The sequence below is a fragment of the Aminobacter sp. LjRoot7 genome (genome assembly GCF_964252895.1).
In the GTDB taxonomy this organism is placed as follows: domain Bacteria; phylum Pseudomonadota; class Alphaproteobacteria; order Rhizobiales; family Rhizobiaceae; genus Aminobacter; species Aminobacter aminovorans_B.
Genome location: NZ_CAXUPX020000003.1, coordinates 1 through 55,567, shown reverse-complemented (window position 1 = coordinate 55,567; position 55,567 = coordinate 1). Strand labels below are relative to the sequence as shown.

Sequence of the window (55,567 nt, the reverse complement as noted above, 5' to 3'; positions counted from 1 at the left end):
TGGGCAGGCACAGAGCTAGGTGATGGCGAACCCGATGTGGTCATGGCCTGCGCAGGAGACGTGCCGACGCTGGAAACGCTTGCCGCGGTGGACCTGCTTCGAAGCACCCTTCCCCACTTGCGGATCCGCGTCGTCAACGTCGTCGACCTGATGACGTTGCAGCCGGACAGCCAGCATCCGCACGGTTTGACAGACGACGCATTCGACGCCTTGTTCACGCGCAAGAGGCCCGTGATCTTTGCCTATCACGGCTATCCCTACCTCATCCACCGACTGACCTATCGGCGCAACAACCACGATAATTTCCACGTTCGTGGCTTCAAGGAGGAGGGTACGACCACCACCCCCTTCGACATGGCGGTGCTCAACGAGATGGACCGCTATCACCTCGCCATCGAGGCAATTGACAGGATCGGCAATCCGGGACCCGAAGCGGCGAAAGCCCGCCGCAGCTTCGAGGATAAACTGGCCGAACATTGGCGGTTCGTGCGCGAGCAAGGGGAAGACATGCCCGAGGTGCGGGACTGGGCGTGGCGGCACTAGCGCCCAGGCAGGCCGGGTCTGCAAGAAGCAGTCTCGTGGTGGGACAAGGATCAGGAAGCATGATCGTTCTGGCACTCAACGCCGGCTCGTCCAGTCTCAAATTCGGCGTGTTCAAGGCTGCGTCGAAACGCGAGGTGGAGCCGCTGATGCGGGGCGTCTTCGACGGCTTAGCCGATACGCCGCGCTTTTCGGCGCAAGACGCGGCGGGACGCCCTCTTGCTGACAGGCCGTTGCGCCTTCCAGCCCGGTCAACCGGTGCGTTGTTGCAGGAGCTTTTGCGCTTTCTCGACACGCGGCTCGGCAGCGAGCAGATTGTTGCAGTCGGGCATCGTATCGTGCATGGCGGCTGTCGCTTTATATCGCCCGTTCGTCTGACAAACGAGGTTATCGAGGCGCTGGACGAACTCACGCCCATCGCGCCCCTGCATCAGCCCGCGAGCCTGGGTCCGGTCAAGGCACTGTCCGAGTTTCGGCCTGGGCTGGTGCAGATCGGCTGTTTCGACACAGCATTTCACAGCACGCTCGCTCCACCCGTCAGCCGCTACGCCATCCCGTGCGAATATGAAGAGATGGGATTGCGGCGCTACGGCTTTCACGGCCTGTCTTACGAGTTCATTGCCTATCAACTGGGGCAAATTTCACCCGATCTGTCGTCGAAAAAGACGGTGGTGGCACATCTGGGCAGCGGCTGCAGCCTCTGCGCCATGGTCGACGGCAAAAGCCAGGATACGACCATGGGGTTTACCGCGCTCGACGGCGTGATGATGGCCACCCGCTCGGGTGCCGTCGATCCGGGCATAATTCTCTATCTGCAGAAAGCCTGCGGTCTATCCATCGACGAGGTAGAGAACCTGCTTTACCGCCGCTCCGGTCTGCTCGGCGTGTCCGGAATTTCGGGGGACATGCGCGTTCTGCTCGCCAGCAACGATCCGCGTGCCGCCGCCGCAATTGACTTGTTTGTCTTCAGCGTCTCACGCGCCATCGCGGCGTTGGCCAATACGCTTGGAGGATTAGAGCTTTTGGTATTCACGGGAGGGGTCGGCGAGAATGCCGCGGAGGTACGCAACGCGATCTGCCGCCGCCTCGACTGGTTGGGCGTAAAGCTTGATACGTCAAAAAGCCACGATGTGATCAGTGATGTCGACAGCAAAGTGGAAGTTCGGGTGGTTGCCACCAATGAGGAGATGGCAATTGCCAGGCAGGTCCACCTGACGCTGGAGAACGCAGGCGGCCGATCGGAAGCAGCTTCAGCCTAGTTCTGCTCAGGTGAGCCAAGCGCGTGCCGAAGACGTCGAATAACGGCGGCACGTCCGCGCTCGTCGGCTTGCTCGCTTACCGCCTGGCTCACATCCAGCAAGAGCTCGGAAAGATCGTTGTGCCAATCCAAGCGGGCCACCTTTCCCGGCAGAAGCCGCTTCGGCTCATTGAGATCGACCTGGTGCGCGCCTACCGGTCCCAGATCGAAGGCATCATCAAGTTCCGGCACGATAATCCGGTCTGCAGAAACAAAGGCGGACACACGTGACTTCAATCCCGACAAGCCAGACTCCTCGCCATGCGTCAGGAAGACGCCCTTGTGGATCGGCAGGCGTTCACGCACCCAGTCATCGAGCTCGCTCGCATCAGCATGTCCTGAATACAAGTCCAGTTGCCGTATCCGAGCCTTGACCTGGAATTCCTCCCCCTGAATGCGAATCCGATCGGCACCGTCGACGAGGATTCGTCCCAGGGTTCCCTGTGCCTGAAATCCGGCAAGCATTATGGTCGCATTCCTGCGCCATATGTTGGCCTTGAGATGATGGCGAATACGTCCGGCGTCACACATGCCGCTTGCGGCGATCACGACATAAAAGCCCCTCAGGCGGTTTATGGCCTTGCTTTGCTCCACGGTTTCCGTGAAGCGCACTTCGCGAGAGTTGAGGGCTTGTCTCAACACGTCGCCTTCCTGAATCTCGTCGGCGTGCCGCTCGAAAATCGTGCTGGCGCGCGTGGCAAGCGGCGAATCCACGAAGATGTCAGCTTTAGGAATAGCTCCTTCGCGCATCAGATAGAACAGGTCGACAAGCAACTCCTGGGTCCGTTCGACTGCGAATGACGGGATGATCAGCGGCCCATTTGCCTCGAGCGCGCCACGCACCTCTTGCAACAGCAATGATCGGCGCCTCTCCGGGGTGATTTCCCCTCGCTCACGGTCTCCATAGGTGGATTCACAGATCAGATAATCTACATCCGCCGGAGCTTCCGGATCGGGCTGCAGAAGCTTGTGAGCGGGGCCAATGTCTCCAGAAAACAAAAGCCTGAGCGGCTTTGGGTCATCCTCGATTTCGATCTCTACCGAAGCTGAACCCAGCAGATGGCCAGCATTCCAGAAACGGACCCGAATACCAATCGCGACCTTGAACCATTCTCCGTACTCTCTTGCGTGGAACAGTGTCATACACTTCGCGGCATCGTCCGTGCTGTAGATTGGCGCCACGGCGGCACGGCCGCGCTGGGCATTGCGCCTGTTCAAATGCTCGACTTCCATCTCCTGGATATGCGCGCAATCCGGCAGCATCACCGAACAGAGATCGATTGTCGCGCGCGTAGCGTGGATGGGGCCAGAAAAGCCGTGCTTCATGAATTTGGGAAGCAGGCCGCTGTGGTCGATGTGAGCGTGTGTCAGCACCACTGCGTCGATCTTGGCTGGATCGAAGGGAAACTCGCCATAGTTGAGTTCTCGTTCGGACTTCGATCCTTGAAACAAACCGCAATCGATCAGGATTCGACCACTTCCAACTTCAAGTTCGTAGCAGGAACCAGTCACTGCATGGGCCGCTCCATGGAACCGTAGACGTGGGATCATTTCCTTGATGCTCCGTGAGGCGTGCGTGCAATTGACAGCCCAGCTTCGCCGATATCCCGTGGGAAACCTTGACCGGGATCAAATATGAGATCGATATCGTCAGCGGTATCAGCTCAATCGGCAAGCGTCGGCATGACGAAGAAAAGCGCGGGCATCCTGATGTTTAGGCGCACTGCGGCGGGGCTGCAGCTACTCCTGATTCATCCTGGCGGGCCATTTTGGAGCAAACGTGATCTTGGGGCTTGGTCGATCCCCAAGGGTGAATATGCCGACGGCGAGGAGCCAGATGCGGCAGCCAGACGAGAATTCCTCGAAGAGACAGGTAGCGAGGCTATAGGTAAGCTACTACCGCTCGGAACCCAGCGCCAGCCTAGTGGGAAGATGGTGACAGCCTTCGCCCTGCAAGGAGATTTCGAACCCGCCGAGTTGAGAAGCAATCTCTTCGAGATGGAATGGCCACCACGTGGCGGGACAAAGCAGTACTTCCCAGAGGCGGATCGCGCTGAGTGGTTTGCAATGCCCGACGCGCAGCTCAAGATCATCGCCGGCCTGAGACCATTTCTTGACCGGCTCCAACAACTCATCGCGGGGCAGGAATCGCCAGACCGATCAGTCTAACAACAAGGCGCGTGATACGAGGCCAGGCTTGGTCTATGCAAATCCGCGCCTTGCGCCCTATTCGCACATCTCTGCGAGCGACCGCCATTTCGCAATCTCGACTGTACGCAGGGACGGCAAACGGATGATCCCACGCTCCCTGAGCTTGGTGAAGACACGCGAAACGGTCTCAAGTGAGAGTCCGAGATAGTCAGCGATGTCAGTCCGCGACATCGGCAGTTCAAGCCGGTCAAGACCACCTTGACGCTCGAACATATCTACTAGAAATGCCGCGACCCGCTCGGGCGCATTTTGACGGCCCAGTACCAAAAGATGTTCTTGAGCCCGCACCAGCCCTCGTAATGCCAACGGCAGAAGTTCTCGCGACAGTTCCGTGGTTGCCGAAATCCTGATGGAAACTGTGCAGGTAGCCCCTACCGCCTCGGCAAAGAAATGATGCCTGTCGTCTGCTTCAAATCCGAAGACCTCGCCTGGCAGATGGAACGCCGAGATCTGGCGACGACCGTCTGCCAACAGGCGGTAAGTTCGTACGCACCCAAACTTTACGATGTAGAGTGAGCGAGCTTCGCTCCCTTGCGAAAAGATCTCCGAACCGGCCGCATGAAACGCAGACGGTATTGCTGCGCCAAATGAGAATGCGGGCGTGTGAATTAGCGTGCACCCGTCGTCCAATTCGGCGCCAGTCAAGAAATCTGCTCTGCTGTGTAGGGTCATGGCGCTCTCCCGGATGCAAGTGTCGAGAGATCTATCGCGCAATTCGGACAACCGGAAAATTCGGTTATGTCCCTACGGGAGAGTACGTAGACCTCATCCAGCTGATGCTCTCTACCTGGAGTCCAGCCCAGCCTCGAGCGCCATTCGCACGAGTTCAGGCAGGCTTTTGGCTTCCATCTTGGACATTACATTGGCCCGATGGACCTCAACCTTGCGCGGGCTGATGTCGAGATCATAGGCGATTGTTTTGTTTGGGAGCCCCGCGACAACAGCCGCAAAAACCTCACGCTCCCGCTCGCTCAAGGATGCGGCCCGAGCTCGAATGGCGGAAATGTCTTCATGGACTGCCGCTCTACCAAGGCTGGCGGCCGCGCGATCAATCGCAGCGGTCAAGATGTCTTCCTGAAATGGCTTCTCGATAAAATCGAGTGCGCCGGCTTTCATCGCTTCGACCGCCAGCGGAACGTCCCCATGTCCAGTAATTACAATGGTTGGAATGGACGAAGGCAGTTGGCGAAGGCGCTGAAGTAGTTCGATCCCATCAAGGTCTGGCATACGCAGATCGGTCACCAGACAGCCATTGTTGATTGCTGGGGCGACTGACAGGAATGCCGTCGCCGAGTCATGCTGTCGAACAGTATACCCAGCCATTGTCAGCAAAAACACCAATGACCTTCTGACAGGTTCCTCGTCGTCGACGACATGAACGACGTAGTCACCCTTGTCCATTGAGCTCCCCCTCTTCATAAGCAGGCAGCGTAAATCGGAAAGTCACGCCCCCGTGAGCGTTCTTCCTCATTTCTATCACGCCAGCATGGGCTTCGATGATGCGCTTGGCTATCGACAGACCGATACCCATGCCGCTTGGCTTGGTGGTAACAAAGGGTTTGAACAGGCGGGCTGCGATTTCATCAGGAATTCCTGGGCCTGTGTCGGACACCTCAACAGCCACTTCACCTGGCGCTCCAGGAAATGTTCGCACGGTGAGAAGACGTACTTCGCTGTCGCGCATTGCCTCCATGCCGTTGCGCATGAGATTTGTAAGAACCTGCTGGATCTGGACCGCGTCTACCATCACCATACCAGCACCAGGCGCAAAGTCGAAAACCGATCGGACGCCGCGTTCTCTCGATCCCACAAGGGCTAGCGCCCCAGCCTCCTCGACGAGCTTTCGGATGTCCTGGGGTGCCTTTTCGGTCTCACCGCGCATCACGAACTCGCGGAGATGACGGATGATCTGGCCCGCCCGAAGCGACTGCGTCGAGATCTCATCGAGAGCGTCGGGCAAGTAGGACGATGCCTTCTGCGGGCTTTCGTGCAGCATGCGTATAGATCCTTGGGCGTAGTTTGCAATCACAGACAACGGTTGATTGAGCTCATGCGCAAGCGTCGAAGCCATCTCCCCAAGCTCGTTGAGCCGGGCGAGCCTGGCCAACTCGCCCTGGATTTCCTGCAATCGCGCCGCAGACTCCTCACGCTCAGTTAAATCGCGGATAAACCCGGTGAAGTATGTCTTGTTACCAGACTTCATCTCGCCGACAGCAAGCTTCATAGGAAACGTCGAGCCGTCCTTGCGACGGCCAATGACAACACGGTCGACACCGATGATGCGTTTCTCGCCAGTGGTCAGATAGCGTTGGATGTAGCCATCATGACCGCCTCTATAGGGCTCTGGCATGAGCATGCGCACGTTTTGACCCCTGACCTCATCCTCCTGATAGCCGAATTGCCGGATGGCTGCCGCGTTGAAAGAGACTATTGTCCCGTCCTTCTCGATCACGACGGTTGCATCAAGTACTGTGTCCAATATTGATCTCAAGTGGGCTTCGCGCTCGTCGAGCGCACGTTTCGTCTCCTCAACGGCGCTCCAGGCGCGATGCAGGAGGTCGCCCATCCCCACAATCGACAGCCCGACCAGCGCAAACACCACGAAAACGAGAGCGTTGGTGCTGCCCGCAAGCTGAAGGCCTCCGATGTAGAAAGCGGCAGACAACGACATGACGACAGTCAGAAGCCCAGGCCCGATACCGCCGGCTATGGAGGCGGCGAGGATCGCCGGAACGAACAACGTAAAGATCGCGCGATCTGCAAGGGCACCTTGCAGCCCCAGACGAAGCAGCAGTGCTGCGCCTACCACCGCCACCGCAAAAAGATAGGACGCCTTCCCATTGTAACGGAGAGGGAAAACGTAACTGCGCAATTGCTTCAGGCTTGCCCCGTCAACCACGACCTTGTCTCAACACTGCCATGACTGGTCCAATACGTGATCGGGTGCAAACGTGTTCGGGTCCAAACTGTTCGGATGGTCGAACATTTGCAGTCAACATATATCGCGGCGCGACAGGGAGCCATAGGAACCGGGTGCGGATAGCCAGATTGGCAGGATGTTTCCAAGGCGCTACGAGCGGCACTTCTGTGATCCTAGTCAGCGCCGCAACCTGTCTTCCGCGCGAGCCTAATTGTCTCGATCCAGCGACTGCACGGAGTTTAGTGGTAAAGGGGGACGTGTCGTTTGCGGCGGCATCCACATGAGCGACATCCTGATCATGAAATACAAGTTGATTTGGGGCGAGCGTTAACTTGTCTCTGTCGCAAACCTAACCCGTAACGACGGCACGAGTTCTTTTCAATTGCCAAGAAAGCGAAGGTTCAGACCCAGACTCTGGTTTACCCGGCGCATCGGGCCAACGATGCCCTGAGCGATCTGCGAGCAGGACATATCAGCGGGGCCGGGTCTTGGTGCCAATGACTTAGGTCAAAGACCTTGTTCGCCCAGCTTCTCCATCTGGCGTATCCATTTTGACCGCCGCACGGAATTGATTCCACCGACTGGGCCAAGAAGCGTCTCGCGAACCGGCTTGATACCAACGAAATTGAGAATGCCACGACGCATGCTCGCGATTCCATGGCTGAGAAACCAAAGCCGATAGAAGATGGTGGGCATCCCCATCGTCACCACGATCCGCGCCGAGCGGCCACGTAGCAGGGATTTGGTCAGCGCCCCTTCCTTGTCCGGGTAGTCAAATGCCACTCCTGGCCGCATGACTTGCTCGAGAAACCCCTTGAGCAGAGCGGGCATGGTACCTAGCCATAGCGGGAATACGAACACCAGATGTTCGGACCAGACAACCGCCTCGGCGGCCTCCCTCAACGGTGCTGGAACAGGTCCATGTTCGAATGCATCAGCGGTTCGCAATAGCGGGAAGTCCATGATTGCGAGATCGATCTTCCGGACTTGGTGCCCCGCGCGCTCTGCGGCGGCGGCATAAGCTGCCGCCAGCGCGCGACAAAATCGCTCCGGAGCAGGGTCGGGATGACCGATGATAATGAGGATACGGCGTGACATGGGCTCACATCTCGTTGGACATACGCGCCGATCGCTCGCTACGGCGGCCAAGAGATACCCGTTTGGTCGGCCAGCGAGGATCGGCATTGTGTCGATTGGAGGCGGCGAAGAAGCGCATCTTCAGCCATTCGGATGTGACCACATAGGCAGCGGTAATGCAGAGCAGACCACCGAGCACTGGCAACGGCAGGGGTTCGAAGCCGAACCAGGCGGCAACGGGCGAGTAAGGCAACGTGACTGCCACCACTGCAACAGCGATCGTGAGCAGCGTCAGCGTGCGGCTCGGATGGCTCCTCCAGGCTGGCTTGTGTGTTCGGACCACCAAAACAATGGCCAGTTCAGTAAGCAGTGATTCCGTGAACCATCCCGTCTGAAAGGCAGACGGTGAAGCGTTGACGACAAACAAGAGAAACGCAAAAGTGACCGCATCGAAGAATGAGCTGGCAAGGCCAAAGCGAACCATGAAGCGGCGGATGAAGCCAATGTCCCATCTCCGCGGGCGCCGTGTTTCCTCGATATCTACATGGTCAGTCGCAATCGCCAGGGCCGGGAGATCGGACAGGAAGTTGTTGAGCAGAATTTGTTTGGCAAGAAGTGGCAGAAAGGGAAGGAAAAGCGACGCAATTGCCATGCTGATCATATTGCCGAAATTTGCGCTCGTCGTTATTGCAATGTATTTCATGGTATTAGCGAAAGTCTTTCGACCATCGTCGATACCCCGTATGAGAACGCCCAGGTCTCGCTTGAGCAAGATGATATCGGCCGCCTCGCGCGCCACATCGACAGCGTGCTCTACCGAAATGCCGACATCTGCCTGGTGCAGCGCCGGCGCATCGTTGATACCGTCTCCGAGGTAGCCGACAATCTTCCCACGCCGTTTCAGGGCCTCGACGATGCGTTCCTTCTGATTGGGGTCAATCTCGGCGAAGATGTCGATTTCAGCAACGCGCGCGAACAAAGCGTCCCTTGTCAAATGCATCAATTCGCTTCCCGTCATAACGGCGTCGGCTGACAGGCCTATTGCCTTGGCAAGATGCTTTGCGACGTGCCTGTCGTCACCCGAGATCATCTTGACTGACACGCCTCGCTTGGCGAGGGCCGTCAATGTGGCTGCCACGCCCTCTTTGGGCGGATCGAAAAACAGCAAGAAGCCCGCAAGCGTTAGCCCGGATTCATCATCGCGGGTAACCTTGTCGCCGGGTTCGACTTCGCGGACCGCCAGCGCAAGCACGCGAAAGCCCTCTTCGCTCCAGTGCCGGACAGTCTCCTCAATTTTGCGCTTGCGCTCAGCCATAAGGGGAAGGGTTCTTTTGCCATCGATTACTGAGGCGCTGACGTCCAAGACGGTCCTGACCGCACCCTTGCAGATCATCAACACTTTTTTGTCAGTCGCACGAACCACGACCGACAGTCGCTTGCGGATGAAATCGTAGGGCAGTTCATCGACCTTCAACCACTCGCCGTCTTGCAGCTGCCATTCTGGAATGGCCGCCACGATCGCTTCGTCGAGAGGATTCTTGATTCCAGTCTGGAGCGAGGCGTTCAACCCAGCCCAAGCGAGCACCTGATCGGACGGGCGTCCTTTTGCGTCCGTCCACCGATCAAGCTTAATAGCGCCCTCGGTGAGGGTGCCCGTCTTGTCGGTACACAGCACGTCCATGCTGCCAAGGTTCTCTATGGCTTCCAGGCGACGCACGATGACCCCGCTTTTTGCCATGGCTGCCGCTCCGCGAGCGAGCGTGACGCTGATGATAGCCGGTAATAATTCAGGGGTAAGGCCCACAGCGAGCGCAAGGGAAAATAGCAGAGACTCAGCAAGCGGCCTGTCGAGCAATAGGTTGACGACGAAGACCACTATAACGATCGCCAGCATCACCTCCGTCATCAGGTAGCCAAAACGTCGTATGCCCTTGGCGAACCCGCTTTCATCAATTTGTTTCTCGACAGCATCGGCAATACCAGCGAATTCAGTCGCCCTCCCCGTCGCCACGGCTAGTACAATTGCTGTGCCACTTCGAACGGAAGTGCCGGTGAAAACTGAGTTCGTCCGCCCACCGATTGGGCTCTCCACCGCCACAATGCCCGGCGATTTCACGACCGGAAAAGATTCGCCCGTGAGAACGGACTCACTGACATTGAAATCGCGCGCCTCGATAATAAGTCCGTCCGCGGCAACGAGGTCTCCGGCAGAAAGCTTCAGGATGTCGCCAGGGACGACTTCATCGACGGCAACCTCGGTTTCGATCCCATCGCGCAACATCATGACTTTTCGCAGGAGTTGGCGTTTCAGCGCCACTACGGCCTTTGACGCACCGTATTCCTGCGTAAATCCCAGACCGCAGCTCGCCAACAAGATCAAAAAGATAATGAGCGCTTCCTGCCGCTCTCCCATCAAGAAGGAGATTGTCGCGGCGAACATGAGTACGAGCACCAAAGGGCTTCGGAGCTGCCGCAACAGTAGTCGTACCGCCTCGCCCGCCGAACGACCCTCGATTGCATTCGAGCCGTAAACCTTGCGGCGTAGGTTTGCCTGTGCCGAACTCAAGCCATTGGGCTGCGTATCCAGCGCGGCCATGACGTCCGCCAATCGCCTGGACCAAAATGCAACGACTTGTAGGTTCATCGGTCGTCACCTCAACCCGGGCCACGCACGCGTATTCCAAACGTCCCTATCTTGCGGGGTTTATCCTTGGGGACGCTTAGGCGCGCACGCGCTCAGGGGCGCTCCACTCTCGCGATCTGATACGTGTGCATCGACCCCTTGCGGCCGACAGAAACATATTCGCCAACAGCGAACCGCTCCTCTCCCAGGCGAAATCCGATCTCATCGTCCTTGTCGCCTTCGGCATAGTCAAAGAACCATTGTCCGCCCGGTTTGCGCCTGAGCAATCCGATGCGGTCCTCCCTATCTGCGCTGAATTTTCTGACACGGCAGACGGCTTGATGTTTCTTCCAGTCGGCAGAGTCGATCCGGCCTTCGCCATCCAGAGGTATCAGCAGGTCATAGCCGATGTCCTGTTCTCCACCGGGATGGTTCTTTTCCCGTGCGAGGAGCAGCCGAACGTTGCGAAAATTGGGCGTGAGATCTTTCAAAGAGGTCATGGCAAAGTCCTTTCTCTGCCCTGAAATAGCCTATGGCATCCAGTTGACCTTGATCCGCGTCAAATCGACTGTTGCAATCCTGCTAGAACGCGGGCCCCAACTTCAGACTGGCGATGCCGAATGCAAACGCGATGGCGGTCACAACAAGCAGGGGCGCCGAAAACCGAAGCGGTCCGGAAATCATCGCCAATCCGAGGCGTCCGATGGCGTTCGCTGCAAGTGCGAACAGCACCGCCAGCGTAGCCACTTGGGTTGAAGCAGCGTCCTTAGCCAGGCGAAGCGCACTCAAGACCGCTATATCGACGTCGAAAAGCGCTGAAACGGCCGAAACCGCGAGGACACCACTGCTGCCGACGAAGCCGGCGAGCAAGGCACTTGCCACCGAGGCAACAGCGAAAAAGGCTGCAAACACAAGCAAAGGGCCAAGTTCGAAGGGATTGCGCATCGGGGCTTCGGTGACCTTACGGTCGCCAACTCGTGACAGAAGGAACAGCCCGCCAGCCGCGAAAACCGTCGCGGCGGTGAGCGCCACAGGTGCCGCACCTATGGCCACCGCAGGATCCAGTATGAGCACGATAGTCATGACGCGAACGATTGAAACCATGGCCGCTAGGCAAGCGGCTCCTGCAAGGGTCGAAACACCACTGACCGCGATGGCCGAACGCGCTAGCGCGACTGTGACTGCGGTGGACGAAACGATCGCTCCAGTCACTGCGCTTACCAACAGGCCTCGCGTCGGTCCGAGCACGCGCACCGCGACATAACCGGCGTATGAGATCGCAGCGATCAGGACAGTGAAGATCCAGACCTCGCGCGGATTGAACCCACCCCAAGGATCAACGGTTCTATCCGGCAACAGCGGCAGAACGACCGTCGTCATGACCGCAAGGATAAGAGCCGAACGAAGTTCAATCCAGGTCAGCCGCCGCAGAAGACCATGCAGCAATTCGCGACTGGCCAGCACCGCTGCTAACCCGGCGCCGCCTGCAGCCGCGGCACGATAGTCACCGGCCACCGCCAGCGCCCCGAGTGCGAAAACTGCCAACCCAGCGACCACGCCCGTGACGCTGAAATCTTCGTCGTGAACTGCCTCGCGCGCCTTGTACCAAGCAAAGACTGCAGCGAATCCGAGGAAGCCGCCAACAAGCACTGACGGCGTGTTGAATGCCTGGGCAAGGGTTGCGATGACGCCGCCCAGCAGCCCCGATATCCCGAAAGTCCGAATGCCGGCGGTCCGGCTTCGATCCGGTGCATTTCTTTCCTGCCAACCTCGTTCAAGGCCGACCAGAAGACCAATAGCAAGCGCAAGACCGAGACGGGCAATAATCTCGTCCATCATCGATGCGCTCCTCGGTACGCTGAAACGGGCAAGCGTTTGAGTGGCCATTGACCATCACCTTGTCAACGGCCTGGTCTACTGGCCGGGCACTTGCCACGGCTCCGTCTGCAAATTTACCCGAACCGCGCCTTTGAAATTTGGTCGCCACCAAGGGCCCGCAGCGCATTCAGGATTACTGCCACATCAATTCCCTCTTGCAGAAGAGCGCCTGCGACAGGTGTGATTAAACCGAATCCTGCCGCGATCATCGCCACGCCAGAAAGAGCCAGTCCCACCACTATGCTCTGCTTTGCGATGGTCGTTGTCCGATGCGCAATTGCAACGGCATCAGCTACAGGCCCCAAGTGATCGGTCAACACAATGACATCAGCGGCTTCGGATGAAGCTGTGGCACCTCGGGCGCCCATCGCAACACCCACCGTCGCGGTCGCCAACGCTGGAGCATCATTAATGCCATCGCCAACCATCATTGTCGGCGCCGCGAGGGTTTCTGCTTTGATAATCGCAACCTTGTCGGCCGGCGACGCATCCGCAACGATCCGGTCGAAGCCGAGTGTCCCACCAATCCGATTGGCGGTCTCGACATCATCCCCCGTGAGCATCAGGCTGCGGTTGATCCCAGCTCGCCTAAGCCGCGACATGGCATCGACAGCGTCGGCACGCAGCCCATCTCCCAGGACAAGGATGGCAGCCAGCCGCTCGTCGACTGCGACATAGACAGCTAACGCTGGCTGGCCTTTGTAGCGGGCGACGATCCTCTCTGCCCAGGCGGGCAAGTCACGGTCAGCAAGGATGAGCGATTGCGAGCCTGCGGATACACTCACGCCACACACAATCCCCTTGAGACCTGATCCGCGATACTCGCAAACCCCCTCAGGTCGAAACAGTTTGAGCGCCCTTTCTTTGGCGAGAGCAACGATTGCATCGGCCAGGACGTGATGGGATGCCTGTTCCAAAGAGGCCAACAACCCGAGAAGCTCATCACTGTCGCGGCCTGGGGCGACTTCCATCTCCACAAGTTGAGCACCACCGTGCGTCAGCGTGCCGGTCTTGTCGAAAACAGCCGTTCGGGCTTTGGCAAGAGCCTCCAGGGCGGTGCTTCCTTTCATCAAAATGCCGTGCCGTGCCGCCCGTGATACCCCGGCAATAAATGCTATCGGCGCAGCCAGAATGAGCGGGCACGGTGTTGCAACCACAAGAACAGCAAGTGCCCGGATGGGATCGGCCGAGGCGTACCAGGCAATACCCGCCACAATCAGTGTCAGCGGCAGCAAGACCAATGCAAAACGATCCGCCAAGCGAATGAACGGGGCCTTGGCTGTCTGAGCCGCCTCGACCATTCGTACGATGCCGGCATAAGTACTTTGGCCTGCCATCGCGGACGCGCGCATGTGAAACATCTCACCTGCATTTACTGTCCCGCTACGCAGCGCGTCGCTGCGCTTGCAAGCCTTTGGGAAAGGCTCGCCGGTTATCGCAGACTCGTCAACCCTGGCGCTGTCGTCGAGAAGCACGCCGTCGACCGGCAAGACCTCACCAGCTCGCACCATGAGCTCGTCATCGACTGAGACCTGGTCGACTGGAATGCTCTCAAAACGTTCCCCGGACCTGCGATGCGCAATCCGGGGTGACCGATCAGTCAGCGCCTTCAGATCACGCTCGGCGCGGCCCCGTGCATAGTCCTCCAGCACGTTGCCGCCTGTATACATGATCGCCACGACAACAGCGGCCAAGGCTTCACCGAACACCAGGGCAGCTGACATCGATAGCAATGCGATAGCGTCAACGCCAAGGCGCCCAGCAAACAGATCGCGGAAGATGGATACCGCGAGCGCAGCGATCACCGGCAAGGTGGCCAGCGTCCACACACTCTCCGGTGGGAGCAGAAACTGCGCTCCCAACGCGCCAGCAAGTCCTGCCGCCAGCCCCGTGAGGGCAATCGCCAGCAAAGATTTCCGGAGCAGCGGTTCGTTCACGGCATTTCTCCGGCTTTGGCCACCCTGCTCGGTGACGAATGCGAATGCGATAGGCTCACTTCGCCGTCGATTCATTGTCTTGGGTGCCGGGGACGTGGGTGCCGCCCATGATGCCCGAACCGCATCCGAGCGGCATATTTTCCCATTTGTGATCCTGTGGGCATGATCCGCATTTCCTCTGCCCTTTCCTGCCTTGCGATGGCGGCGCCCAGGGTCAATGGGTCCGATGTTGTTGCCTCCAGTCGACCACAGCGGCAACTCTGTGGCCTTGACGCAGGTCAATCCGGTGGTGACGGAGCATAAGTGAGCTGCAAGGGTTGATGTGCGGCAAAGCATTTCGGCAAACTTGGACGTAAGGTGACCGCAGGAGGACAGGCGTCTTGACCATCCGGAACCTTGAATTCGCATGGCACCCCAAATCAGTGGCGGTCTTTGGTGCTTCGACACGACAGGGTTCTGTCGGGCGCGTTGTCTTCGAAAACATCGTGCAAGGCGGCTTTGAAGGAGAGATCTGGCCTGTCAATCCGAAATATCGGCAGATTGTCGGCAGGCCTTGTTACCGCCAAGCACAAGACCTTCCGGGCATTCCGGACCTCAGTGTCATCGTCACGCCCCCAGCCACCGTTCCAGCCATTATTCGCGAACTCGGCAACAAGGGGTGCAAGGCTGCTGTCGTGATTACAGCGGGTCTCACCCCAGAAAACGGGCTCAGGCAAGCCATGCTCGATGCAGCCAAGCCAAATCTTTTCCGGATAATTGGACCGAACACGCTCGGATTGATGATCCCCTCGCTCAAGCTCAATGCCAGCTTCGCGCATAAATCTGCGCGATGTGGCGGGATTGCGCTGCTTTCACAATCCGGGGCCGTCGTGACCGCGTTGGTGGACTGGGCACTCGACAACAATGTCGGCTTTTCACACGTAGTCTCCTTGGGCGAAATGGCCGACGTCGACGTTGGGGACTATCTCGACATGCTTGCTGGCGACCCTGCCACGCATGCAATTCTCATGTATCTCGAGACGATCCCGAATCCGCGCAAGTTCATGTCGGCGGCGCGCGCCGCGGCCCGGCTTAAGCCCGTTGTCGCAATAAAATCCGGACGGCATGAACAGGCTGCCGCTACTCATACAGGCGCGCTTGCCGGGGGTGATCGCGCGGTCAGCGCAGCTTTCAGACGCGCGGGGGTGCTCCGTGTCGAAGGACTCCTGGAACTCTTTGACGCAGCCGAGACCATGGCCAACTTTGCCCCACTGCAGCAAATTCGCGTAGGCATCGTGACGAACGGCGGCGGCGCCGGAGTGCTCGCGCTCGACGAACTGCTGGATCGGAGGTGCGACCTGGCCAAACTGTCGTCCGCGACTTTCGACAGGCTGAATGCTTGTCTGCCCTTAACATGGTCGCGGGCAAATCCGGTCGACATCATCGGCGACGCGCCTCCAAGTCGATACGTCGACGCCATCCAGGCAGTGGCGGACGATCCCGGCACGGACGCCCTGATGGTTCTGAACTGTCCCACGGGACTCGCGTCGGCGACCGAAGCCGCCGCCGCCGTCGGCGCCATTGCGCATAACGGCAAGATAAATGGCAAACCGGTGCTCACGTGCTGGCTCGGCGAAAACACCGCCAAAGACGGACGACGCATACTGCAGAACGCAGGCACTGCCAGTTTCGGGACGACAGCTGAGGCAGCACGTGCGGTCTGCTATCTCGGCGACTGGTCCCGAGCGCAAACCGCACTCATGCGAGTGCCCTCAACACACGACGATGCTTCCAACGCGGATCGAGATCTTGCGCGTTCGGTGTTCCGGCAAGTTGCCAAGGAAGGGCGGTCCATGCTGACGGAACCCGAGGCCAAGACAGTGATCGCGGCTTACAGGATACCGACGCCAAAGACAGTGGTGGCCAACTCCCCGTCCGAAGTCGGTCAGGCAGCGGCCACAATGCTCTTGACCACAGAAAAGGTCGTGGTGAAGCTTCTGTCCAAGGACATTTCGCACAAGTCAGATATCGGAGGAGTTGTGCTTGATGTCGGGTCTTCTGCTGCGGCCAAAAATGCCGCCGAGGCCATCTACCGGCGTGTTCGTACGGCTATGCCGGGTGCCTCGGTGGACGGCTATTCAGTGCAGCCTATGATCATCAGAAAGCAGGCACTTGAACTGATCTTGGGCATGAACCGCGACCCGATATTCGGGCCCGTCATGCTGTTCGGCACGGGAGGGGTTGCGGTTGAAGTGTTGAACGACACCGCGATGGCGCTACCGCCTCTGGATGATGTTCTGGCTGGAGATATGATCGACAGTACCCGCGCCGGCCGCCTGCTGGCCGGCTTCCGCAATCGCGAGCCAGCCAACCGCGCTGCACTTTTGGCGGCGTTGAATAGCATCTCGCAACTGGTCGTCGATTTTCGGTGCATCACATCATTGGACATCAACCCTGTCCTGGTCGATGCGGACGGGGCGATGGCCTTGGACGCCCGCATCCAAATCGATCCGGCGAAGGTCGAGGAGCCGAGTCCCAACGCCGATCTCGTCATTCGTCCCTACCCCGCAAAGTGGGAGCGGAGTGTTGACTTCAATGGGATGCAATACTCCTTCCGCCCCATCAAACCGACTGACTTCAGTCTCTATCCGCCGTTCCTTGCACAAGTCTCGCAGGGAGACCTCAGGTTCCGATTTCTTGGTCCGCGCAAGACCTTTCCCGACCAGATGCTGAAACGGCTGACACAACTCGACTACGACCGAGAGATGGCATTCGTTGCGATCGAGGCCGCCAGTGGCAAGCTCGCGGGCATCAGTCGCCTCTCATGCGACCCTGACCATGCCGTGGCCGAATATGCGCTGCTCGTCCGGACAGATTTACAGGGTAAGGGCCTCGGCTGGGAACTGCTACGCCAGATCATCGACTACGCACGTGCCGATGGTATCGCCAAGATCGAAGGCATGATCCTCAGCGAGAACCGGAAAATGCTAGCTATGTGCAGGGAATTCGGGTTTGCCATTGAACACGTCGCAGAGGACTATGGCCTCTGCGTCGCGACGCTCATGCTGAAGTCGCCTTAAGTGCTTACAGCTACCCCGGTTGGTGCGGGCTGAATGCCAAAATATCCGCAACGATCCGAGCAGGCGCACGCGCCGCATCGAGCTTCACCCAACTGACACTAGCGCCATTGCGACGCAACTGCCGTGACAATACATCGATGGTCGCATCCGATGGCCCTCCTTTTCGTTCGCTCACCCGCTGCCAAAGCAAATCCGGGTCAGCCTCAAGCCAGAAGCCGACGAAGGGTAAATGCCTTTCGGTGGCACTACGCTCGATCCTTTGCCTGTCCGAGGGGCGATCAAAGACGGCATCGGCAACCACCGAACCGCCTTGGGAAAGGATCAACCCGGCACGCCAGGCCATTTCGGCATAGACGCGTTCTGATACCTCGGGCAGGTATGCCCTCGCCGGCAGTCGGGTTTCGGCCGGCACGCCGTGAAGACTTTTCCTTACGCGATCGCTTTCGACTATCCGCGCCCCTGGAGGCGCCCCGATGTGCGCAGCGACAGCTTCCGCAACTGTGGTCTTGCCGGAACCGCTCATGCCTCCAAGAGCGACAAGCCTCGGCGGACAGTCGACAAGCAGCAGCCGGGCAAGTTCGAAGTATGATTTTGCTTCGGCAACCAGCTTCACCTTGTTGTCACCGCCCTCTTCTGCGAGCGTCGCGGCAACATGCGAACGGACTGCAGCGCGGATCGCCATCAACATGGGCAAAAGGATGAAGCCGTCTTCATCGTCCGCTTCATCGAGGTAGCGGTTCACAACTAGGTTGGCGAACTCTGGCAAACCGCGATACCAGAGGTCCATCAGCAGGAATGCGAGATCGTAGAGCACATCCACCGTTGCGATCTGGTCATTAAATTCAATGCAGTCGAAAAGCCGAGGCTCGCCTTCAAATCGGCAGATGTTTCGCAAGTGGAGGTCGCCATGACACCGCCGTATCTTGCCGAGGCGTTCGCGACTATCGAGCAAGCTCCCGTGCCGTGCTAGCGCATTTCGGAACAGCCCGTCGAACGCTTCAATTTCGACATTGGTGAAGACACTGCTCGTTGCAAACCCAGCACGGTTGATGTCGAGCACGTGTCCTAGGTTCGCCGTACCGGTGCCGGAATGAGAAACAGGGGCGCCACGGTGAAACCGTATGATCGTTCGAGCGACGTCCGTCATGAGTTTTGGCGTCAGTTCGCCGGCCAAAGCCATTCGATCCAGCAAGGCCGATTGATCGAAGCGGCGCATCTCGACCACTGCATCGACGAGCTCGCCAGGTCCATCGAACTCCAGCTGGTCGTTAGGTGCACGCGTCAAGCGCCGTGTACCTAGATAGAGGCCCGGCGCAGTCATTGAATTACGCTCGACCTCCAGCTTGCAGACAGCGAGCCGAAGGTCTGCCGTCGAAAAATCTGCATAGGGTAGCTTGACTGCTCGCTTCATCTTGAAGGCGCGCTCTCCAGCAAGAAAAACGCGGGAAATATGCGTCTCAATCATTTCCACTTTGTTGGCGTCACGATGCGTCGCCGCATTCAACAAGAAGGCGACTGCGGCTGTCTGGTCTTCGGTGAGCATCGCGATTTCCCATCGGTCGAGTGCTATCGAGCGTCGCCCTGCAAGGCCGCCCCTATCTCTGCAGCGTCTGTATGTACTCTGCGAGCTGGTGAATTCTCTCCTGGGTCACAGCTTCTCCGCCCGTCGCACCATAGGCGCGTTGGTCGCTATCAAGGAATTCGCGTCCCCATACGGGCATTTCGCGCTCGCCATGCCCCGGCACGATGTGGCGACCGTCAATCACCGCAAAGACGAGCCAATAGGGAAACTCGTCATCGTTCCGTTCTGAAAGGCGCGTCAAGTCGGCGGGCGCCTTTCGCAGTTCCTCGGCCAATGGTCCATCGCCCTTTCCACCTCGGCCATGACAAACTGCACATGAATTGATGAATTCACTTTCACCGTAGCTCATCTGTTGGGCGGCAACTGGCACGCAGCTTATTGTCACAAGGACTGAAATTGCGATCATGCGCTTCATTTCGGTTACCCCAGTGCATGGGAACAAACCCTAGCTGATCGACCGGGCCAATCTTTGATCCCCGTCAAACCTGTTGTCAGACGCCCTCCACGATTTGACGCAGCGCAAGGAATGTCCCCGCCGTTGGCGATATCGATTGCTGTGTCCAGTCAAGCGAGAGGAACCACGCTATGCCCTTCAAGACAATTCTAACGGTCACCGGGACACATCGCGGCGACAACGACATCAAGCTGGCGAGCGGTCTATGTGAAGAAGTCGGCGCTCATCTATCGGTGCTGGCGGTTGCCCTCGCCGCGCCGCCACCGATCGGCACTTTCGCCGTTCCGATAACGGACGCCTGGATGGAAGAGCGTCGTGCCGACCTCGAACGGCTCGAAAAACGAACCGCTGAGGTTTCGCACCTGCTGGCTAGCTCTGCGCTATCGGTTGACATTACAAACGCCTATGCGGAAATCGTCTGGGCCGATGAAATCATCGGTCGGCGGGCGCGCTATGCCGACCTGACCTTCATCGGACCGGAACTACTGTCGGACGGCACCCTCAAGGACAAGACCATTGAAGGCGCCCTTTTTTCGTCGGGCAAACCAATGCTGCTAGTACCGGAAGGCTCGCAGCCAACCCTGCAACCAAAGAAGGTGATGATTGCCTGGGATTCGCGCATCGAAGCCTCACGCGCCGTTCGTGAGGCAATCCACATGCTGACGGCCGCTGATGATGTGCGCCTGGTTCTTGTCGATCCTGTTGAAGGAGAAAGCCACCAAGGTGCGGAACCCGGTGCCGACGTGGCGACCTACCTCGCTCGTCATGGCGCGAAAGTCACGGTCGAGCGGCTTCCAAGTTCGGGCAAGAGCGTTGCTGAGGTGCTGAAGCGACATGCCGCGGATATGTCGGCAGACCTCGTCGTGATGGGTGCCTACGGCCACTCACGCCTGCGCGAAAAGTTGTTCGGCGGCGTTACCAAGTCGATACTCAATGACCTTTCGATGCCCGTATTGATGGCGCACTGAATGGTCAAGGCCCGATGCTCGGGCTGTCTTCGACCACAAGGGCAACTGACTTGCCGTTAGGATGCGGGATTTTCGGCACTTTCGACGTGATGGGGCCAGATTGAACTTCAGGTCAGATCCTTGACTCGGGCGTGACTGCGCTCGCAAACCGGACGCTTGCTTCGAACCCGGTCTGGCTGTCTTGGCGCGGTGACCTAAGAGTCAGCGCGCTGCCCAAGCGGTGGGCGATCGTCGAGACGATGGATAGCCCGATGCCGCTTCCGCGACCCGGCTTGCCGTTGCGTTCGAAGCGGTCCGATAGCTTGGCCAAGGTCTCCTCGGGCACAACGGGGCCGTCGTTGGCTATCGTGAGGATGCCATCCCCGGACAGGACGACCTCTACAGGGGATGACTGGCTTCCGTGCCGGAGTGCGTTCTCGACCAGGTTGCGGCACAGGATTCCGACCGCGTCGGGATCGACGGCCGACATGACTGGTTCGTCGGGCAGGCTTAGCGATATCCTCCCGGAAAGTTCGGTCCGGCTCATGTCGCCGACCACGACCTCCAGCGTGGCGCGCAGGTCCGACGCCTTGTTCAGCTCGAGCCGCCCGCCTTCAGCGCGTGCCAGCTGCATGAGCCGTTCTGCGCGGGCAGTCAGCCGCTTGAGCGTCGCCTCGATATCGGCTCCGCGCTGCGCCGTCTGCTTTTCGGCCGTCTCCTTGCGGATGCGCTGGGCCTGAGCGATCGCCCCGGCGAGAGGGGTCCTGAGTTCGTGCGCGGTATTGGCCGCCAAGCTCCTCTCGGCCTCAAATGCCGCGCTCAGCCTCTCCAGCAGCGCGTTCATGGTGGCTGCCAGCGGGGCGACCTCACTCGGCAGGTCGCCGGAGGCGACCGGGGATAGGTCCTTTTCACTCCGGGTCTCCAGCTGTTCCCGGAACGCTCGCAACGGCCGGGTGCTCCGTCTCACCGCGAAGGCGATAGCCGCGAAGGCGGCGGGGATAACCACTAAAACTGGAAGACCAAGGCCGATCTGCATTTCGCGAATGACCGCGTCCTGATGAGACAGCGGCTGCGCCACCGTTATGCGAATCGTGCCCTGCAGAGCCTCTTCGCTGTAGAGGCGGTGCGTCGCTGTCCGGCCAAAGCCCGCTCTTCCATATGGCGGGAAGGTGGAGAGATTGGCCGCGTGCGACCGGAGCAGAACCGTGTCCTTGTCGTCACGGACGACGTAAGTGAAGAGTTCGTCATGGCTCCGGATCGCCCCGAGCCTCTGGCTGGCAGCATCTTCGTCCTCCCGTCCGACGATGTCCAGGACCGCTAGCGGAAGCAGGCGCTGCGCGGTTTCCTGCAGCGAGGAATCGAAAACTTCTTCGATCTCGTGCCTCAGCAGGACGGCGGTTGCCCACGCTGCGCCGATCCAGAACACGAGCAGGACTGCTCCGAGCGACAGGAGGAGCCTGCCCTGGAGGCTTCGTGGCCCCCTCATGCCCCCGCGAGCCTGTAGCCAAGGCCGCGCTCGGTCTCGATGAGTTTGGTGCCCAGCTTCTTCCGAAGCCGGCTCACATGGACCTCGATCGTGTTGCTCTCGATCTCGGCGTCGAAGTCGTAGAGCTTCTCCTCCAGCTGCGGCTTGGAGAGAAGCTGGCCGGGACGCGCCAGGAAGGCCTCCAGCAGTGCCCATTCGCGCGCCGTTAGCTGCACGGGCTTGCCCTCGCGGAGCACGCTCCGCCGCGCAATGTCGATGTCGAGCGCACCATGCCGGATGATGGGGTTGGGGTTGCCCGAATAGCGGCGGGCGACGGAGCCGATGCGGGCAGAAAGCTCGTCGAGGTCGAACGGCTTCACGAGATAATCGTCCGCTCCCGCCTTCAGGCCTTCGATCCTGTCGGAGACCTGGTCGAGCGCGGTGAGGATGATGACGGGCGTGACGTCTCCTGAATTCCTCAGCGCCTTTAGAAAGACGATGCCCCTGCCGTCGGGTAGCATGAGATCGAGCAAGATGAGGTCGTAGCCCGCGCTCGCCATCGCGTCGCGCGCCCCGTCAAGCCTGGTGACCCAGTCGACCGAGTGGCCGTCATCCGCGATCTGGTCGCGCACCGCGGCGCCCAGCACGGCGTCGTCCTCTATAAGCAGGATTCGCATGTTCACGCGCCTTCCGCGGCCCTCCGCCTCTACTACCAAGTCTTCCTGACGGGTTGCTGAAGCGAATAGAGGGCTAACTTCAGCGTGCCGTAAGGTTGGCCCTCCAGGTTCACCGCAAATCCAGGTGAACGGAGTAATGCGCCATGCGGCTCGTCCTGACAATTCTCGCTTTCGTCGCGGCCTTTCCGGTCGGCAGCGCGATGGCCGATGACGAGTGCTTCGTGCCGATGGCCGACTGGAAGCCGAGGGAGGCCGTTGCAGCCCTGGCGGCGCAGCAAGGCTGGACGGTGCGACGGATCAAGATCGACGACGGCTGTTACGAGATCGACGGTACCGATGCCCAGGGCCAGCAGATGGAGGCGACAGTTCATCCGGCAACCCTCGAGATACTGGAGATCGAACACAGGGATGGCGACGGCCATCGGCGTCGCAAGGGAGAAAGCCACGATAACGAGCAATGACCCTGCCATCGCCTGCGAGGGAGCCGCAGAGAACACTGCCAACTGGGTCAGGGTATGGATCCACTTATCCGCATCTTCCACTGGGGACTGGTCGGTGCCTTCGCCACGGCTTGGCTTACCGCCGAGGAGATACAGCCAGTTCACGAGTTCGCGGGCTACGCGGTAGCGGCGCTGGTGGGCATCCGCTTCGTGTGGGGCTTTGTCGGCAGCCGCTACGCCCGTTTCGCTCAATTCGTCCGGGGTCCCGCCGCCTCGCTGACCTACGTCGCCGATGCCGCCAGGGGGAGAGAGCCGCGCTACCTGGGTCACAACCCGGCAGGCGCGGCCATGATCATCGCACTGCTCGTGACGCTGTCCGGAACGGCCTTCACGGGATGGCTCATGGAAGAGCCGGCCCGCGCCGCAGCCGCGGCCCACCAGCTGCAGTTTGTGGTCCCGGCACTTGCGGACGATGACGACGGCGAGGGCCGGGCCGGCAGAGGCGACGCGGAAGGCGAGGCCGAGGGGCCTCTCAGGGAGGTCCACGAGACGTTGGCAAACGCGATGTTGCTCCTTGTCGCCTTGCACCTCGTGGGCGTGGCGCTCGCGTCGTTCCGCCACCAGGAGAACCTTGCACGCGCCATGGTCACAGGCCGGAAGAGACCTGCTGGTGCCGGCGATATCTTCTGATCCATCGTTTCGATAAGCAGGCGCTTTCCGAGGCCTCGCCATTGCGGCGGGGCCTTTCGATTCCTGACGGTAAGCTGAAGCAGAAACTCCGTTTCCGTCAGGAAGGGATCAGGCGGGGCCCGCAGAAAGGAGCCAGCAGAAAAGGAGACCTGCCATGAAGAAGACATTCACCATCCTGTTCACATCGACTGCACTGGCCGCGGGCGCTGGCATTCCGGCGTGGAGCGCGATGCATGTAGAACTGCCGTCGCAAGCATCGCGCGAGGCCGTCGCGGATGCTTCCTATGATGGCGCGAACCTGCTGCTCACCAGCGATGACGGCCATCTTGACCCGAATCATCCACGCCGCCTCGGCCGTGACGACGATGGCGAGGATCATGGCGATCGCGACCGTGACGATGAAGACGAAGACGATGATGACGGCTCCCGTGGCGGTGCCGCGGCTGGACCCGCCCCTGTGGGCACAGCAATCCCTCCTAACAATGGCCTGTTCGGCAGCGGCGCAGCGCCGAAGGTCAAGGTGAACTGAGGCGCTCGCCACCATTCTCGTAAATCCTGGAGAACTCGTCATGAGAACGATACTCGCCGCCCTGGCGCTCACCACCGCACTCACTCTCCCCGACATCGCAATGGCGCGGCCGGTGACACTTACGACGACCCTGAAGAACTACGGTGGCGACGGCGCCTACCTCGCCATCTATGTCACCGATCCGAAGGGCGCCTATGCCGGAACCCTCTGGATGGCGGGAGGTAAATCCAAGTACTACGAGCATCTGACCGACTGGTACCGCGCGACGCGCGGCAATACCGCGGAAATCAACGGTATCACCGGGGCAAGCGTGGGGGCGGGACGAGCGCTGGAGATCACGCTCGACCTCGCCGACGCGCTCTTCGACGCAGGCTACACGCTCCACGTCGACGCCGCGGTCGAGGACATGCGCGATAGCCCGAACGAAGTCGCCGTGCCGCTGACAACTCAAGGCGCCGGCCAGACCGTCCAGGGCCGCCGCTACGTCGCCAGCTTCGGCTACGGCATGTGAGGGCAGGAAGCCATGATCCGAGCTCTTCACCGCTGGCCCGGCCTCGTGGCACTGGCCCTGGTCACCCTGCTCGCGCTCAGTGGGGCCGCTCTTTCGATCTTCCCGGCGGCTGAGCAGCTGACAGCACCGCAGGCCGATGACGCGATGAGCGTGGGCGCACTCGCGACCCGTGTTCAGATCGCGTATCCGGGAGTGGAGCAGATCAAGCGCTCTCCCTCGGGGCGCATCACCGCATACTGGTTCGACAGCGGCACGCCGGGTTCGGCCGTGATTAACCCGGCGACGGGCGAAGGCGTGGCCTCCGCTGACCCGAACCCGGTCGAGCGCTGGTTGACCACCCTGCACCGCTCGCTCTTCCTGGACGATACCGGCCGCATCGTCTCGGGCGCGGGGGCGGCGGCAATGCTTGTTCTTTCTGTCTCGGGTATCATGCTGGTGGCCCGCCGCGCCGGTGGCTGGCGGCGGTGGTTTGCCCCGCTGCGCGGATCGCTACCGGGGCGCATCCATGTCGAGCTCGCGCGCGGCGTCGTGCTCGGGCTCCTCCTGTCCTCGGCTACCGCGATCTGGATGACTGCCTCGACCTTCGGGTTCCTTGCGGACCAGGCCATCGTCCCGGATTTGCCGTCCACGGTGAGCGGGGAAACTGGCATGCCCCTGACCGGGATGCCCATGCTCGCCTCAACCCCTGTCTCCAGCCTGCGCGAGCTCAGCTTCCCCTATCCCGGCGATGCGACCGACGTCTTCACGCTCAAGACCGACCTCGGCACGGGCTACCTTGACCAAGGGACGGGAGCGACGCTGGGCTGGTCCAACCTGAGTGGCTGGGCGCGTGCCTCCGAAACAATCTACATGCTGCATACCGGACAGGGTGCCGCGCTGCTCAGCCTAGTGCTCGGACTGATGGCGCTCGCGGTTCCTGTGGTGGGCGCTACGGGCGCCGTCATATGGCTGGCAGGACGCCGCGGGCGGCCGCTTATCCGCGGCAACGTCCCGCCGTCGCGCGCCGAAACGGTCATACTGGTCGGGAGTGAGGGCGGCAGCACCTGGGGCTTTGCGGCGACGCTGCACGATGCACTCACTCGGGCCGGGCATCCGGTGCACGTCGCGCCGATGTCGGCCTTCGATCCGGCGCGGAACCCCGCTGCTCGCCGCTTTCTGGTCCTCGCTGCGACCTATGGCGACGGCAACCCGCCTGCATCGGCGAAGGGGTTCCTCGACCGTATTGCCGGACTGGCCGTCATTCCGGCCGCGCCACTGGCGGTGCTGGGCTTCGGCGACCGCGGCTTCCCGGCCTTTTGCGCCTATGCCGAGTCCGTCGAGGCGGCGGTAAAGGCAAAGAGATGGCCGACGCTGCTTCCGCTGGACACGGTGGACCGCCAATCACCGCAGGAGTTCGCGCGATGGGGGCGCGCGCTCGGCGAGACGCTGGGAATTGAACTCGAACTGGACCATCAGCCCGTCCACCCCGAGACAACTTCCCTCAGGCTCGCCTCGCGGCGCGACTACGGCCAGGACGTCCAGGCGCCGACGGCGATCCTGCGTTTCGCGGTGCCCCGCCTGTCCCTCTGGCAGCGTCTCTTCGGGTCAGGATTCGCGAACTTCGCGGCGGGAGAGCTCCTCGGCGTCGTGCCGGAGGGCTCGACCATTCCGCGCTTCTATTCTCTGGCATCGGGTAGCGGCGACGGCTTCGTCGAGATCGTGGTGCGCAAGCATGTGGGGGGCCTGTGCTCAGGCGCGCTAATGGCACTCGAACCGGGCGACTCCGTTGCTGCCTTTCTTCGCCGCAACCCGGCCTTCCATGTGGGCACGGACCGTGCTCCGCTGATCCTCGTCGGAGCGGGCACGGGGCTTGGACCGCTGGCAGGCTTTATCAGGGCCAACAACGGGCGCAGGCCGATCCACCTGTTCTTCGGCATGCGTCATCCGCAAAGCGACTTCCTGTACCGTGAGGAACTGGAAGCCTGGGCGGTCGAAGGCAGGCTTTCCCGCCTATCCATCGCGGTTTCGCGCGGCATCCGGCCCCACTACGTGCAGGACTCGCTCGCTGCCGAACAGGCGCAGGTCATCAGCGCGATCCGCAACGGCGCGCGCGTCATGGTCTGTGGCGGCTCGGACATGGCGGCAGGGGTAGCAGAGGCGATGGCACGGATGCTGAAGCCTCTCGGCATGTCGCCAGCGATGCTCAAGGCAGAGGGACGCTATGTCGAAGACGTCTACTGAGTTTGTTCGCCACGCGCTCAACGGGTCGACTATGGGCACGCGCTGGTCGGCTCTCTTCTTCGCGCCGCCAGGGTTCGATGACGAAGCCGCCCGCAAAGCCCTCCAGTCGGCGGTCGGCGAGGTCGACGCGCAGATGTCGACATGGAAGCCCGACAGCGACCTCATGCGGCTCAACCGTGCGCTCGTCGGAGAACGGGTGCCTGTCCCGGCAATGCTGATGGAGGTCGTGCGGCTGGCGCTGGCGGTTGGCAAGGTATCCGACTCTGCTTTCGACATCGGGGTGGGCGATGCGGTAACAGCCTGGGGCTTCGGCCCGGCCGCCGCCGCCACCGACCTGATCCGCACCGCCCTGACGGCGCGCCGCGTTCCGGCGCATGAGGCGATCGAGCTGGGCGACGGGGAGGTACGGAAGATCGTGCCCATTGCGCTCGATCTCAACGGCATCGCCAAGGGCTTCGGGGTGGACCGGCTGGCCGAAACGCTCGCCACCCTCGGAGTCCGTGATGCACTGGTCGGTATAGACGGCGAAATGCGGGCCATGGGACGGAGGCTGGACGGCGAAACCTGGACAGTCGCCGTGGAACTGCCCGATCCGGACCGGCGGGCACCGCATTCGGTCCTGTCCCTGCAGGATTGCGCCGTGGCGACATCAGGCGACTACCGCCACTGGGTCGAGGTGCAGGGACGGCGGCTCTCGCACACCGTGGACCCGCGCAGAGGCACACCCGTTCTTGATGCCCCTGCCTCAGTCACGGTGCTTGCCCCGTCCTGTGCGGCCGCCGACGCCTGGGCAACGGCCCTGACGGTGCTCGGCCCCGGCAAGGGAGGGATACTGGCGCGGCAGGTCGGGATCGACGCGCTGTTCCTGCTTCGAGGCGAAGAAGATTGCATCCGTGCGTGCCGCGTCGGGAGAATATTCGGGGACGAACCGGCAACCGGAAAACCACAGAGTTGAGTGTATGGAGCATTTCGAATGCAGACCGGCTAAAGACCGCGCTGCTCTGGCTGCCCGGGCGGGGTTGCCTTCTGCTTTGGCGGGTGGCCGGAGCTGGCCTGGACGATCTGGCTTGTGCGCGTGCTCCTTGTGCTCGCCGTCCTGCTCCTTGGAGATCCTGCGCAGCGCTGCGCCTCCGCGCAACAACAACCAAACCTCTTGCAAAGAACCCAAACATAGGCCGCCATTCGCACTCCGAAACCTGGATAGTCCACCGCACCAGCGGTACTCGTTTGGCGCGGCGCGAACGACGACATCGAGTCCACGTCGAACCCCGTGGACCGGCTGGCCGCTAGCTGCCTAGGTCGCACAATTGCCCAAGGAGGAGTGGGAGGACCTGACGCAGATCAGTATCGACGAGGACTGACACGGGTTTTGGCAATAATTCATCGATGTATAATCATTGCGCCGACTGCCATTGCCACCTGACCCAGATCAATTCTCCAGGAATACTGTCGTGCTAAAGCGTTCTCGCGTGTCGTTCATGGCGCGCTTCAGAGGAGAAATCGCATCATGCTCCAGTACAAGGTCGAAGCTCGTCGGGTTGATGCTCACGCTGCCCTCGCCACAACCAAGAACGCACAGATTGGGCTCGACACGGATCCTGGTGGTCGATCTGATGCTTTCAATCCCGCCGAACTGCTACTCGCATCAGTCGCGGCATGCATGATCAAGGGGATCGAGCGCGTTGCTCCGATCCTGCACTTCGACTTCAAAGGAGCCCATGTCGAAGTTCATGCCGTGCGGCAGGATAGCCCCCCGAAAATAGTCTCAATCGACTACGTACTGACGGTCGACACGGACGAGACGGACCAGCGTTTGGAATTGCTGCACAGGAATGTCCGCAAATACGGCACCATCTCGAACACGATCGCTGCAGCTACCGCGCTGAACGGCATGGTCCAGAGGCAGGCATGAGCAGGCTGCATACGGAGAACCATCTCGTTTCGCGGATCGGCTGGCTTCGAGCTGCAGTACTCGGAGCCAACGACGGTATAGTCTCCACAGCCAGCCTCATCGTCGGAGTTGCCTCCGCCGCCGCCGGAACTTCAGAGGTTCTTGTCGCGGGTGTGGCCGGGCTTGTCGCAGGTGCCATGTCCATGGCGGCGGGCGAGTACGTATCGGTGAGTTCGCAGTCGGACACCGAGCATGCTGATCTCGACCGCGAGCGGATGGAACTGGAAACGCAGCCCGAGTTCGAGAGAGAGGAACTGGCGCAGATCTACGTCAAGCGCGGCTTGACGACTGACCTTGCGCATCAAGTCGCCGACCAGCTGATGGCGAAAGACGCTCTTGCCACCCACGCGCACGACGAGCTCGGGATTTCGGAGATGACGACGGCGCGGCCGATCCAGGCAGCCCTCACGTCAGCAGCTACATTTGCGGTCGGAGCTGCGATGCCGCTAGCGATGGTGCTTGTGGCGCCCACCGCTTCGCTGGTCTGGGTCGTATCGGCTGCTTCACTGCTGTTCCTTGCGTTTCTGGGCGCAATCGGCGCGAAGGCAGGCGGGGCCAACGTTATGAAGGCAACGCTGCGGGTTTCCTTCTGGGGCGCCTTTGCGATGGCGCTGACTGCAGGCATTGGCGCGCTGATCGGCACGGCTGTCTGAGTGAATGGCCAGCTCCAGCCGAGCCCAATATCCAACACCATCCTATCCTGTATTCTCGTCCAGAGCGCGTCGGAGCCGACGGATGGTCGCGCGCGACCGCGTTCGTCGGCCGCAGCGTTGAGTGTTATGTCGAGGAGAAGCCGAGACAGGTCGTTGTACTAACCGAGCCGCCCTATCCGCTCCGGTTGGCTGCGACGACTGGAACGAGCCCATCGACCTCCATGAACGTTATGATGCCAGCAAGCGCGACGGGCTGGCGCGTGGCCAGGCAGGCAACGAGTCCCATCACCGCCACCACGAAGCCGATGATCCAGGGCGCGGGAAGATCAACGAATACGCCGAGATAGCCTACGCGTCTCACGCTGACTGATGCGGCGGAGATAATAGCTGGGGCGATGACCAGCAATCCTACGCCCGCTCAACCAGCGCGATCACCCCCCTCTCAATATCGGCCGCTGCGCGGGCGCTGACGGGCATGCGTGGCCGAGTTCGTCAAAGGTCGCGGCACGGAAACGACATGAACAGCGCGGCGCCGATGAAGGCCAGCGGCGCATGCAAACCGGTGCGACCCGCGGCGGCGGCCACCGCGACATAGACAAGGATGCCGGCGCCGATCATTAGCCCAGACCGTAGAGCAACGCGCGGGTCAGCGTCCGCGAGCGGACGAGCCCTGCGGATGATCCTCGCCGGTATTCACTATTGTGCCCGACACTCCGCACCCGGCTCATGCGGGATCCGGATGACGCTCTCAAAGGCCGTCCACGGCTTGCTTCAACAGGTCCCGCACCTCTCCCGCGATCGAGCCTAGTCCGGGGTTATTCACGCCCTGCATTGAAGCGATGGGATCGACGGCCGAGACCTCGACATGACATTCATCGACCTGCTGGCAGCATAGTGCCGATGTGGCTCTCCTGCTGCAGGGCTTTGTAGGCGAATCCCGGGTTGCAGGCACCGAGGATCACATAGGGACGAAATTCGACATCCAGCTTCTTCTTCAGCGTCGCCGCGACGTCGATCGTCGTCAGAATGCCGAAGCCCTTGGCAGCAAGGGCCGCAGTGACATGTTCAATCGCCGTTTCCATCGGCAACGCGACGGTCTTGCTGAAGTGATAGCTCATTGAGTTCTCCTCCCGGCCGCCCCCAAAGCGTCAAAACGCACCGCAATCGCCGCCGATCAGTTCATCGGCAACCGCCTTCTGCTCGTCTTTCAGCACAGAGTAGAGCCCCTCCGTCGCGGGCTTCATGGCCTTCATGGACTCCAACATGGCTTCCATGCCGGAGATTCGTGCATCCATGCGCTCCGGCGCAGTCCCTGTCCCCATGGTCTTCGCTATGCCCTCATGCATGCCCTGCATGAGTTCGACGCGCTCCGTCACCGCAGTCGCATAGGCGTCCCATGCCGGCTGCTGATCTGACGTGATGTTCAGTTCACCCTTGAGGTAAGCTAGGCGCCCCTCGACCATGGCGCCCATCTTGGGCTGGCGGCCCATCAGGCCGCCAAACCAGCTGCCGTCGCCCCAGCCGCCCAGGCCCATGCGTCCGTGTCCCATCATGCCAACGGTCGGGCACCCGCCGCCCATCATTCCCATCATGCCTTGTTGGGGTTGGGCATAAGACGGCGAGACGAATGCGGCTCCAATTGCAATCACGACGGCGGCATTGGCGAAGAACTTTGTCATCTGACATCCTTTCACACCGCGCTATTCGGGTGCTCTTGAACAGATTGAGCGCCCTGCAGTGAATTGTCGCTGATCTGGATCAAGGAAAATGACGATAGCTTACGCCTGCAGCATCGCGCCGCCCGCCTTTCGACCGGCTTGAGCGACTTTTGAAACGCTGAACCGGAACGCCCGAGGCGAACGCCAGGCCGTTTGGTGGAGACGAGTGAAGCACCTGACGAGCTTAACGGAGCATACAAGCGCGCAGTTCATCGCCTCCATCATCCGTATCTCTTCGCCGCCCTGCAAAGCTGCGAGCCGTGGCCAGCCTATGAGCAGGCAATGACCCGCAATGGTCTTGGTTCAGCCATTCCCGGCCATCGTCCCAAATCGGGTGCCGGATTGCTGTTTCGGCGAAATCGGACATTCCTCCGAGAACTGGGATCCCAGACGTGCTAGAGTCGGATTGTTGCGTCCCATGCCGCTATTTGCCGGCTGAGGCTTTTTCCTCCGATCTGCGTGCCCTGACACTGCTCCCCTGAGCGGCACTTTCCCGTTTCCAAGTACGCAAATCGCCCAACCGGGAGAACCGCACATGTTGCTGCCCAAAGGTACAGTCGTTGCCGTCGCTGACGGCGAAAAGATCAATCTGTTTCGCAACACGGGGGACGAGGCAGGTCTGAAGCTCGTCTCAATGCCCCACGATGCTGTCACCGCAGACGCGGGTACGAGCATGGGACGGCAAGCAAGCACTGCCAACCCCGACCATGGTCAGGCTGGAGAGGATCAGTTTTCAGCGGGAATTGTCCAGCATCTCAACCAGCAGGCGCTGAGCGGGAAGATCGAGAATGTGGTGATCGTGGCAGCGCCCCGCGCTCTTGGCGAGATGCGCAAACATTACCACAAGGCGCTGTCCGCCATCCTTCTGGGCGAGATTGCGAAAGACCTGACGGGGCATTCGCTGGCGGACGTCGAGAAAGCACTTGCGGGCGGATGATCATTTTGAAATCCGCCCAGGGGCGTAATCCGGCCGTTACCGAGAAGGCTCGACCGAGGGCCCAATCGAAATATCGCTCGAAAGCAGGCGGGCCATTGCGTCTGTGATTGTTTGGTCATCGTAGGGTTTTGAGAAGAACCTGCTCCCCATAGGCAGATTGCTCTCTTCGAGAATTGTGGCGCCGGATGCAACAATCAACTTTACAGGCGGCCATCGCTCGCGGATGTAATGGGAAAGCTTGATGCCATCCATCGTCCCGGGCATTTGAACATCGGTGAACACAAGATTACGCAAACATTTCCTGCGCGTTCGGCAAATCTATGTCCGAGGTTGTGCCAATTGACTGTCGGTAATGGGCAGAGACCCTAGTCGCCTGACGCCGGCGACATGGGACCGGCTCTGAAAATGCGGACGGGGGCAGATTCAAGGCATTCCATCTTCCTTCGCTTCGCGACCAGAAATCTGCTCCACAACGATGCGAAAAAAGAGATGCAAGGAGTGGTCGGTGACAGGACGCTGGAACGGTTTCAGGCCACCCGGTTCCCACCAATTGACGTGCTTGCTCAGCAGCGTCCAGGCATGTTCCTGATCGGCCTTGTGCTGGAGTGTGTCATTCTTCAGTTCCTCGAAGCGGCCATCGACCAACACACTTCTCCATTCCCGCCCCTCGCCCCTCTCTTCGACAAGGACGCACACACTGGGATTGGCCCGCATGTAATCGACCTTCTTCCCCGGCATCGAGAACGCATAAAGTCGGCTGTCGGAGTAGCAAAAATAGAAAGGCACGACATATGGTCGGCTGTCTTTTGCGCATCCAAGATGCCCAAAATGGCTACGAGTTAATATCTTGGTGCAATCCAAGGTCGAAAGTTCGCGAACCCACATAACATGATCTCCCGATCAATGCTTGTCTCAGCGTGGCCACAGTTCAATCGCGCCAGCCATGGTTGGGACGACTCGTGTCCCCGCATCCCCCGACAGGATGCGTTCGACATTCGAAATGGAGCCGATCGCAGCCCATTTCCCCGACGATTTAACAAAGGCGCACGCTGCCTCGACTTTCGGCCCCATTGAACCGGCATCGAAGGATGTTGCACGAAGCATCGTGGGAGTAGCCTGTCGAACATGACGCTGCTCAGGTTTGCCGTAGTCGATGGCGAGCGAAAGCACATCGGTCAGAAGCAGCAAGGCGTCGGCGTTGAGTTCGCGCGCAAGCAAAGACGCAAACTCATCCTTGTCAGGCAATGCCTCTACGCCGGACAGACCGCCAGTTGGCAGCGCGGCAACCGGAACTGGACCGCAGATCACGACCGTTGACCCGGATTTTAGCATCAACTCAGAGGCGTGGGCTTCGATCGTCGCCTGCAGATGTGGCACTGCCGCCACCCGGCGGTATTCTCCGTTAAACTCCGAAAAATCCCAACCGCGCTGTTGGCGCAACTGGTGAGCGTGGATCCGCTCATAAAACGGTCCTATCGGTTTCGTGGGGCTTCTGAAGGCCTCATCGTCAGGATTGACCAGTACTTGGGCCATCTGGGCGACGACGGGCCGGTCGCCACCAAGGCGATTGCGCAATTCGCGGGCGAGCAGATAGCCTGTTTCGCCCCCGGCCTGTGCACAGAGCAAATCGAGCCGCGTGGGCTCGGCCACGCTGTACGAAAAGGATTGCTGCGCAAGCAGCGCCAACTGTGGGCCACTTCCGTGAGTAACCACCACATCGTGGGCGCGCGCCACCGGCGCGAGCCACATTGCCGCTTGCGATGCATTTTCGCGTTGGTTCTCAGCGGTGATCGCCTGCCCCTTGCGTAGGAGTGCGTTACCGCCCAGCGATATCACCAGTCTCATGCTACGCCTCCGTGGCTTGTTTGGATGCGCCTGGACGTTGAGCGCGTCATCATCCGCTCTTGTTCGCCGCCTTGCTTTGATCCACGTCAAATAGCCGTCGTAACAGCGCAAGCCAGTTCCAGGCTAACCCGAAGCGTAGCCCCATCAACCAGATGGTGGCTACCCGTGATGAAGCTGGCTCGATCCGAGCAGAAAGAACGTCAGCGCGGCAACTTCGCCGATGCCACGGCCATCGCAGCCCTCGCACGAGCTAGTGCGACATCAATATCGGAAGGCGGAGATCCGAGAGAACACCCTGTGTCGCGCCGCCAAGTACGAAATCCCGGACGCGCGAATGGCCATATCCGCCCATCACGAGCAAGTCCGTGCCCAATTCGATCGCTCGCTCCTGCAGCGTGACTGCGATCGGACAGTCTTCCGCTTTGATGTCCAGTGCATCAGCGTTCATGCCACGCTTTCTCAACAAAGCTGCCAACCTCTCGGCGCCGTCGGTTGCCTTCAGCGGCTTTTCGTCGATGACGGCAAGGACGTGGATCTTTGAGGCATGCGCTAGAAACGGCAGCGCGTCGGTAACTGCACGGGCGGCCGCCCGACTGCCGTCCCACGCGATCGAAACATGCTCTATCTTGGCCGCACTTGCCGAGTCAGGCAGCAGAACCGTCGGCTTGCCGGAACCGAAGATGACCGCCTCTGCAATCATACGGGAGGTCTGGTTGTCCGTTTCCCAACCGACGACAGAGATGTCAAAATACCGGGCCTGTTCCGCGGCGACATCACCCTGCGCCGCAAGGAGGATGGCCTCAGATGCAGTGGTGACAGCAACATCCTGTCTCGAACCCTCATCGACGACCTTTGCGAGGAGCCGCCCACCGGCTTGCAGGCTCAAGGTCTCGGCTTCTCGGATTCGTGCTGGAAGATCCAACAGAATGCGTGAAAGCGGGCTCGAAACTGGCGGAATTCTCGCATGGAGTGCAAGGACGTGCAGATCGGCATGAAGTTGCGCCGCAACCGCGACAGCGTTGACGGCGACAGCATCCGTGTTCGCGTCGGGATATGTCGCCAACGGAAGAAAAACCTGAGTTTTCATTCTGCGTCTCCTTAGGCAAGAGCTTTTGCATCAGGCAGTCAAACCGCCCCGCAATTGACCTACATTGATCGCTGCGACGGAGCGCAGCATTGATCTGGAGCAATCTCCCACGACGAAAGAGGGCCATAAGACGTGTGGACACGACTGTTGCCTCGCCGGTTGCAACCACGCTCAATATGGGAGCACCTAGTCTCCAAGCATGATGCTGCCGAACTGAGCTTCACCTGCAGCAACCGGACGCGATAGAGCCCAAGCGTGTGTCGAAGCTGATCTCATTTTGACGGATGCCGGAGCCTTCGCTCCTCGGCCGCACACCTGAGAACCTCAATCACATCGTCATCTGTCAGCTGCGGAAAACTAAGGTAGTGATACCCGAGCGCCAGAAAGCGTCCCGGCGTGCTTAGGCAGACGATTTTGTCCGCCTCTTGTTCAATGGTGGCGAGCGCATCTGACGGGGCAACAGGAATTGCCACGACGGTCTGCAGTGGGCCTCGACGCTTGATCGCGCGCAATGCCACCTTCATCGTCGTTCCAGTTGCGGCACCGTCGTCGACAAGAACCGCCGTCCTGCCTGCGAGAGATCTCGGTCCAGTTGAGCCGCGATAGAGCTGCCTTCGCCGTTCCAATTCGGGACGCTCCATCTTGATCAGAGCTGCCAGCTCGTCATCACTGAGCGAATACGCTTCAACAATCTCTCGATTGATGACCACGTCTGGCGGGTCACCATCTACAATTGCTGCAACCGCCAGTTCAGGGTTCCCTGGGGCTCCAACCTTGCGGACTATGAGGAGGTCGAGAGGTGCATCAAGTACTCTTGCAACGGCCGCAGCTACGGGCAAGCCCCCACGGGGAAGTGCCAGAACTACAGGCTTGCGGAGCTGGCTGGCCAGCAATTCGTGTCCAAGTTGTTCACCTGCTTCTTGTCTATCGCGGAACATCGGCTGTCATTCCGGCCACAATCGCCGCAGCGACTTGCGCATCGAATTCCTGACCTGAATGATCTCGCCGTGCGAAAGATGTCGATCCAGGAGACTGAAAACAGCACCTATCGCCTCGTCAAGATCAATGCTCGAATCGTGGCCAAAGGTTTCAGTAACCCGCAGCACGAACTCGCGCTTTTCACGCTCCACAGCCGGCGATGTGGCCGGATTCCATCCCTCGAAATATATCCCTCGGATCAACTCTGGCAGTTGGGACGAAAGGTCCGCCGACTCTTCGGGCGACAGCCAGTCGCGCAACGTTGGCAATACAGCTTTCATCAGCCGATGAGCTCGGTGCTCAGGCCAGCCAAGATCAGCTGCCAACTCATTTGCCCATTGCTGAGCCTGTTGCGCGGCATGAGAGAAACTCGAACTTGAAGCGTGGCTCATCGTCTTCACTCCTTGAGCATTACAGGAACAATGCGCTCTTCATGACCAGGCTTCATTGAGCAAGATCAATCCGAGATTGTCCGCGTCGGATACATGTCGTCAGTCGGATCTGGATCAGTTTTGGGACGCCCCGGAGGGAAAGTGCCCTCGACAGTCAGCAAGACATGCTCGGGTGGAGCCTCGCAGTCGCGCTGGCCAAAGGACTGTATTTCCTGCGACGTCGTCACGAAATATCTCGCGATCTCCTCGTCAGACAGACCAAGGTCGCGAAGGGCCGCAACGCTTGCCCACGGATCAGGCCCTAGTCGCGCCGTGCTGTTTTTGGACGTCAACCGCTCGCCTCCAATCCAGCCTTGCGTAAAGTGTCGGCGGCCGGTCGGCGTCGACCCTTGAGGTGTATTGCTTAGCCAGCCTTGACCGCGATCGTCTTCTCGGCCTTCTGAGCCTCTGCAGTCTTCGGCAGCTTCACCGTCAAGATACCTTTGGCAAAAGTCGCTTCGATCTTCTCGGCGTCGATGCCCTGTGGGAGCTGAAATGAACGCTGAAAGGAGCCATAGCGGCGCTCCGAGAGGAAATAATCCTTCTTCTTTTCTTCTCTCTCTTCGGTCTTCTCGCCTTTGATCGTCAGCAGATTGTTGGCGACCTTGATATCAATATTCTTTTCATCGGTCCCAGCTAGTTCGGCGGTAATTTCGTATTCCGTTTCTTTTTCGACGAGATCCATCGCCGGAACTACAGGCCAGGCGCCTCGTCGCGCCGTCCGCTCAAGCGTGCCAAGTGCTCGCGGAAATGCACCACGCCAATCGAAAGGATGAAAGTCATCGAACAGGCGATCGATCTCACGTCGCAGGCTTTCGAACGGCATCCAATCATTTGACCGAGAAGGCGCAGTTGCCTTCTCTACTTAACGGGCAATTTGGTCGGTGTATCAGCCATGGCGCGATTCCTCTTGGAGTACTTTGACTATTGCCTCCTTGAAGCTGCATCCCTCACCTCGGGACTAGGAAGGGTATCTAGCCAACCTGCCCCGAACATGCCTCAACGCGGCATGGCTGGCATGATAATGCGGACTCCGGTCGAACTCATTGATGTAGGTCAAAACCTGGCCGATTGACCGATAAACGTAAGACCGCATCTGGCGGCGGTTCTTCCACGGACCCTTCGCGCTCCCGCTATGTTGCCTAGGCGGACGTGATGAACGCCGGCCTGGTCAAGATCTAGCCTGTCAGGCTGTGCCCCGCACAGGCCAAAGCACTTCGGTTGTGGTCTCGTGTGGAGGTGTGCCAGGCGGGCTCAAATACGATTCCCACATGTCGTCGGTTGCTTCGAGACCCCGCATACGCATTTCGTCGAGCACCGCAGCGTAGGTATCGGCTAGGCGCTCGTATGCGCCGATATGCAACGCCCTGATCGCTTGTCCGGCGGCAGTCGCTCCAAGCCCCAATCCTGATCCACTCAAAGCCAGAAACTGGTCCTCGCGTATGGGAAAGCCCGCATCGAAAGTAACCTTGCCGTCACCGATCTCGCGATAGTGGGCCAGAGGAGGTCCCGCTGGCAGTACCCTGGCTTTCGACAGGGCTTCGCTTAGGGTCTCGAAACTCGCGGCCATCGCGCCGGAGATCTGCGGAAGAGCGCAACTCCGGGAAACATAAGCGTATGGCCGCGGAGACATCGAAACCAGTTCAAAGTCAGGCATCATTACACCTGGATAGCGCACTCAATTCGACATCAATCGGCTTATTGAGGAGCACCGAAGCAGGGAGCGAGTGACCCCGCCGAAGGCCCATTCCCTGATACGACTGTGGCCGTACGCCCCCGAAACGATCAAATCGGCACCGACCTCCGCGGCAATTTGGACCAAGGTCTCGGACTCATCGGCGCCCCCGACATCGATGGCATCTGCAGTTGCTCTTATGCCGTGCCGACCCAGGTATTTGACCACGTCGTCGCCGCTCTGCCGAGCCGCAGCGAGATTGTTGCTTTCGAGGGTCGCGACACGCACCTGAGACGCTGAAGATAAGAACGGCAAGGCGTCAACGACTGCGCGACGGGCCTCGCGCGTGTCCTTCCAAGCGATTAGGACTCCCTCAGCCTTGACGGGTTGGAAGTCGAGAGGTGCCAGTAGCACTGGTCTGCCGACTGAGAGAAGTAGAGTTCCATGATCTACCGTGCGGCAGCTGTCAGTTGACTGAGGCCTTGGGCAGTTCAGGATAATCAAATCTGCAGCGCGCGCATTAAGTGCCATCAGTTGGGTGGGGTTACCTAGCTCGCCTCGCCATGTGATGCGACGGTCGCCATCGACCTGACGGAAGAAGTCCTCCTTAACCTTGATGAGGTTGTCTTCAATCTCATCGACTTGGCGCCGCATCTCGTCAGCGATTGCCACGTCGCTATCACCCACCGGCATCACATACCGGGGCTCAGCCGCGCAAAAGCCGATAAGGTCCGCATCGAACTTCAGGGCGAGCGACTTCGCGAAAGCGACACGAGGACCGACGGGACTATCGATATCGAGTTGAAGCATTATGGTGTTGAAGCTCATTGGCCTGCTCCTTGATTGAGGAGACAATGCCCCCTCAGAACAACAGCGCTTTGACGTGTGTCAAAAGTTGCATAGGAAATCTGTCATATTTGACCAAGGTCAGGCAGGCGCGGTCCGCAGGTCAGATACCAGCGAACAGCAAAATTGGGTGGAGACATTCAGGCCTGCTGGTACAAAGATTGATTTCGCACAAGGACCAAGGCTTCTGAGTGGCTATTGTTCCGAGCATGATCCTCAATCTGCTCATCGGCACAATCGTCATAAGTCTAACGGTCCTGGTCCACACCTTTGGTCTGATCGCCGTTACGCATTCGATGCGATACCTTGTCGCCCGGTTTCGCATGCACGGACGCCGCAGCCGCATCGTCGCGATGATCAGCGTGGTGATGGGGCTTTTTGCCGTCATGACTACCGAGGTCTGGCTCTGGGCCGGCCTATACTGGTTGCTTGATATCTTTGAGGACTTCGAAACCGCCCTGTATTTCTCGACCATCACCTTTTCGACGGTTGGTTATGGCGACGTTGTGCCCGCGCACGCATGGCGCGTCCTGGCGGCTCTCGAGGGCGTGAACGGATTTCTTCTAATCGGCTGGTCGACGGCCTATCTGATCGCCGCTGGAACTCGGATCGGTCCGTTCAAGGCCGGGGAGCATTTCTGAGAGTGCCGCCGACTGCTTAGTGGACTCGGTGACTGCCTCCAGCGGTGCTGACGGACAATTCTATTCCGCCGTCGTTCGAACGCAGACGAACACCATCACAATGACGTATCCAACAATAACCAGTACGAGCCCCCGACAAAAGGAACCGAGAGTGTGCAATTGGCCCGGATCAAGCGCTCGCAGTAAGTCGTTCTAACAAGCGAGCCACCGATCAACATTTCCGACCGCTGCGAATTCACATAAGCTGCCCGGCCGCATGAGCCTTCTCATTGAGCCGTCTGGTTCGTGCCGGCGCGGGCACGTCTGGCAAGTCCGATCCGCAGCGCGCCCTTGAGCGAATACCCGCTGGATGCGGCGTCGCCAGCGGCAAGCCAGGAAGCCAGCAGAACGAGGGAAGAGCCGCCAATGGTCTGGCTAACCTCCTGTTCGATGGCCCGGTAAGGCATTGGTGGGGGCCGACCTGAGAAGCCCCTAGGTACTGATGAGCGACAAAACCGGAATAGTCGTCCAGCACCTTGTCGATCCTACCATGTGTCTTCAGAAACTCGGCCGTCAGCCTTAGCGTCTTGGCTGCGCCGTCTTCGGCGCCACCGCCCAGCCAGGTACAGGAAGCCTGTTCCTTCAACGACGGATACTTGTACTGGGAAAGATCTTTGCTGCGAGTATTTGTTCAAGGTCAGCTACGAGGTAAGTCGCGTCATTATACGCCATCCCGCCTCGATAGGCGCGGGTGCTTCTTCCCTCAAGTCGAGGGGTTCCTGGGCAGCGCCCTTTTCGACATCACGCTCTTGGACGGCTCGAAACAAGCGCTGCAAAGTTGGCAGTTCGGTCAGGCCAAGCAACACGATTGGATAGTGCTCGTAGACAGGCACTGTCGGCGCGAGAGTCATTCGCATGTACCAGTCGCCGTCGGCCGGATCGGTGATGCCGTTGTGGAAGAGGCGATAGAGATAGGAGCCGCCGATTGCCGGAGGGCCGAGGACGAAGGTATCGGCGGCGGATGCGCATGCCAATCGACGATCTTGATGCCGTCGCCGGTTGTTTCCGCCCCGGCTCCGCCGAGATTGGTGAAGAAGACTCGCGTCGCGCCGATCCCAAGGATAGAGTCCCCGGTGATGGCGAGAAGATCAGTCAGGGAAAGGTCGCCGCCAAGCTCTGCCTCGATCTGCAGAAGCCGCCATTGCCGCTGTAGCTGCCGTCGACTGTGAGCGTGCCGATGCCGCTGATCCCGCGAGCAATAGCCTCACCCAAGAAGGATCACTCTTCAGGGGGCAAGCCAGTGCCCGCTGTGTCTGGCTCTACCGCTTCAAACTTTCGCGAGCCCCCCTCTGCGAAACCTTGAGATCCACGATCGGGCGCGAATAGGTCTGACCTAACACGACGCCTGCGCTGGCGAGCACGCCCTCGGGCGCATCGAACGGCCGGTGAATCCAGATATCGGGCATAGCGGCCAGTTCCGGCAGCCAGCGGCGGACGTAGATCCCGGCAGGATCGAAGCGCTCCCCCTGCAGCAAGGGATTGAAGATGCGGAAATAGGGTGCTGCGTCCATGCCGCATCCCGCGATCCATTGCCAGTTTCCGGGGTTGCTGGCGTCGTCGGCATCTACCAGCGTATCCCAGAACCAATTCTCTCCCATCCGCCAATCGATCAGCAGATTCTTGGTCAGGAACGACGCCACCAGCATACGCACCCGGTTATGCATCCAGCCGGTCTCCCACAGCTGGCGCATGCCGGCGTCGACGATCGGGATGCCCGTGTATCCGCGCGTCCAGGCCTCGAAAGCGCCCTGGTCGTCGTGCCATTTCAATCCGGCAAGCGTATCGCGGATCGCAGTGCCGGCGATGTCGGGGTGGTGGTAAAGCTGGTAATAGTTGAAATCGCGCCAGATCAGTTCGGACAGGAACTTTTCGACAGCGGTTCGCTTTGCCGGAGACTCGGCGGCGACTGCTTGCGCGGCATGCCAAACCTGCCTGGCGCTGATCTCGCCGAAGCGCAGGTGCGGAGAAACGGCCGACGTGCCTGCGATTGCGGGACGATCGCGGTCCTCGACATAGCCTTCAAGCGCCTCGTCGAAAAACCGCAGCAGCGCCGCTGTCGCGCTGGCCTCACCGACAGACCAATGACTTTCGAGCTTTTGCGCCCATTTCGGTTCGACGGGATGCGCGGAGGCACCCACGCCCGCCGACTCCCCCTTCCCGGCCAAGGGGCCCGGCAGCGGAAACGCTACAGGCCACTGCCGCACGACCCTGGCGAAGGGGGTGTAGACCTGGAACGCACCGCCGCTGCCGGTCTTAACGTTCCACGGCTCGACCAGGACGTTACCGCCAAAGGATGTTGCCGCAATCCCGACATTTAGAAGAGCGGTCTTGATGGCGGTGTCAATTTCACGCGCAGCCGGTGCATAGCGGCGGTTCCAGAAGACGCTGGTGACACCAAGCAGCCTGGACGTGACCAGCACGATTTCTTGCGGGTCGCCGGTTTCGACTAGCAGTTCGATGCCGGCAGCGGCCAGACTCCGCTCGAGCGACGCGAGGCTTTTGTATAACCACCACGAGGCCGCGCCTCCCAAAGGCCGCGAGCCGGGGCTCTGCTCAAGCACATAGAGGGCAGCGACACTGCCTCCCTGTGCTATGGCGGCATTGAGCGCCGGATTGTCGGCCAATCTGAGGTCGTCGCGAAGCCAGACCAACGAATGGACCGTCATGGCAATTGCTGCCTGTCTCGGCGGGTGCGTTGGATCACCGCCACGTGAGGCGGGTAAACCATCCCGACAGTTTCATGGGGTGCCCATTGAACCAACTGCCTGCTGGGCGCGTAACAGAAGTGTAAACTGGATTTTGCACGGAACCCGCCATGGACGGAAACATGAATGTCGACAAGCGTGCGGAGGCTGCGACGCGAACCGGCAGGTCGGCATGGGTCACTGGCGCGGGGTCCGGCATCGGCCGTTCTCTGGCGCAGCGACTCGCCCAGGAGGGCTGGAACGTCGCTGTCAGCGCGCGGACGGTACGGGACCTCGCTACGCTGGCTGAAGCGTCTGATCGTATCCATCCGTTTCCGCTCGACGTCACGGACGCGGAGGCTGTGCTTGCCATCGTTGCCAGCATCGAGGATCACCTTGGGCCGCTCGACCTGGCTGTGCTGAATGCCGGCAGCTATGCCCACGACTCCGCCGCGCAATTCGACTCCGCCGCTTTTCGCAGCACCGTCGAGGTCAACCTGATGGGCTCCGTCCATTGCCTTGCCGCTCTGATGCCGCGCATGCTGGTGCGCAGGTCGGGACACATTGCCGTGGTGTCCTCGGTCGCCGGCTATGTCGGACTGCCCGGTGCCGCCGCTTATGGCGCGTCCAAGGCCGCGCTCATCAACATGTGCGAAGCGCTCTACCCCGAACTCGCCGCGCACAACGTTCGCCTGAGCCTCATCAACCCGGGTTTCGTCGACACGCCGCTGACGCAGAAGAACGACTTTCCGATGCCCTTCCTGATTTCGACCGACGCGGCAGTCGATCACATTATCGCCGGGTTGAAATCGCGGCACTTCGAAATTGCCTTTCCCTGGAAGATGGTGTTGTCGCTGAAGCTTCTGGCGGCATTGCCGGCACGGCTGCGCTTTGCCGTAACGCGGCGCATGGTTCGCGACTGACCACGACCCCTTCAATCTCTCGCCAGCAGGAACTGACCGACGTCGATCCTCCCGCTACGGAAGCCTGTGGCGCAATAGCGAAGATAGTAGCGCCACATCCGCCTGAAGCGGGCGTCAAAGCCGAGCGGCTCGATGTGATGCCAGGCGGCGACGAACGCCCTGTCCCAGGCATGCAGCGTCTTATCGTAGTCGGCCCCAAAGAATTTCACGTCAACCACCGACATCCCCCGCTCCGATGCGACGGCGGTGAAGGCCGTGGGCGATGGCAGTATGCCGCCCGGAAAGATGTAGGTCTGGATGAAGTCGGCGTTGCGGCGATAGTGGGCAAAGTGTTCGTCGCCAATGGTGATGACCTGGACCATGGCGTACCCGCCGGGCTTGAGGAGCGACCGGAGCGCGTCGAAATAGGTGGGCCAGTTTTCCTCTCCGACAGCTTCGAACATTTCTATGGAAACGATCTTATCGAACCGCCCGGCGCAGTCGCGGTAGTCCTGAAGCCGGATTTCGACTTTGTCTGCAAGATCGGCTTGGGAAAGGCTTTCCCTTGCGAACTTTGCCTGCTCACGCGAAAGCGTGAGCCCGGTCACTCGACAGCCCGTCTCGCCCGCCGCATATTTGGCAAAGCCACCCCAGCCGCAGCCTATCTCCAGCACATGATCATCCGGGCCAAGATCGAGCGCCGCGACGATGCGGGCGTATTTGGCTCGCTGCGCATCGGCCAGGGATTGATCGTCGCTCAGGAACAACGCCGACGAATAGGTCATCGTCTCGTCGAGCCAGTGCCGGTAAAAGTCATTGCCCAAATCGTAGTGGAAGGCGATGTTGCGCCGGCTGCCAGTGCGCGTATTGGCGCGAAGCCGATGCCGCAGGAAAGCGATCAGCCTGGCTGGCCCCGATGTTTCGAGGACAGAACCGAGCGCGGCTTCATTTGCAAGACCCAGTTGCATCAACGCGCCAAGGTCGGGCGTGTCCCAGTCGCCATCGACATATGCGCGAGCTAGGCCTAGGCTGCCGGAGCTTGCCAACTTCCACACCAGCCTGCCCGACCCCACGTTGAGACTTGCCGGGGGACCCGGTTGCGCCCCTTGGGCGTGATGCATGCTGCCGTCGGCAAAGCGGATGGTGAGCTGGCCCGCGACGATCCTGTCGGCCCAGCGGCAGAGAAGTCTCGCCCAAAGCGGCCGGCGAAGCCTCCTCGCGGAGACCGACTTTCCTGCGACATTGGTCATGAATGCTGGTTTCCTGAAATCTTGCCCGCCACGATGGTCGTGGCCACCCTGCTTGCTGCGGCACGATGGCTGTGCACGGGAATGCCCTTCCACCAGATGCGCAGCGCCTCCCAGTGAATGCCCACGGTCACCTTTATCGTCATCAGGGGGTAGCGGAACAGCGCACGCACAAGCGCTCGATCCGACAGCGGCTCGCGCTGGCCTGAAAACGAGGCGACCAGAAGCAGGCCCTCCGCGTCGGATTCATCGATGCGTACGAGCACCTTGTTGCCCGGCGGCTCGATGTGGAATCGGTAGAAGCACGACATCGGCGTGAAGGGCGAGACGTAGAGTTCCTTGGCGCACCCCTGTCGCACAGGCCCCGTCGTGCCGTCCTCGACCGGAATTACATAGGTGTGGCGCTCGCCGAAGGTATTGCAGACCTCGTAGAGGATGGCCCTAAGCGCACCGCCCGACGCGTAGCAGAAGTAGACTGTTAGCGGATTGAAGACGTAACCTAAGATGCGGGGATAGCAAAGCACCCGGATGCTCATGCCCTCCTCCAGCCTGTCGGCTTCGCGCAATCGCGCTTCGATCCAGTCGCGCAGGCCGCCGGCGCTGCCGTCGCCGTGATCGGCGTCCCAGAAGCTCAGCATGGCCCGCCGGTTGTAGCCGAAGAGACGGTACACGCCACTCGTGGCTTGCAGTTCGTCGAAATCGAGTAGCAGCGAAAAGACGCGGTAATACAGCCTGTGCCGGCGCGGCCGGACGCGCATGTGCATCACCTCGCCCAGGAACAGTGCCGACTGGCCACTCATTCCGCAGCCTCCAGTTGGGGCTGGAGCGCAATGCGCCCGGATTCGTTACGCACGTGCCAGGGCCGCCGCACATCGGTAACGCTCTCGGCCGCGGCCAACCCAGCCTGCAATCCGTCCTCGTGGAAGCCGAAGCCGAAATAGGCGCCGCAAAACCAGGTGTTGCGCCTGCCCTGCAGGCGCCAGAGCTGCTGCTGGGCGTCGAGCGCGCGCTGGTCAAACAGCGGATGGGTATAATGATAACGTCCGATGACCTTCGATGGTGCAGCCTCTCGGGTAGGATTGAGCGTCACGAACAGCTGATGGCGCATGTCGAGGTTTTGCAGCCGGTTCATCCAATAGGTCACGCACAACGGTTGGGCGTTTTCGGTTCTGCTTTCGCCGATATAGTTCCAGCTCGACCAGACACGCCGGCGCTTTGGCATCAGGCTTTCGTCACAATGCAGCACTGCCAGATTTTCAGTGTAGCGGAAGGCGCCAAGCAGGTCGCGCTCCTCATGGTCGGCATCGGCCAGCAGGCCGAGCGCCTGATCGGCATGGGTGGCAATGACGACATCGGTGAAGGTATCGGCATTTCCCGCCATGTCGGTGACGACGATACGGCCGCTTTCCCGCGAGATGCTGCGGACCCCGACGCCGAGCCGGACGCCCTCGATAAAGCTCGCGCTCAGCCGATCGACATATTCGCGGCTGCCGCCAAGAACAGTTCGCCACTTCGGCCGATCGGCCAGGCTGAGCAGACCATGGCTGGCAAAGAACCTGACAAAGGCAAGCAGCGGATATGCGCGCATCTCGCGCGCCGTTGTCGACCAGATCGCCGCCCCCATCGGCAATAGATGGTCCTCGATGAAGGCTGGCGCATAATCGTTGCGGTCGAGATATTCGCCGAGGCTGACGCTGTGGAGGTCTGCTCGAAGCAGCAGAGCAGGCGCCTCGCGGTAGAAGCGCAAGATATCACGCATCATCCGCCAGAAGCGTGGCCGTACAACATTGCCGCGCTGGCCGATCAGGCCATTGATGCCAGAGCCGGAATATTCGAGCTTGCCGCCCTCGAGCGAGGCCGCGAAGGACATGTTGGAGCTAGCAGTCGGCACCCCGATTTCGTTGAACAAGGCAACGAGGTTGGGATAGTTGCGCTCGTTGTAGACGATAAAGCCAGTATCGACGGGCAGACTTCCGTGGCTCGTCGGAACCATGACCGTGTTTGAATGACCGCCCAGGCGTTTGTCACTCTCATAGAGTGTCACGCTGAGCCTGCGACTGAGAAGCCAGGCAGCAGAAAGGCCCGCAATCCCCGATCCAACGACCGCCACGCGGCGGGCATGATCAGGCAACTCTTTGTTGGTGTGCATTCCCACTTTCTGCCTTTCCGATCTTGCTGCGTACTTGTTTGTTGATACGCATCGCAGGTCGCGCCGGATCGGTAGGAGGCGAAATTTCGTGCATCGGTGATCCGACGGGTGAAAGGCGACGTATCTGCGGCATGGATACGTTCGTTCTCATAAGCGCGCCGGCGTGGCAGAAACGCTCTATGGTGGGGCATTGGCGCTCCGCGCCGCGGCATTGCGAGTTGGGAAGTTTGAGTATGCGCCGCAAGACTGATGCCGACCGGACACCCGACATGGTCGCACTTTTGTGCGCGGTCGGTGCGCGGCGCGACCTCGAAGCTTATGAGGTGCTGTTTCGCCACTTCGCGCCACGCGTCAAAGCCTACATGGCACGCTTGGGCGGCGACGGTCAGCTTGCCGAGGAGCTGATGCAGGAAACCATGATCGCGGTATGGAACAAGGCCGACAGGTTCGATCCGTCGAAGGGCGCGGTTTCCACCTGGATCTTCACCATTGCGCGCAATTTGCGCATCGATGCGTTTCGGCGCGAGAAGCGGCCGGACTTCGACCCCAACGATCCTGCTTTCGTGCCTGACGACGCTGCCCTGGCCGATGCTGAGCTCGACGCACGCGAGGTGTCCGAGCAATTGCACGAGGCAATCGCGGCGCTGCCGGAGGAACAGGCGGCACTTCTGAAATTGTCCTTCTTCGAAGACCAGTCGCACAGCGCGATCGCGACGCGCCTGAATCTCCCTTTGGGAACGGTCAAGTCGCGCATGCGCCTGGCCTTCGAAAAACTGCGCACCGCGCTCGCTCACTTTGGAGACGTATCGTGACTATTCGTCACCATCTAAGCGACGACCTGCTCGTCAGCTATGCCGCCGGCAGCCTCGCTGAAGGCTGGAGCATTGCGGTCGCCACGCACCTTGCCCTTTGCCCATCATGCCGGCGCAGCCTGTCGGTGGCCGAAAGCATTGGTGGCGACCTGCTCGAGAACATCTCCGACAATGCCTCTGTCGATCATTCATGGGCCAGCGTGCGCGCACGCCTGCAGCAGGCGCCGAAGATTGCAGCACGCGGAACCCCCGAAACGCCACCCGCCGGCTACAGCGGCGGTTTGCCTGAGCCGTTGCGCTCCTATGTTGGCGGTGACTTTGATACTCTCAAATGGCGTCCGCTCGGGCGCGGGGCCTACCATATCCCGATTAGGACCCGGGATCGCGAGACCATGGTGCGGCTGCTGCGCATCCCAGCCGGCAAGCCAGTGCCGGAGCACAGCCATGGCGGGCGCGAGCTCACCCTGGTGCTCAATGGCAGCTTCGTCGATGGCGGCGAAGTGTTCGCACGCGGCGATATAGAGGATGCCGACGCCAGCCTGACGCATCAGCCCGTGGCCACGCCGGGCACCGACTGCATTTGCCTTGCGGTAACGGACGCGCCGCTGAAGTTCCGTAGCTGGATCGTTCGCGCGATCCAGCCGTTCCTAGGAATCTGACCGGGCGCCCTCGCCCTGAGAGCGCCAATGATCGCAATTTACGCCATCGCCTATGCCGCCACTGCCGTCGTCTTCTTCGGCCTGGACTTCGTCTGGCTGTCGACCATCTCGACCAATTTCTATCGCAGCCGGATCGGCATACTGCTTCTCGATCAGCCCAATCTTGGCGTCGCTGGCCTTTTCTATCTCGTCTATGTCGCTGGCATCGTGCACCTCGCGGTGACACCGGCGGTGAATGGCGCGAGCTGGGCGACGGCGCTGGTCAATGGCACGCTGCTCGGGCTCGTCGCCTACGGCACCTACGACATGACCAACCTGGCTACCCTGAAGAACTGGTCGGTCTCCGTTAGCGTCGTCGACATGATTTGGGGCATTGCGCTCACCGCAACCGCAGCAACTTGCGGATATTTCTTCACTGCCTGGATGCTAGCGAAGGCCGGCTGACTGTTCCCAGCCGCGCAGGCAGCGAGGCACGTGCGACACGACCGGCGACACCCTGTTCTGTTTAGGCCGGCAACAATCAGTTCATCGTCACCCACGCCCGCAGTTAGATGCCGCATAAGGGATAAACAACACTGCCCCCAGCCTGTCCTTGTTCCAGGCGACCGCGATGAAGGCCAGCACGGCCACCAATGCTGCGACTACGACTACCAAGGCCAAACCCGGCTGCTGCGCCCCGAAGAACACGGGCGACCACAGGAAATTCAGCGCTATCTGAACGAACCACAACTTCATCGCGTTGCTGTTTCGATCGCGAACCCAGCACCGTCCACACCGGGGCAAAGACCCAGTTTGGCGGCGTGAACGACGGCTTGTTCAAGCTCGTGTACCCAGCATGAAAAACATGAGCGAGAAAACTTTCGATATCAAGGTTCCTTTCCATCGGCAGGTGATGACGAGAAGCGGACGACTATCGCAGGCGCACTTGGTTCTATGAGCCTTGATGTGCTCGCCCCGTGCTGTCGATGCGGGCTCGCAAAGATCGTTGTGCATCTTCGCCGAGGGGAAAATTCCACATCACGGCAATGGCTGCGGCCTTGGGCAAAATAGGTAGCCAGGCATAGAGTGCAGACAGCGTAGCGAGGGCTGTCTCCGGCATGGCTTGGCCACCTGTAGCGTCAAAACCCGACCAGGCAAGAATGGGGAATACCAAGCCGACGCCGAGCGCAAGCGATAGCTTGGTGGCCAGCCCCCAGGCGGCAAAATAGAGCCCCGAACGCTGCTCGCCCGAACTGGCCGTGTCGTAGTCGATGACATCGGCCTGTATGGCTGGCGGCAAGGCGAGATCGAAGCCCAGAAGCAACCCGGTCGCCGCGCAGATGATGGCGAAAGGCACGATGTCGCCAACTCCAAGGAAACCGGCGAAGGCGAACACCGCGCAGGCGACGGTCATCGCCCCACACCACGTACGGTGCTTGCCTGCTTTTGCTGCAAGCCAGACGGCCAAAGGCACACCGAGCATTCCGCACAGGAAATAGAGGAAGAGCAGCGGGCCGCGCAGTTCGGCAGCGCCGAGCCGTTCGGAGACAAAATAGAGAAACAGCGTCGCCGGGATTGCGTTGGCAAAGCCGTTAAGAAGGAACGCGGCAATGAGCCGGACGAACGGCCTGTTGCGCACAACGAAGTGCAGGCTGACCGTCAAGCTCAGCTTCCTCGTCGAACGATTGGCCGGCTCCGGCACGGTCTTGACGGCAAGCACGGCGGCAGAAGGCAGGAGCAAGATCGTCAAGACGGCGACGGCGGCCAAGCCGTGGAGGCCGTCTATGTTGTCGAGGCCAACCGCGAAGGGCAGCACGACTGCGATAAGCGTTCCGACCAGCGTCGCCCCTTCGCGAAAAGCTGAAACCACCGAACGCCCGCGATAGTCCGTCGACAGTTCCGCACCCCAGGCCGCATAGGGCAACATCGTTGCGGTATAACCGACCGAAAGCAGGGTGCCCCAAAAGGCGAGATAGCCAACACCAGCGCCCGACGGCGGCCAGAAGACCATGAATGCGGCCAGGGCCGTCAACGGTACGGACATCAGAAAGAATGTCCGCCTGCGCCCGGATTTGATGAATACTTGGTCGCAGAGCCAGCCGATCAGCGGATCGCATGCTGCATCAAGCAGCCTGATCAGTAGCAGAACCGTTCCGACGGCAGCGATCGGAACCCCGAGATTCTGCGCGTAGAAAGTCGGCACGATGACGTAGAGAGGCAGTGCCACTGCTGCCAGCGGAATGGCCGGCAATGCATAACACAACAGCGTTACGGCCTGTCTCGACACGCGACATTCTGCACTGGCCATCTAGTCGCCTATGCGTGCGGTGCCCTTGGCCCCATCGTCGCGGACCCAGGAAATCCTTCGCTCACCGAGCGACGTGATCTTGAAGCAGAACTGGCGTCCCTTGTACCAGCTTGGCCATTTTTGGCAGAGAGAGTTGCTCTCGATCCACCAGCGGCCTTCCTCCTTTGGCGCGAACATGCTTGCCGCCGAAATTCCCGAAACATCCCCGACGACAACGCCATCCGTGCGATAGCGCAAAGGCAAGGCAATGCCGAACGGCGTGTCCAGCCGCACGGTCTCTCCCGCGATCAGCTTCTTGATCTTGGGCCCATCCAGTTCCTCGGCCGACGCTGCGCCGGCAGCCAGACTCACCGTGGCCAGCAGACCCCATGCGAGCGTTCTTGGTGTCTGATTTGACAAGACCCACTCCCTATTTCTTGACGGTGCCCGGCAGGGCGTAAGCTGACCGGCTGGGAATCTGCACGGTCAGCGGCGACGAAACTCCACCCGTGTCAGCGCTACGGGCAGCCCAAACTTCGTCACAAGTGCCTTGTTGAGCACTGTGCCATCGTCCTGCAGCCTCATCGTGTCGTAAAAGCGCACTCGGTTGCTCTTGCTGCTGGCATCGAGATCGACAAGGTAGCTGAAGCGTGCGGTATTGCCGCTGATCGTCACCAGCGTTTCCCCGATCACGTCCTCGCGTGTGCCGCGGTACTTGCCCCGGGCGACCCTTTCGAAGCGCCAGGTCTTTCTGTCGCGCTCGCCATCGTCATAGGCGAAGTCCTCAACCAGCGTCAGCGTCTTGCCGTTCCATTTGCCCATGAGATCGACAGTGAACTTGCGCTTGACGCCGTTGATAGCGCTGAAGCCGCCAACAGCTGATGTTTTTCCGGCAAAATAGCCTTCCAGTGTAAAGTCACCTGCGGCCGCAGGTGCCAAGCCAAGCAGAAGTGTCATTGCCAAGCCTGGCAAGCCGAATTTCCCGCCGTACATCGCTTGCCTCCAGCCTGTCGATAACCTGAACTCAAAGCTTGATACGGCACCAAAGCCCGGCTGGATCACTCGTTGAACGCAAAGCGGGCTTGGCACTAAACGGTGGCAAGTGCTAAAGCCACGGCTTCCTCCACTGTGCTCATCGGCTTCTTGATGTCGGGGTCGCAGCCCTGGCGAACCGGAGATGAACTTCCTTGCCGGGTCTTCGACGCCCTCGTGGTGGCACTTTCCGATACCCGCCTCGAGCCCGACCTGGAAGAACTGCTCTGGGGCACGGTCAATCTCTTTCACCGCGCAGTCACTCGAATTGAACGCGAGCTCGACGACAACGAAGTCGCCCAGCATCGCCTCCAGCGCGAGCAGGATGGGTCCGAGGTGAAATCGGTCGAGCTCGAACGCCTGACTGCGCAGGGGCAAACCGTTCTTGAACGGCGTAACGCTTTCGAACTGATGCGCGACCAGGCAGCCGAACAGTTCGAACGCTCCACCCACTCGATCTGGCGGCCACGCAGCGGCTCGATGGTCAGCCATCGAAACCTTACCGCAGCACTGATCGACAGCCGGGACTTCCTTGCCGCCAAGCGACGCGCCGACAATGAGACACTCCTGCCGCCCGGACCCAAAATTGCCCTCACTGGCGGGGTCGACTTCAACGACCATCGCTTGATCTGGGCCAAGCTCGACCAGGTCCATGCCAAACACCCTGACATGGTGCTGTTGCACGGCGGAAGCCCGAAAGGCGCCGAACTCATTGCCGCCAAATGGGCCAGCCACCGCAAGGTTCCGCAGATCGCCTTCAAGCCCGACGGGACCAAACATGCCAAGGCCGCGCCGTTCAGACGCAACGACGCAATGCTCGAGGCGATGCCGATCGGCGTGATCTGGTTCCCCGGCACGGGAATTCAGGACAATCTCGCTGACAAGGCGCGCAAGCTCGGCATCCCCGTCATGAGATCCGGCGGCACATGAGCCGCCGGGTATTGGCTTCCCGGTTACAAGACAAGTCCCATCTTATTAGCCGCTCGAGTGGCCAGTTTCTTGGCCCCGCTATCATTTGGATGAATCTCATCATGCCAAAGTCGGCCGATAGTATTACGGAAATCCACGACCAGCGCGCGCCCTCCACTGCCTTTGGCGACGCTTAGTAGCGCATCGTAGAAGCGGTCAACGAGGACTTTGACTATTTCGCGGGGCAAACGAGTGCCGGTGTCAAACCCCAACTGTTCAAACCTTCGCCCCAGATACTGCCCCCCAGGTTTTGGGATGGAGTAATCGTATCCATGCATGACAAGCTTGGTACGCTTCGGCGCACTCCACGTTATCGTCTCGCGAAGAACGGTGCGATAATCGCGGGCTACTCCTCGGAGAAAGTAATCGAACTCATCCTTCACATACGTCTTGGCGTCCTTTGAGCCGTCTCCTTCGTCATACGGGCGCACAAAATTCTTCATGGCGTCACCGCCGAAGAAGTCGACACCGCCACCCGAAAAGACAAAGAAATCGAACGTTCCCGCGCTCAACGGCTGCTTGTACTGCTTAGCTCCAAACGTCTCGCGGAACGTGTCTCCAGGCCAGCCAATATTGTTCACATAGTACTTTTTGGCGATCACATCGACGAAAGTGTCAGGCTGCCCTGGGATATCTGTAAATATGTTCACCCATGAATCTCCCTCAGCCAAGATCTTCTTCTTGGTCGAATACGCGCGATCAGGTTTTTCGCTGAACGCCCGTTCGAAAATGGCTTGATCAGAGGCGTCTTGATGCTCTTTTCTGACATCCTTCTTGCGTCGGATGGTCAACATGAATGCGCGATCTGGATCTGGAACTACCTCGATCCCTGATGCGATTATCTTCGCACGCTCTTCGTCGTAAGCAGCCATTGTGTATCCCCCAAATTGTGAAATTCACGGCAAGTATATTGTCTCCAAATATTTGAGATGTGAAGCACCCACCAGGAGCCAGGCTGCACGTTGCTGAGCAGCATCACCGGTTCATCGGCACGAAGTCCAAAACGCTCTCGATGAGAAGTCACATCCTTCATCGTCACCGGTTTACGCAAGGAGCAACACAGAATTCCTGCCATCAGCAACGGCTCCAGGCGGGGTCGCATCCCACCAGGCGTTCTCGGCCATTTTCGAGCGATGAAGCAGCGGCAGGCACAATCCCCGCAGACTCTAGTAATGTTGGCACGTGGCGCGAAAGCGTTTGACGAGGTTTGATACGGCCAGACTTGCAGAATTTCGGGCGATGCGCACGGCGCGCAGTGTTGGCGGCGAGAGATCAGGATGGCACGAGGTTTCCAGAGGTACCCTCTTGATCCATCACACTGACGCACACCAAAGCGGTCTCATCGATGGGTGCTTTTTGCCTGGGGTCGGCTTCGCCTGATCGCCTTCGGCGCAATGGCTTATCGCCACTTTCTTCCCCTGCCGCTGCGCGCCATTCCTCGCGGGCAACAAAGTCGCGCTAGCGCCATCCTCCGCTTACGCTTCAGCCCATGGGTGCGCCGTCGATCACCTCCAGACTGTCGATCACCATCGAGACCGCAATGGTGCGGGCTCGAAACAGACTGGATCAAGGAGAACTACCATGGCTACCATCGGCACCTTCAAGAAGTCCGCCAACAACGAGTTCACCGGCGAAATCGTCACCCTCAGCGTTCTGGCCCGCAGCGTCCGTATCGTCCCCGAAACCCGCACCACCGGCGACAACGCTCCCAGCCACCGGGTCTTCGTCGGCCGCGCCGACATCGGCGCCGCCTGGACCAAGCGCTCCAATGAGGGTCGCGACTACCTGGGTCTCAAGCTCGATGACCCGAGCTTCAATGCACCCATCTTCGCCAACCTCTTCGGTGACGAGGACGGTGACGGATACAGCCTCATCTGGTCTCGCCCGGGTCGCCGCAAAGGCGAGTAACGCCCCCTCTCAAGCCCGCCCGGATAATCCGGGCGGGTGCTTTCCGCTCAAAACAGCCCATGGCCAAACAGTCGCCTGGCCTCGAAGAAGCGAGTGCCGGCAAATTCCCCGCTACGGATCAGCAACAAACTTTTTCAGAAGTTCGGACACGTCACAGGTTAGGACGATTTCCGCCCCCAACCGCCCGGCGAAAGAGCAACCGGAACTTTCAAAACCACAGCGGCGGTAAAGCCGGAGCGCGCTGGAATTTTCCTCGTTTACGCTCAACGTCAACGCGGAGTTCCCTGGACGATGCACAGCGATCCAAACCGCCGCTAGCGCCAGAGCCGCGGTGCCGAAGCCCCTCCCCTGTGCCTTTCGGTTGATGCGGAAGTTGTGCAGGCTGATTGAACCAGGGTTTGCCCAGTACGGCAGCGCTGATCCCTCTCGCAGCATTAGGAACCCCACTGTCGCGCAGTCCACCGTCACGAGGAATGGATGGCACAAACTTGGTTCGGGCCGCCGCCTCAGCCTCTTGTAGATCGTTGCCATGCTGCCGCCAGCGAGATCTTCGTCGTGCTCATCCAGTTCGATGCCCGTCACCGAAGCAACCTCATCGATCTGGAGCAGTTTAAGAGCGATCTTCATGCGCCCGCACCGGCCAGCGCGCTCGTGTTTCCAAGCCCGTAGGCAACGCGAGTGGACTGCAGTGCGCCTCCGTCAACATCGATCAGAAGAGCAACGATCCTGCCGTGAGGATGATCAAGGACCTCGCCAAGGCGGATAACAGACCAGCCAAGCTGCTCCAGCCGTGCCGGCCAAAAGTCCTCACACACGACACTCAGCTTGCCTATCCCTAACCTCAGGCATGCTTCGAGAAGCCCGCACAATACGAGGCCAGCTGCTTGTGACGATCCACCCGTCATTCGCAAGGATGGAACGACAAAAAATCGGGTCCACTCATAGAGATCGGCGTCTCTCGGCGGCGCACCTCTGGCAAGCATTGGGAAAACATCCGAAAGCAAATGCGGTTTCGTCGTCGGCACCAGACGAGACCCAGCGACTATGTTTCCGCTGCCGGCTATTCCAAGCAGGTAGATAG

At 60.2% G+C, this 55,567-nt stretch carries 55 protein-coding genes and 7 pseudogenes (1 of these 62 cut by a window edge); 22 read left to right on the top strand and 40 right to left on the bottom strand.

Annotated features, from left to right (window positions below):
• On the top strand, positions 1–543 hold the 3' end of the coding sequence (locus tag ACSQ3E_RS09755) for a phosphoketolase family protein (RefSeq protein WP_436122559.1). Its footprint begins 1,845 nt before the window's first position; the window shows 543 of its 2,388 coding nt (coding positions 1,846–2,388); the start codon falls outside the window, past its left edge; it ends in the stop codon at positions 541–543.
• Between the two features lie 59 nt (positions 544–602).
• Positions 603–1,799: an acetate/propionate family kinase gene (locus ACSQ3E_RS09750; protein ID WP_436122558.1), complete on the top strand. Its 1,197-nt coding sequence runs from the start codon at positions 603–605 to the stop codon at positions 1,797–1,799.
• On the opposite strand, the gene ACSQ3E_RS09745 is transcribed toward ACSQ3E_RS09750, so the two are convergent.
• Positions 1,796–3,388 carry an MBL fold metallo-hydrolase gene (locus ACSQ3E_RS09745; RefSeq protein ID WP_436122557.1) on the bottom strand — a complete coding sequence of 531 codons (1,593 nt, stop codon included), beginning with the start codon at positions 3,386–3,388 and terminating at the stop codon, positions 1,796–1,798. The genes ACSQ3E_RS09750 and ACSQ3E_RS09745 overlap by 4 nt on opposite strands.
• 132 nt (positions 3,389–3,520) lie before the next feature.
• Here ACSQ3E_RS09745 and ACSQ3E_RS09740 point away from each other — a divergent pair, with 132 nt between their 5' ends.
• A complete protein-coding gene (locus ACSQ3E_RS09740; RefSeq protein ID WP_436122556.1) occupies positions 3,521–4,006 on the top strand; it encodes an NUDIX domain-containing protein in 486 nt (161 codons plus the stop codon).
• A gap of 57 nt (positions 4,007–4,063) precedes the next feature.
• Here the strand turns inward: ACSQ3E_RS09740 and ACSQ3E_RS09735 are convergent, their stop codons facing one another.
• The 3 genes from ACSQ3E_RS09735 to ACSQ3E_RS09725 form a co-directional block, all read right to left on the bottom strand.
• Entirely contained in the window at positions 4,064–4,720 is a 657-nt protein-coding gene (locus ACSQ3E_RS09735) for a helix-turn-helix domain-containing protein (RefSeq protein ID WP_436122555.1), read from the bottom strand.
• Between the two features lie 111 nt (positions 4,721–4,831).
• A complete protein-coding gene (gene fixJ / locus ACSQ3E_RS09730) occupies positions 4,832–5,449 on the bottom strand; it encodes a response regulator FixJ (protein WP_436122554.1) in 618 nt (205 codons plus the stop codon).
• A complete protein-coding gene (locus tag ACSQ3E_RS09725) occupies positions 5,436–6,947 on the bottom strand; it encodes a PAS domain S-box protein (RefSeq protein ID WP_436122553.1) in 1,512 nt (503 codons plus the stop codon). The genes fixJ and ACSQ3E_RS09725 overlap by 14 nt, the downstream gene beginning before the upstream one ends.
• A gap of 268 nt (positions 6,948–7,215) precedes the next feature.
• Here ACSQ3E_RS09725 and ACSQ3E_RS09720 point away from each other — a divergent pair.
• Positions 7,216–7,474 (top strand): annotated as a pseudogene (locus tag ACSQ3E_RS09720) (alcohol dehydrogenase); the annotation flags it as partial.
• A gap of 1 nt (position 7,475) precedes the next feature.
• Here the strand turns inward: ACSQ3E_RS09720 and ACSQ3E_RS09715 are convergent.
• From ACSQ3E_RS09715 to ACSQ3E_RS09695, 5 genes are all read right to left on the bottom strand, one after another.
• On the bottom strand, positions 7,476–8,066 hold the full coding sequence (locus tag ACSQ3E_RS09715; protein WP_436122552.1) for an NAD(P)H-dependent oxidoreductase: 591 nt from the start codon (positions 8,064–8,066) through the stop codon (positions 7,476–7,478).
• A 4-nt stretch (positions 8,067–8,070) separates the two neighbouring features.
• Positions 8,071–10,689 carry a magnesium-translocating P-type ATPase gene (gene mgtA / locus ACSQ3E_RS09710; protein WP_436122551.1) on the bottom strand — a complete coding sequence of 873 codons (2,619 nt, stop codon included), beginning with the start codon at positions 10,687–10,689 and terminating at the stop codon, positions 8,071–8,073.
• 92 nt (positions 10,690–10,781) lie between these two features.
• Positions 10,782–11,168, bottom strand: a complete 387-nt coding sequence (locus ACSQ3E_RS09705; protein ID WP_436122550.1) for a hypothetical protein — start codon at positions 11,166–11,168, stop codon at positions 10,782–10,784.
• 82 nt (positions 11,169–11,250) lie between these two features.
• Positions 11,251–12,504: an MgtC/SapB family protein gene (locus ACSQ3E_RS09700; protein WP_436122967.1), complete on the bottom strand. Its 1,254-nt coding sequence runs from the start codon at positions 12,502–12,504 to the stop codon at positions 11,251–11,253.
• A 116-nt stretch (positions 12,505–12,620) separates the two neighbouring features.
• Entirely contained in the window at positions 12,621–14,483 is a 1,863-nt protein-coding gene (locus tag ACSQ3E_RS09695) for a heavy metal translocating P-type ATPase (protein ID WP_436122549.1), read from the bottom strand.
• Positions 14,484–14,863: 380 nt separating this feature from the next.
• Between ACSQ3E_RS09695 and ACSQ3E_RS09690 the strand changes: the two genes are divergently transcribed.
• On the top strand, positions 14,864–17,542 hold the full coding sequence (locus tag ACSQ3E_RS09690) for a bifunctional acetate--CoA ligase family protein/GNAT family N-acetyltransferase (protein ID WP_436122548.1): 2,679 nt from the start codon (positions 14,864–14,866) through the stop codon (positions 17,540–17,542).
• Between the two features lie 10 nt (positions 17,543–17,552).
• Here the strand turns inward: ACSQ3E_RS09690 and ACSQ3E_RS09685 are convergent, their stop codons facing one another.
• Positions 17,553–19,085, bottom strand: a complete 1,533-nt coding sequence (locus ACSQ3E_RS09685) for an AAA family ATPase (protein ID WP_436122547.1) — start codon at positions 19,083–19,085, stop codon at positions 17,553–17,555.
• A 52-nt stretch (positions 19,086–19,137) separates the two neighbouring features.
• Entirely contained in the window at positions 19,138–19,530 is a 393-nt protein-coding gene (locus ACSQ3E_RS09680; protein WP_436122546.1) for a c-type cytochrome, read from the bottom strand.
• A 179-nt stretch (positions 19,531–19,709) separates the two neighbouring features.
• Here ACSQ3E_RS09680 and ACSQ3E_RS09675 point away from each other — a divergent pair, with 179 nt between their 5' ends.
• On the top strand, positions 19,710–20,546 hold the full coding sequence (locus ACSQ3E_RS09675; RefSeq protein WP_436122545.1) for a universal stress protein: 837 nt from the start codon (positions 19,710–19,712) through the stop codon (positions 20,544–20,546).
• A gap of 112 nt (positions 20,547–20,658) precedes the next feature.
• Here ACSQ3E_RS09675 and ACSQ3E_RS09670 read toward each other — a convergent pair whose 3' ends face one another.
• Entirely contained in the window at positions 20,659–21,951 is a 1,293-nt protein-coding gene (locus tag ACSQ3E_RS09670; RefSeq protein WP_436122544.1) for a sensor histidine kinase, read from the bottom strand.
• A gap of 56 nt (positions 21,952–22,007) precedes the next feature.
• A complete protein-coding gene (locus ACSQ3E_RS09665) occupies positions 22,008–22,667 on the bottom strand; it encodes a response regulator transcription factor (RefSeq protein WP_436122543.1) in 660 nt (219 codons plus the stop codon).
• A gap of 143 nt (positions 22,668–22,810) precedes the next feature.
• Here ACSQ3E_RS09665 and ACSQ3E_RS09660 point away from each other — a divergent pair, with 143 nt between their 5' ends.
• The 8 genes from ACSQ3E_RS09660 (at position 22,811) to ACSQ3E_RS09625 (ending at position 29,661) form a co-directional block, all read left to right on the top strand.
• On the top strand, positions 22,811–23,128 hold the full coding sequence (locus ACSQ3E_RS09660) for a PepSY domain-containing protein (protein ID WP_436122542.1): 318 nt from the start codon (positions 22,811–22,813) through the stop codon (positions 23,126–23,128).
• A 54-nt stretch (positions 23,129–23,182) separates the two neighbouring features.
• Positions 23,183–23,797, top strand: a complete 615-nt coding sequence (locus tag ACSQ3E_RS09655) for a cytochrome b/b6 domain-containing protein (RefSeq protein WP_436122541.1) — start codon at positions 23,183–23,185, stop codon at positions 23,795–23,797.
• 154 nt (positions 23,798–23,951) lie between these two features.
• Positions 23,952–24,326 carry a hypothetical protein gene (locus tag ACSQ3E_RS09650; RefSeq protein WP_436122540.1) on the top strand — a complete coding sequence of 125 codons (375 nt, stop codon included), beginning with the start codon at positions 23,952–23,954 and terminating at the stop codon, positions 24,324–24,326.
• Between the two features lie 40 nt (positions 24,327–24,366).
• Positions 24,367–24,837 (top strand): DUF2271 domain-containing protein, encoded by a 471-nt coding sequence (locus ACSQ3E_RS09645; RefSeq protein WP_436122539.1) that lies wholly within the window; start codon positions 24,367–24,369, stop codon positions 24,835–24,837.
• 12 nt (positions 24,838–24,849) lie between these two features.
• Positions 24,850–27,057, top strand: coding sequence for a PepSY domain-containing protein (locus ACSQ3E_RS09640; RefSeq protein WP_436122538.1), 2,208 nt, complete (start codon positions 24,850–24,852; stop codon positions 27,055–27,057).
• Positions 27,038–28,012, top strand: coding sequence for an FAD:protein FMN transferase (locus ACSQ3E_RS09635; protein WP_436122537.1), 975 nt, complete (start codon positions 27,038–27,040; stop codon positions 28,010–28,012). The genes ACSQ3E_RS09640 and ACSQ3E_RS09635 overlap by 20 nt, the downstream gene beginning before the upstream one ends.
• Before the next feature lie 552 nt (positions 28,013–28,564).
• A complete protein-coding gene (locus tag ACSQ3E_RS09630; RefSeq protein WP_436122536.1) occupies positions 28,565–28,969 on the top strand; it encodes an OsmC family protein in 405 nt (134 codons plus the stop codon).
• Positions 28,966–29,661: a VIT1/CCC1 transporter family protein gene (locus ACSQ3E_RS09625; protein WP_436122535.1), complete on the top strand. Its 696-nt coding sequence runs from the start codon at positions 28,966–28,968 to the stop codon at positions 29,659–29,661. The genes ACSQ3E_RS09630 and ACSQ3E_RS09625 overlap by 4 nt, the downstream gene beginning before the upstream one ends.
• A 172-nt stretch (positions 29,662–29,833) precedes the next feature.
• Here ACSQ3E_RS09625 and ACSQ3E_RS09620 read toward each other — a convergent pair whose 3' ends face one another.
• The 4 genes and pseudogenes from ACSQ3E_RS09620 to ACSQ3E_RS09605 all read right to left on the bottom strand — a co-directional run bounded on the left by ACSQ3E_RS09620 (position 29,834) and on the right by ACSQ3E_RS09605 (position 31,340).
• Positions 29,834–30,022 (bottom strand): hypothetical protein, encoded by a 189-nt coding sequence (locus ACSQ3E_RS09620; RefSeq protein ID WP_436122534.1) that lies wholly within the window; start codon positions 30,020–30,022, stop codon positions 29,834–29,836.
• 131 nt (positions 30,023–30,153) lie between these two features.
• Positions 30,154–30,279: a hypothetical protein gene (locus ACSQ3E_RS09615; RefSeq protein WP_436122533.1), complete on the bottom strand. Its 126-nt coding sequence runs from the start codon at positions 30,277–30,279 to the stop codon at positions 30,154–30,156.
• A gap of 130 nt (positions 30,280–30,409) precedes the next feature.
• Positions 30,410–30,779 (bottom strand): annotated as a pseudogene (locus ACSQ3E_RS09610) (DUF302 domain-containing protein).
• Between the two features lie 30 nt (positions 30,780–30,809).
• Entirely contained in the window at positions 30,810–31,340 is a 531-nt protein-coding gene (locus tag ACSQ3E_RS09605) for a Spy/CpxP family protein refolding chaperone (RefSeq protein WP_436122532.1), read from the bottom strand.
• 574 nt (positions 31,341–31,914) lie between these two features.
• Between ACSQ3E_RS09605 and ACSQ3E_RS09600 the strand changes: the two genes are divergently transcribed.
• Positions 31,915–32,316: a host attachment family protein gene (locus ACSQ3E_RS09600; protein ID WP_436122531.1), complete on the top strand. Its 402-nt coding sequence runs from the start codon at positions 31,915–31,917 to the stop codon at positions 32,314–32,316.
• Positions 32,317–32,352: 36 nt separating this feature from the next.
• On the opposite strand, the pseudogene ACSQ3E_RS09595 reads toward ACSQ3E_RS09600, so the two are convergent.
• The 9 genes and pseudogenes from ACSQ3E_RS09595 to ACSQ3E_RS09555 form a co-directional block, all read right to left on the bottom strand.
• Positions 32,353–32,604 (bottom strand): annotated as a pseudogene (locus ACSQ3E_RS09595) (response regulator); the annotation flags it as partial.
• 135 nt (positions 32,605–32,739) lie between these two features.
• Complete coding sequence (locus tag ACSQ3E_RS09590) at positions 32,740–33,201, bottom strand: pyridoxamine 5'-phosphate oxidase family protein (RefSeq protein WP_436122530.1); 462 nt, start codon at positions 33,199–33,201, stop codon at positions 32,740–32,742.
• 27 nt (positions 33,202–33,228) lie between these two features.
• Positions 33,229–34,161 carry an amino acid kinase family protein gene (locus tag ACSQ3E_RS09585; RefSeq protein ID WP_436122529.1) on the bottom strand — a complete coding sequence of 311 codons (933 nt, stop codon included), beginning with the start codon at positions 34,159–34,161 and terminating at the stop codon, positions 33,229–33,231.
• A gap of 250 nt (positions 34,162–34,411) precedes the next feature.
• The gene (locus tag ACSQ3E_RS09580) at positions 34,412–35,248 is read right to left on the bottom strand and encodes a universal stress protein (protein ID WP_436122528.1); all 837 of its coding nucleotides are present in this window, start codon (positions 35,246–35,248) and stop codon (positions 34,412–34,414) included.
• Between the two features lie 272 nt (positions 35,249–35,520).
• Positions 35,521–36,186 carry a phosphoribosyltransferase gene (locus tag ACSQ3E_RS09575; protein ID WP_436122527.1) on the bottom strand — a complete coding sequence of 222 codons (666 nt, stop codon included), beginning with the start codon at positions 36,184–36,186 and terminating at the stop codon, positions 35,521–35,523.
• Between the two features lie 6 nt (positions 36,187–36,192).
• Entirely contained in the window at positions 36,193–36,618 is a 426-nt protein-coding gene (locus tag ACSQ3E_RS09570; protein ID WP_436122526.1) for a DUF2267 domain-containing protein, read from the bottom strand.
• A 403-nt stretch (positions 36,619–37,021) separates the two neighbouring features.
• Positions 37,022–37,554: pseudogene (locus ACSQ3E_RS09565) on the bottom strand (Hsp20/alpha crystallin family protein).
• Positions 37,555–37,843: 289 nt separating this feature from the next.
• On the bottom strand, positions 37,844–38,314 hold the full coding sequence (locus ACSQ3E_RS09560) for a GyrI-like domain-containing protein (RefSeq protein ID WP_436122525.1): 471 nt from the start codon (positions 38,312–38,314) through the stop codon (positions 37,844–37,846).
• Between the two features lie 21 nt (positions 38,315–38,335).
• Positions 38,336–39,160 (bottom strand): universal stress protein, encoded by an 825-nt coding sequence (locus tag ACSQ3E_RS09555; RefSeq protein WP_436122524.1) that lies wholly within the window; start codon positions 39,158–39,160, stop codon positions 38,336–38,338.
• A gap of 227 nt (positions 39,161–39,387) precedes the next feature.
• Between ACSQ3E_RS09555 and ACSQ3E_RS09550 the strand changes: the two genes are divergently transcribed.
• The gene (locus ACSQ3E_RS09550) at positions 39,388–39,819 is read left to right on the top strand and encodes a potassium channel family protein (RefSeq protein ID WP_436122523.1); all 432 of its coding nucleotides are present in this window, start codon (positions 39,388–39,390) and stop codon (positions 39,817–39,819) included.
• A 680-nt stretch (positions 39,820–40,499) separates the two neighbouring features.
• Here ACSQ3E_RS09550 and ACSQ3E_RS09545 read toward each other — a convergent pair.
• The 3 genes and pseudogenes from ACSQ3E_RS09545 to ACSQ3E_RS09535 all read right to left on the bottom strand — a co-directional run bounded on the left by ACSQ3E_RS09545 (position 40,500) and on the right by ACSQ3E_RS09535 (position 42,524).
• A complete protein-coding gene (locus ACSQ3E_RS09545) occupies positions 40,500–40,832 on the bottom strand; it encodes a hypothetical protein (RefSeq protein WP_436122522.1) in 333 nt (110 codons plus the stop codon).
• 56 nt (positions 40,833–40,888) lie between these two features.
• Positions 40,889–40,936, bottom strand: a pseudogene (locus tag ACSQ3E_RS09540) (hypothetical protein); the annotation flags it as partial.
• A gap of 181 nt (positions 40,937–41,117) precedes the next feature.
• Complete coding sequence (locus tag ACSQ3E_RS09535) at positions 41,118–42,524, bottom strand: cryptochrome/photolyase family protein (RefSeq protein ID WP_436122521.1); 1,407 nt, start codon at positions 42,522–42,524, stop codon at positions 41,118–41,120.
• A 149-nt stretch (positions 42,525–42,673) separates the two neighbouring features.
• On the opposite strand from ACSQ3E_RS09535, the gene ACSQ3E_RS09530 reads away from it, so the two are divergent.
• Positions 42,674–43,465 (top strand): SDR family NAD(P)-dependent oxidoreductase, encoded by a 792-nt coding sequence (locus ACSQ3E_RS09530; protein WP_436122520.1) that lies wholly within the window; start codon positions 42,674–42,676, stop codon positions 43,463–43,465.
• Positions 43,466–43,476: 11 nt separating this feature from the next.
• On the opposite strand, the gene ACSQ3E_RS09525 is transcribed toward ACSQ3E_RS09530, so the two are convergent.
• The 3 genes from ACSQ3E_RS09525 to ACSQ3E_RS09515 are packed head-to-tail and all read right to left on the bottom strand — an operon-like array spanning position 43,477 to position 46,840.
• Positions 43,477–44,694, bottom strand: coding sequence for a class I SAM-dependent methyltransferase (locus ACSQ3E_RS09525; RefSeq protein WP_436122519.1), 1,218 nt, complete (start codon positions 44,692–44,694; stop codon positions 43,477–43,479).
• Positions 44,691–45,491 carry a DUF1365 domain-containing protein gene (locus ACSQ3E_RS09520; RefSeq protein WP_436122518.1) on the bottom strand — a complete coding sequence of 267 codons (801 nt, stop codon included), beginning with the start codon at positions 45,489–45,491 and terminating at the stop codon, positions 44,691–44,693. The genes ACSQ3E_RS09525 and ACSQ3E_RS09520 overlap by 4 nt, the downstream gene beginning before the upstream one ends.
• Positions 45,488–46,840 carry an NAD(P)/FAD-dependent oxidoreductase gene (locus ACSQ3E_RS09515; RefSeq protein ID WP_436122517.1) on the bottom strand — a complete coding sequence of 451 codons (1,353 nt, stop codon included), beginning with the start codon at positions 46,838–46,840 and terminating at the stop codon, positions 45,488–45,490. The genes ACSQ3E_RS09520 and ACSQ3E_RS09515 overlap by 4 nt, the downstream gene beginning before the upstream one ends.
• Positions 46,841–47,073: 233 nt before the next feature.
• Between ACSQ3E_RS09515 and ACSQ3E_RS09510 the strand changes: the two genes are divergently transcribed.
• Genes ACSQ3E_RS09510 through ACSQ3E_RS09500 form a run of 3 tightly spaced genes read left to right on the top strand, consistent with a single transcriptional unit; the run spans position 47,074 to position 48,755 of the window.
• Positions 47,074–47,652, top strand: a complete 579-nt coding sequence (locus ACSQ3E_RS09510) for a sigma-70 family RNA polymerase sigma factor (RefSeq protein ID WP_436122966.1) — start codon at positions 47,074–47,076, stop codon at positions 47,650–47,652.
• Positions 47,649–48,311 carry a ChrR family anti-sigma-E factor gene (locus ACSQ3E_RS09505; RefSeq protein ID WP_436122516.1) on the top strand — a complete coding sequence of 221 codons (663 nt, stop codon included), beginning with the start codon at positions 47,649–47,651 and terminating at the stop codon, positions 48,309–48,311. Before ACSQ3E_RS09510 ends, ACSQ3E_RS09505 begins: the two co-directional genes overlap by 4 nt.
• A gap of 27 nt (positions 48,312–48,338) precedes the next feature.
• A complete protein-coding gene (locus ACSQ3E_RS09500; RefSeq protein WP_436122515.1) occupies positions 48,339–48,755 on the top strand; it encodes a DUF2177 family protein in 417 nt (138 codons plus the stop codon).
• 87 nt (positions 48,756–48,842) lie between these two features.
• Here the strand turns inward: ACSQ3E_RS09500 and ACSQ3E_RS09495 are convergent, their stop codons facing one another.
• The 5 genes and pseudogenes from ACSQ3E_RS09495 to ACSQ3E_RS09475 all read right to left on the bottom strand — a co-directional run bounded on the left by ACSQ3E_RS09495 (position 48,843) and on the right by ACSQ3E_RS09475 (position 51,534).
• On the bottom strand, positions 48,843–49,046 hold the full coding sequence (locus ACSQ3E_RS09495) for a tryptophan-rich sensory protein (protein WP_436122514.1): 204 nt from the start codon (positions 49,044–49,046) through the stop codon (positions 48,843–48,845).
• 64 nt (positions 49,047–49,110) lie between these two features.
• Positions 49,111–49,194, bottom strand: a pseudogene (locus ACSQ3E_RS09490) (hypothetical protein); the annotation flags it as partial.
• A gap of 48 nt (positions 49,195–49,242) precedes the next feature.
• Entirely contained in the window at positions 49,243–50,577 is a 1,335-nt protein-coding gene (locus ACSQ3E_RS09485; RefSeq protein WP_436122513.1) for an MFS transporter, read from the bottom strand.
• Positions 50,578–50,598: 21 nt separating this feature from the next.
• On the bottom strand, positions 50,599–50,997 hold the full coding sequence (locus tag ACSQ3E_RS09480; RefSeq protein WP_436122512.1) for a hypothetical protein: 399 nt from the start codon (positions 50,995–50,997) through the stop codon (positions 50,599–50,601).
• Between the two features lie 66 nt (positions 50,998–51,063).
• Positions 51,064–51,534, bottom strand: a complete 471-nt coding sequence (locus ACSQ3E_RS09475; RefSeq protein ID WP_436122965.1) for a DUF3833 family protein — start codon at positions 51,532–51,534, stop codon at positions 51,064–51,066.
• Positions 51,535–51,771: 237 nt separating this feature from the next.
• Between ACSQ3E_RS09475 and ACSQ3E_RS09470 the strand changes: the two are divergent.
• Positions 51,772–52,539: pseudogene (locus tag ACSQ3E_RS09470) on the top strand (DUF2493 domain-containing protein); the annotation flags it as partial.
• Between the two features lie 23 nt (positions 52,540–52,562).
• Here the strand turns inward: ACSQ3E_RS09470 and ACSQ3E_RS09465 are convergent.
• Positions 52,563–53,450, bottom strand: a complete 888-nt coding sequence (locus ACSQ3E_RS09465; protein WP_436122511.1) for a hypothetical protein — start codon at positions 53,448–53,450, stop codon at positions 52,563–52,565.
• A gap of 709 nt (positions 53,451–54,159) precedes the next feature.
• On the opposite strand from ACSQ3E_RS09465, the gene ACSQ3E_RS09460 reads away from it, so the two are divergent.
• Positions 54,160–54,486, top strand: a complete 327-nt coding sequence (locus ACSQ3E_RS09460; RefSeq protein WP_436122510.1) for a DUF736 domain-containing protein — start codon at positions 54,160–54,162, stop codon at positions 54,484–54,486.
• 111 nt (positions 54,487–54,597) lie between these two features.
• On the opposite strand, the gene ACSQ3E_RS09455 is transcribed toward ACSQ3E_RS09460, so the two are convergent.
• Both ACSQ3E_RS09455 and ACSQ3E_RS09450 read right to left on the bottom strand, forming a co-directional pair.
• Positions 54,598–55,113, bottom strand: a complete 516-nt coding sequence (locus ACSQ3E_RS09455; RefSeq protein WP_436122509.1) for a GNAT family N-acetyltransferase — start codon at positions 55,111–55,113, stop codon at positions 54,598–54,600.
• Positions 55,110–55,567 (bottom strand): acyl-homoserine-lactone synthase (locus tag ACSQ3E_RS09450; protein ID WP_436122508.1); only part of this gene is annotated, 458 nt, incomplete at its 5' end. The genes ACSQ3E_RS09450 and ACSQ3E_RS09455, both read right to left, overlap by 4 nt.

Coding starts and splice junctions, on each gene's coding strand:
- ACSQ3E_RS09750 (WP_436122558.1), top strand. CDS start 603: ATGATCGTTCTGGCACTCAACGCCGGCTCGTCCAGTCTCAAATTCGGC.
- ACSQ3E_RS09745 (WP_436122557.1), bottom strand. CDS start 3,388: ATGATCCCACGTCTACGGTTCCATGGAGCGGCCCATGCAGTGACTGGT.
- ACSQ3E_RS09740 (WP_436122556.1), top strand. CDS start 3,521: ATGACGAAGAAAAGCGCGGGCATCCTGATGTTTAGGCGCACTGCGGCG.
- ACSQ3E_RS09735 (WP_436122555.1), bottom strand. CDS start 4,720: ATGACCCTACACAGCAGAGCAGATTTCTTGACTGGCGCCGAATTGGAC.
- fixJ (WP_436122554.1), bottom strand. CDS start 5,449: ATGGACAAGGGTGACTACGTCGTTCATGTCGTCGACGACGAGGAACCT.
- ACSQ3E_RS09715 (WP_436122552.1), bottom strand. CDS start 8,066: ATGTCACGCCGTATCCTCATTATCATCGGTCATCCCGACCCTGCTCCG.
- mgtA (WP_436122551.1), bottom strand. CDS start 10,689: ATGAACCTACAAGTCGTTGCATTTTGGTCCAGGCGATTGGCGGACGTC.
- ACSQ3E_RS09705 (WP_436122550.1), bottom strand. CDS start 11,168: ATGACCTCTTTGAAAGATCTCACGCCCAATTTTCGCAACGTTCGGCTG.
- ACSQ3E_RS09700 (WP_436122967.1), bottom strand. CDS start 12,504: ATGGACGAGATTATTGCCCGTCTCGGTCTTGCGCTTGCTATTGGTCTT.
- ACSQ3E_RS09685 (WP_436122547.1), bottom strand. CDS start 19,085: ATGCTCACCGAAGACCAGACAGCCGCAGTCGCCTTCTTGTTGAATGCG.
- ACSQ3E_RS09680 (WP_436122546.1), bottom strand. CDS start 19,530: ATGATCGCAATTTCAGTCCTTGTGACAATAAGCTGCGTGCCAGTTGCC.
- ACSQ3E_RS09675 (WP_436122545.1), top strand. CDS start 19,710: ATGCCCTTCAAGACAATTCTAACGGTCACCGGGACACATCGCGGCGAC.
- ACSQ3E_RS09665 (WP_436122543.1), bottom strand. CDS start 22,667: ATGCGAATCCTGCTTATAGAGGACGACGCCGTGCTGGGCGCCGCGGTG.
- ACSQ3E_RS09660 (WP_436122542.1), top strand. CDS start 22,811: ATGCGGCTCGTCCTGACAATTCTCGCTTTCGTCGCGGCCTTTCCGGTC.
- ACSQ3E_RS09655 (WP_436122541.1), top strand. CDS start 23,183: ATGGATCCACTTATCCGCATCTTCCACTGGGGACTGGTCGGTGCCTTC.
- ACSQ3E_RS09650 (WP_436122540.1), top strand. CDS start 23,952: ATGAAGAAGACATTCACCATCCTGTTCACATCGACTGCACTGGCCGCG.
- ACSQ3E_RS09645 (WP_436122539.1), top strand. CDS start 24,367: ATGAGAACGATACTCGCCGCCCTGGCGCTCACCACCGCACTCACTCTC.
- ACSQ3E_RS09640 (WP_436122538.1), top strand. CDS start 24,850: ATGATCCGAGCTCTTCACCGCTGGCCCGGCCTCGTGGCACTGGCCCTG.
- ACSQ3E_RS09635 (WP_436122537.1), top strand. CDS start 27,038: ATGTCGAAGACGTCTACTGAGTTTGTTCGCCACGCGCTCAACGGGTCG.
- ACSQ3E_RS09630 (WP_436122536.1), top strand. CDS start 28,565: ATGCTCCAGTACAAGGTCGAAGCTCGTCGGGTTGATGCTCACGCTGCC.
- ACSQ3E_RS09625 (WP_436122535.1), top strand. CDS start 28,966: ATGAGCAGGCTGCATACGGAGAACCATCTCGTTTCGCGGATCGGCTGG.
- ACSQ3E_RS09615 (WP_436122533.1), bottom strand. CDS start 30,279: ATGATCGGCGCCGGCATCCTTGTCTATGTCGCGGTGGCCGCCGCCGCG.
- ACSQ3E_RS09605 (WP_436122532.1), bottom strand. CDS start 31,340: ATGACAAAGTTCTTCGCCAATGCCGCCGTCGTGATTGCAATTGGAGCC.
- ACSQ3E_RS09600 (WP_436122531.1), top strand. CDS start 31,915: ATGTTGCTGCCCAAAGGTACAGTCGTTGCCGTCGCTGACGGCGAAAAG.
- ACSQ3E_RS09590 (WP_436122530.1), bottom strand. CDS start 33,201: ATGTGGGTTCGCGAACTTTCGACCTTGGATTGCACCAAGATATTAACT.
- ACSQ3E_RS09585 (WP_436122529.1), bottom strand. CDS start 34,161: ATGAGACTGGTGATATCGCTGGGCGGTAACGCACTCCTACGCAAGGGG.
- ACSQ3E_RS09580 (WP_436122528.1), bottom strand. CDS start 35,248: ATGAAAACTCAGGTTTTTCTTCCGTTGGCGACATATCCCGACGCGAAC.
- ACSQ3E_RS09575 (WP_436122527.1), bottom strand. CDS start 36,186: ATGTTCCGCGATAGACAAGAAGCAGGTGAACAACTTGGACACGAATTG.
- ACSQ3E_RS09570 (WP_436122526.1), bottom strand. CDS start 36,618: ATGAGCCACGCTTCAAGTTCGAGTTTCTCTCATGCCGCGCAACAGGCT.
- ACSQ3E_RS09560 (WP_436122525.1), bottom strand. CDS start 38,314: ATGCCTGACTTTGAACTGGTTTCGATGTCTCCGCGGCCATACGCTTAT.
- ACSQ3E_RS09555 (WP_436122524.1), bottom strand. CDS start 39,160: ATGAGCTTCAACACCATAATGCTTCAACTCGATATCGATAGTCCCGTC.
- ACSQ3E_RS09550 (WP_436122523.1), top strand. CDS start 39,388: ATGATCCTCAATCTGCTCATCGGCACAATCGTCATAAGTCTAACGGTC.
- ACSQ3E_RS09535 (WP_436122521.1), bottom strand. CDS start 42,524: ATGACGGTCCATTCGTTGGTCTGGCTTCGCGACGACCTCAGATTGGCC.
- ACSQ3E_RS09530 (WP_436122520.1), top strand. CDS start 42,674: ATGGACGGAAACATGAATGTCGACAAGCGTGCGGAGGCTGCGACGCGA.
- ACSQ3E_RS09525 (WP_436122519.1), bottom strand. CDS start 44,694: ATGACCAATGTCGCAGGAAAGTCGGTCTCCGCGAGGAGGCTTCGCCGG.
- ACSQ3E_RS09520 (WP_436122518.1), bottom strand. CDS start 45,491: ATGAGTGGCCAGTCGGCACTGTTCCTGGGCGAGGTGATGCACATGCGC.
- ACSQ3E_RS09515 (WP_436122517.1), bottom strand. CDS start 46,840: ATGCACACCAACAAAGAGTTGCCTGATCATGCCCGCCGCGTGGCGGTC.
- ACSQ3E_RS09510 (WP_436122966.1), top strand. CDS start 47,074: ATGCGCCGCAAGACTGATGCCGACCGGACACCCGACATGGTCGCACTT.
- ACSQ3E_RS09500 (WP_436122515.1), top strand. CDS start 48,339: ATGATCGCAATTTACGCCATCGCCTATGCCGCCACTGCCGTCGTCTTC.
- ACSQ3E_RS09495 (WP_436122514.1), bottom strand. CDS start 49,046: ATGAAGTTGTGGTTCGTTCAGATAGCGCTGAATTTCCTGTGGTCGCCC.
- ACSQ3E_RS09475 (WP_436122965.1), bottom strand. CDS start 51,534: ATGACACTTCTGCTTGGCTTGGCACCTGCGGCCGCAGGTGACTTTACA.
- ACSQ3E_RS09465 (WP_436122511.1), bottom strand. CDS start 53,450: ATGGCTGCTTACGACGAAGAGCGTGCGAAGATAATCGCATCAGGGATC.
- ACSQ3E_RS09460 (WP_436122510.1), top strand. CDS start 54,160: ATGGCTACCATCGGCACCTTCAAGAAGTCCGCCAACAACGAGTTCACC.
- ACSQ3E_RS09455 (WP_436122509.1), bottom strand. CDS start 55,113: ATGAAGATCGCTCTTAAACTGCTCCAGATCGATGAGGTTGCTTCGGTG.